Origin of the sequence: Pantoea sp. RSPAM1, assembly GCF_038816185.1 — a bacterium.
Classification (GTDB): domain Bacteria; phylum Pseudomonadota; class Gammaproteobacteria; order Enterobacterales; family Enterobacteriaceae; genus Pantoea; species Pantoea ananatis.
The window spans coordinates 2,185,937-2,243,607 of sequence record NZ_CP046137.1 but is presented as its reverse complement, the minus strand read 5'-3'; the positions used below and the strand labels follow the sequence as shown (position 1 = coordinate 2,243,607).

General features: G+C 54.8%; 51 protein-coding genes and 1 pseudogene (1 of these 52 cut by a window edge). 26 read left to right on the top strand and 26 right to left on the bottom strand.

Annotated features, from left to right (window positions below; all coding sequences use genetic code 11):
• The first annotated feature begins 278 nt into the window (after positions 1–278).
• On the top strand, positions 279–695 hold the full coding sequence (locus GKC68_RS11030) for a GFA family protein (RefSeq protein WP_047715204.1): 417 nt from the start codon (positions 279–281) through the stop codon (positions 693–695).
• 26 nt (positions 696–721) lie between these two features.
• Here the strand turns inward: GKC68_RS11030 and GKC68_RS11025 are convergent, their stop codons facing one another.
• Both GKC68_RS11025 and hipB read right to left on the bottom strand, forming a co-directional pair.
• Complete coding sequence (locus GKC68_RS11025) at positions 722–1,831, bottom strand: HipA domain-containing protein (RefSeq protein WP_342656849.1); 1,110 nt, start codon at positions 1,829–1,831, stop codon at positions 722–724.
• Positions 1,831–2,070, bottom strand: a complete 240-nt coding sequence (gene hipB, locus GKC68_RS11020; protein WP_013025828.1) for a type II toxin-antitoxin system antitoxin HipB — start codon at positions 2,068–2,070, stop codon at positions 1,831–1,833. Before hipB ends, GKC68_RS11025 begins: the two co-directional genes overlap by 1 nt.
• A gap of 114 nt (positions 2,071–2,184) precedes the next feature.
• Between hipB and GKC68_RS11015 the strand changes: the two genes are divergently transcribed.
• Positions 2,185–2,628 (top strand): GNAT family N-acetyltransferase, encoded by a 444-nt coding sequence (locus tag GKC68_RS11015; protein ID WP_058705722.1) that lies wholly within the window; start codon positions 2,185–2,187, stop codon positions 2,626–2,628.
• Positions 2,629–2,691: 63 nt separating this feature from the next.
• On the opposite strand, the gene GKC68_RS11010 is transcribed toward GKC68_RS11015, so the two are convergent.
• Complete coding sequence (locus GKC68_RS11010; protein ID WP_342656848.1) at positions 2,692–5,067, bottom strand: glycoside hydrolase family 3 N-terminal domain-containing protein; 2,376 nt, start codon at positions 5,065–5,067, stop codon at positions 2,692–2,694.
• Positions 5,068–5,089: 22 nt separating this feature from the next.
• Positions 5,090–6,478: an MFS transporter gene (locus tag GKC68_RS11005; RefSeq protein ID WP_028724277.1), complete on the bottom strand. Its 1,389-nt coding sequence runs from the start codon at positions 6,476–6,478 to the stop codon at positions 5,090–5,092.
• Between the two features lie 526 nt (positions 6,479–7,004).
• On the opposite strand from GKC68_RS11005, the gene GKC68_RS11000 reads away from it, so the two are divergent.
• Positions 7,005–7,637, top strand: coding sequence for an acyl-homoserine-lactone synthase (locus GKC68_RS11000; protein ID WP_028724276.1), 633 nt, complete (start codon positions 7,005–7,007; stop codon positions 7,635–7,637).
• On the opposite strand, the gene GKC68_RS10995 is transcribed toward GKC68_RS11000, so the two are convergent.
• Positions 7,609–8,358, bottom strand: a complete 750-nt coding sequence (locus GKC68_RS10995) for a LuxR family transcriptional regulator (protein WP_028724275.1) — start codon at positions 8,356–8,358, stop codon at positions 7,609–7,611. The genes GKC68_RS11000 and GKC68_RS10995 overlap by 29 nt on opposite strands.
• 609 nt (positions 8,359–8,967) lie before the next feature.
• On the opposite strand from GKC68_RS10995, the gene GKC68_RS10990 reads away from it, so the two are divergent.
• On the top strand, positions 8,968–9,861 hold the full coding sequence (locus tag GKC68_RS10990) for an SDR family oxidoreductase (RefSeq protein WP_028724274.1): 894 nt from the start codon (positions 8,968–8,970) through the stop codon (positions 9,859–9,861).
• Between the two features lie 58 nt (positions 9,862–9,919).
• On the opposite strand, the pseudogene ampC reads toward GKC68_RS10990, so the two are convergent.
• Positions 9,920–11,056: pseudogene (gene ampC / locus GKC68_RS10985) on the bottom strand (class C beta-lactamase).
• Positions 11,057–11,594: 538 nt separating this feature from the next.
• Entirely contained in the window at positions 11,595–12,776 is a 1,182-nt protein-coding gene (locus GKC68_RS10980) for a glycosyltransferase family 4 protein (protein ID WP_047715210.1), read from the bottom strand.
• Between the two features lie 260 nt (positions 12,777–13,036).
• Between GKC68_RS10980 and hpxO the strand changes: the two genes are divergently transcribed.
• A complete protein-coding gene (gene hpxO / locus GKC68_RS10975) occupies positions 13,037–14,194 on the top strand; it encodes an FAD-dependent urate hydroxylase HpxO (RefSeq protein WP_047715211.1) in 1,158 nt (385 codons plus the stop codon).
• Between the two features lie 30 nt (positions 14,195–14,224).
• On the opposite strand, the gene dcp is transcribed toward hpxO, so the two are convergent.
• The 5 genes from dcp to guaD are packed head-to-tail and all read right to left on the bottom strand — an operon-like array spanning position 14,225 to position 22,211.
• Positions 14,225–16,267, bottom strand: a complete 2,043-nt coding sequence (gene dcp / locus GKC68_RS10970; protein WP_058705806.1) for a peptidyl-dipeptidase Dcp — start codon at positions 16,265–16,267, stop codon at positions 14,225–14,227.
• 48 nt (positions 16,268–16,315) lie between these two features.
• Complete coding sequence (gene xdhC / locus GKC68_RS10965; RefSeq protein ID WP_110145614.1) at positions 16,316–17,104, bottom strand: xanthine dehydrogenase accessory protein XdhC; 789 nt, start codon at positions 17,102–17,104, stop codon at positions 16,316–16,318.
• Positions 17,091–19,457 (bottom strand): xanthine dehydrogenase molybdopterin binding subunit, encoded by a 2,367-nt coding sequence (xdhB, locus tag GKC68_RS10960; protein WP_342656847.1) that lies wholly within the window; start codon positions 19,455–19,457, stop codon positions 17,091–17,093. The genes xdhC and xdhB overlap by 14 nt, the downstream gene beginning before the upstream one ends.
• Complete coding sequence (xdhA, locus tag GKC68_RS10955) at positions 19,447–20,886, bottom strand: xanthine dehydrogenase small subunit (protein WP_342656846.1); 1,440 nt, start codon at positions 20,884–20,886, stop codon at positions 19,447–19,449. Before xdhA ends, xdhB begins: the two co-directional genes overlap by 11 nt.
• Positions 20,883–22,211 (bottom strand): guanine deaminase, encoded by a 1,329-nt coding sequence (guaD, locus tag GKC68_RS10950; protein ID WP_047715216.1) that lies wholly within the window; start codon positions 22,209–22,211, stop codon positions 20,883–20,885. Before guaD ends, xdhA begins: the two co-directional genes overlap by 4 nt.
• A 372-nt stretch (positions 22,212–22,583) precedes the next feature.
• On the opposite strand from guaD, the gene ydfG reads away from it, so the two are divergent.
• A complete protein-coding gene (ydfG, locus tag GKC68_RS10945) occupies positions 22,584–23,330 on the top strand; it encodes a bifunctional NADP-dependent 3-hydroxy acid dehydrogenase/3-hydroxypropionate dehydrogenase YdfG (protein WP_014605789.1) in 747 nt (248 codons plus the stop codon).
• A gap of 28 nt (positions 23,331–23,358) precedes the next feature.
• Here ydfG and GKC68_RS10940 read toward each other — a convergent pair whose 3' ends face one another.
• Positions 23,359–23,685: a YnfA family protein gene (locus tag GKC68_RS10940; RefSeq protein WP_028724264.1), complete on the bottom strand. Its 327-nt coding sequence runs from the start codon at positions 23,683–23,685 to the stop codon at positions 23,359–23,361.
• 153 nt (positions 23,686–23,838) lie between these two features.
• On the opposite strand from GKC68_RS10940, the gene GKC68_RS10935 reads away from it, so the two are divergent.
• Both GKC68_RS10935 and GKC68_RS10930 read left to right on the top strand, forming a co-directional pair.
• Positions 23,839–24,141 (top strand): DUF1283 family protein, encoded by a 303-nt coding sequence (locus GKC68_RS10935; RefSeq protein ID WP_241492380.1) that lies wholly within the window; start codon positions 23,839–23,841, stop codon positions 24,139–24,141.
• A gap of 45 nt (positions 24,142–24,186) precedes the next feature.
• The gene (locus GKC68_RS10930; RefSeq protein WP_028724263.1) at positions 24,187–24,483 is read left to right on the top strand and encodes a DUF1161 domain-containing protein; all 297 of its coding nucleotides are present in this window, start codon (positions 24,187–24,189) and stop codon (positions 24,481–24,483) included.
• Between the two features lie 78 nt (positions 24,484–24,561).
• Here GKC68_RS10930 and GKC68_RS10925 read toward each other — a convergent pair whose 3' ends face one another.
• Positions 24,562–26,025 carry an MDR family MFS transporter gene (locus tag GKC68_RS10925; RefSeq protein WP_110983171.1) on the bottom strand — a complete coding sequence of 488 codons (1,464 nt, stop codon included), beginning with the start codon at positions 26,023–26,025 and terminating at the stop codon, positions 24,562–24,564.
• 378 nt (positions 26,026–26,403) lie between these two features.
• Between GKC68_RS10925 and GKC68_RS10920 the strand changes: the two genes are divergently transcribed.
• The 4 genes from GKC68_RS10920 to osmV are packed head-to-tail and all read left to right on the top strand — an operon-like array spanning position 26,404 to position 29,841.
• A complete protein-coding gene (locus GKC68_RS10920) occupies positions 26,404–27,120 on the top strand; it encodes an ABC transporter permease (RefSeq protein WP_028724261.1) in 717 nt (238 codons plus the stop codon).
• A 16-nt stretch (positions 27,121–27,136) separates the two neighbouring features.
• Complete coding sequence (locus tag GKC68_RS10915) at positions 27,137–28,048, top strand: glycine betaine ABC transporter substrate-binding protein (RefSeq protein WP_028724260.1); 912 nt, start codon at positions 27,137–27,139, stop codon at positions 28,046–28,048.
• A 9-nt stretch (positions 28,049–28,057) separates the two neighbouring features.
• Complete coding sequence (gene osmW / locus GKC68_RS10910) at positions 28,058–28,705, top strand: osmoprotectant ABC transporter permease OsmW (RefSeq protein WP_028724259.1); 648 nt, start codon at positions 28,058–28,060, stop codon at positions 28,703–28,705.
• A complete protein-coding gene (gene osmV, locus GKC68_RS10905) occupies positions 28,705–29,841 on the top strand; it encodes an osmoprotectant ABC transporter ATP-binding protein OsmV (RefSeq protein WP_028724258.1) in 1,137 nt (378 codons plus the stop codon). Before osmW ends, osmV begins: the two co-directional genes overlap by 1 nt.
• Before the next feature lie 124 nt (positions 29,842–29,965).
• Here osmV and bioD read toward each other — a convergent pair whose 3' ends face one another.
• From bioD to GKC68_RS10890, 3 genes are all read right to left on the bottom strand, one after another.
• A complete protein-coding gene (gene bioD, locus GKC68_RS10900; RefSeq protein ID WP_110145610.1) occupies positions 29,966–30,664 on the bottom strand; it encodes a dethiobiotin synthase in 699 nt (232 codons plus the stop codon).
• 115 nt (positions 30,665–30,779) lie between these two features.
• Positions 30,780–31,997: an ROK family transcriptional regulator gene (locus GKC68_RS10895; RefSeq protein WP_028724256.1), complete on the bottom strand. Its 1,218-nt coding sequence runs from the start codon at positions 31,995–31,997 to the stop codon at positions 30,780–30,782.
• Between the two features lie 133 nt (positions 31,998–32,130).
• Positions 32,131–33,018: a LysR family transcriptional regulator gene (locus tag GKC68_RS10890; RefSeq protein ID WP_014593769.1), complete on the bottom strand. Its 888-nt coding sequence runs from the start codon at positions 33,016–33,018 to the stop codon at positions 32,131–32,133.
• 94 nt (positions 33,019–33,112) lie between these two features.
• On the opposite strand from GKC68_RS10890, the gene GKC68_RS10885 reads away from it, so the two are divergent.
• The 7 genes from GKC68_RS10885 to GKC68_RS10855 all read left to right on the top strand — a co-directional run bounded on the left by GKC68_RS10885 (position 33,113) and on the right by GKC68_RS10855 (position 37,782).
• Positions 33,113–34,360, top strand: a complete 1,248-nt coding sequence (locus GKC68_RS10885; RefSeq protein ID WP_110983168.1) for an MFS transporter — start codon at positions 33,113–33,115, stop codon at positions 34,358–34,360.
• 165 nt (positions 34,361–34,525) lie between these two features.
• The gene (locus tag GKC68_RS10880; protein WP_342656845.1) at positions 34,526–34,783 is read left to right on the top strand and encodes a hypothetical protein; all 258 of its coding nucleotides are present in this window, start codon (positions 34,526–34,528) and stop codon (positions 34,781–34,783) included.
• Positions 34,783–34,956, top strand: coding sequence for a hypothetical protein (locus GKC68_RS10875; protein ID WP_181427617.1), 174 nt, complete (start codon positions 34,783–34,785; stop codon positions 34,954–34,956). Before GKC68_RS10880 ends, GKC68_RS10875 begins: the two co-directional genes overlap by 1 nt.
• Before the next feature lie 28 nt (positions 34,957–34,984).
• Complete coding sequence (gene cybB / locus GKC68_RS10870) at positions 34,985–35,530, top strand: cytochrome b561 (RefSeq protein ID WP_028724252.1); 546 nt, start codon at positions 34,985–34,987, stop codon at positions 35,528–35,530.
• Between the two features lie 165 nt (positions 35,531–35,695).
• On the top strand, positions 35,696–36,880 hold the full coding sequence (locus GKC68_RS10865; RefSeq protein ID WP_047715225.1) for a sugar transporter: 1,185 nt from the start codon (positions 35,696–35,698) through the stop codon (positions 36,878–36,880).
• 453 nt (positions 36,881–37,333) lie between these two features.
• Entirely contained in the window at positions 37,334–37,657 is a 324-nt protein-coding gene (locus GKC68_RS10860; RefSeq protein ID WP_028724250.1) for a hypothetical protein, read from the top strand.
• Positions 37,658–37,683: 26 nt separating this feature from the next.
• On the top strand, positions 37,684–37,782 hold the full coding sequence (locus tag GKC68_RS10855; protein ID WP_141240208.1) for a YoaK family small membrane protein: 99 nt from the start codon (positions 37,684–37,686) through the stop codon (positions 37,780–37,782).
• Position 37,783: 1 nt separating this feature from the next.
• Here the strand turns inward: GKC68_RS10855 and GKC68_RS10850 are convergent, their stop codons facing one another.
• Both GKC68_RS10850 and GKC68_RS10845 read right to left on the bottom strand, forming a co-directional pair.
• The gene (locus GKC68_RS10850; protein ID WP_014605780.1) at positions 37,784–38,050 is read right to left on the bottom strand and encodes a DksA/TraR family C4-type zinc finger protein; all 267 of its coding nucleotides are present in this window, start codon (positions 38,048–38,050) and stop codon (positions 37,784–37,786) included.
• A gap of 102 nt (positions 38,051–38,152) precedes the next feature.
• Positions 38,153–39,748 (bottom strand): ABC transporter substrate-binding protein, encoded by a 1,596-nt coding sequence (locus tag GKC68_RS10845; RefSeq protein WP_028724249.1) that lies wholly within the window; start codon positions 39,746–39,748, stop codon positions 38,153–38,155.
• Between the two features lie 127 nt (positions 39,749–39,875).
• Between GKC68_RS10845 and pepT the strand changes: the two genes are divergently transcribed.
• Complete coding sequence (pepT, locus tag GKC68_RS10840; RefSeq protein WP_028724248.1) at positions 39,876–41,102, top strand: peptidase T; 1,227 nt, start codon at positions 39,876–39,878, stop codon at positions 41,100–41,102.
• A 56-nt stretch (positions 41,103–41,158) separates the two neighbouring features.
• On the opposite strand, the gene GKC68_RS10835 is transcribed toward pepT, so the two are convergent.
• Both GKC68_RS10835 and GKC68_RS10830 read right to left on the bottom strand, forming a co-directional pair.
• Positions 41,159–42,829 carry a methyl-accepting chemotaxis protein gene (locus GKC68_RS10835; RefSeq protein ID WP_342656844.1) on the bottom strand — a complete coding sequence of 557 codons (1,671 nt, stop codon included), beginning with the start codon at positions 42,827–42,829 and terminating at the stop codon, positions 41,159–41,161.
• A gap of 196 nt (positions 42,830–43,025) precedes the next feature.
• Positions 43,026–44,546: a carboxylesterase family protein gene (locus GKC68_RS10830; RefSeq protein WP_342656843.1), complete on the bottom strand. Its 1,521-nt coding sequence runs from the start codon at positions 44,544–44,546 to the stop codon at positions 43,026–43,028.
• Positions 44,547–44,717: 171 nt separating this feature from the next.
• Between GKC68_RS10830 and GKC68_RS10825 the strand changes: the two genes are divergently transcribed.
• A complete protein-coding gene (locus GKC68_RS10825; protein WP_014605776.1) occupies positions 44,718–45,152 on the top strand; it encodes a DoxX family protein in 435 nt (144 codons plus the stop codon).
• A 32-nt stretch (positions 45,153–45,184) separates the two neighbouring features.
• On the opposite strand, the gene GKC68_RS10820 is transcribed toward GKC68_RS10825, so the two are convergent.
• Both GKC68_RS10820 and GKC68_RS10815 read right to left on the bottom strand, forming a co-directional pair.
• Positions 45,185–46,525, bottom strand: a complete 1,341-nt coding sequence (locus tag GKC68_RS10820) for a VOC family protein (RefSeq protein ID WP_264238427.1) — start codon at positions 46,523–46,525, stop codon at positions 45,185–45,187.
• Between the two features lie 67 nt (positions 46,526–46,592).
• Positions 46,593–47,933, bottom strand: a complete 1,341-nt coding sequence (locus tag GKC68_RS10815) for an aromatic acid/H+ symport family MFS transporter (RefSeq protein WP_047715232.1) — start codon at positions 47,931–47,933, stop codon at positions 46,593–46,595.
• 318 nt (positions 47,934–48,251) lie between these two features.
• Between GKC68_RS10815 and GKC68_RS10810 the strand changes: the two genes are divergently transcribed.
• Positions 48,252–49,172 (top strand): LysR substrate-binding domain-containing protein, encoded by a 921-nt coding sequence (locus GKC68_RS10810; protein ID WP_013025867.1) that lies wholly within the window; start codon positions 48,252–48,254, stop codon positions 49,170–49,172.
• On the opposite strand, the gene smrA is transcribed toward GKC68_RS10810, so the two are convergent.
• Complete coding sequence (gene smrA / locus GKC68_RS10805; RefSeq protein ID WP_028724243.1) at positions 49,169–49,735, bottom strand: DNA endonuclease SmrA; 567 nt, start codon at positions 49,733–49,735, stop codon at positions 49,169–49,171. The two genes, GKC68_RS10810 and smrA, sit on opposite strands and share 4 nt — an antisense overlap.
• 318 nt (positions 49,736–50,053) lie before the next feature.
• Here smrA and GKC68_RS10800 point away from each other — a divergent pair, with 318 nt between their 5' ends.
• Together GKC68_RS10800 and uspE are read left to right on the top strand one after the other, a co-directional pair.
• Positions 50,054–50,794, top strand: a complete 741-nt coding sequence (locus tag GKC68_RS10800; protein WP_028724242.1) for an FNR family transcription factor — start codon at positions 50,054–50,056, stop codon at positions 50,792–50,794.
• Between the two features lie 119 nt (positions 50,795–50,913).
• Positions 50,914–51,867, top strand: a complete 954-nt coding sequence (gene uspE, locus GKC68_RS10795; RefSeq protein ID WP_047715233.1) for a universal stress protein UspE — start codon at positions 50,914–50,916, stop codon at positions 51,865–51,867.
• 48 nt (positions 51,868–51,915) lie between these two features.
• Here the strand turns inward: uspE and pntB are convergent, their stop codons facing one another.
• Positions 51,916–53,304: a Re/Si-specific NAD(P)(+) transhydrogenase subunit beta gene (gene pntB / locus GKC68_RS10790; RefSeq protein WP_028724240.1), complete on the bottom strand. Its 1,389-nt coding sequence runs from the start codon at positions 53,302–53,304 to the stop codon at positions 51,916–51,918.
• 3 nt (positions 53,305–53,307) lie between these two features.
• Entirely contained in the window at positions 53,308–54,840 is a 1,533-nt protein-coding gene (gene pntA / locus GKC68_RS10785) for a Re/Si-specific NAD(P)(+) transhydrogenase subunit alpha (RefSeq protein WP_047715235.1), read from the bottom strand.
• Positions 54,841–55,372: 532 nt separating this feature from the next.
• Between pntA and ydgH the strand changes: the two genes are divergently transcribed.
• Together ydgH and GKC68_RS10775 are read left to right on the top strand one after the other, a co-directional pair.
• The gene (ydgH, locus tag GKC68_RS10780) at positions 55,373–56,326 is read left to right on the top strand and encodes a DUF1471 family protein YdgH (protein WP_013025873.1); all 954 of its coding nucleotides are present in this window, start codon (positions 55,373–55,375) and stop codon (positions 56,324–56,326) included.
• A gap of 210 nt (positions 56,327–56,536) precedes the next feature.
• Positions 56,537–57,671 carry the 5' portion of a basic amino acid/polyamine antiporter gene (locus GKC68_RS10775; protein WP_028724238.1) on the top strand. 254 nt of this gene lie beyond the right edge of the window, so only the first 1,135 of its 1,389 coding nucleotides appear in the window; it begins with the start codon at positions 56,537–56,539; the stop codon falls past the right edge of the window.

Here is a 57,671-nt window from a genome sequence, read left to right as displayed (position 1 = left end):
ATAGCGGGACGACAGGCGCGGCTGTGGCCCAAGTGCCGCCCGCCGCGGGTTATCGCGTGCAAGAGTGCCCGTTGAACGCAACGCTAACTTGCAGATCGGCCCTCATCAGCGCACCAAACGCAGGATGCTGAAGAAAAATCTGTAGGCTGCGGGATCCCTCTGGTGTCTTTGCCCTCAACCCGTCACAATACCCGCCGGGATCCCCTGTTTTACTTGTGCCACCAACGCTTCATTCCTGTCGCCCCCCAGAGGTTGCAGGATGAAAAAAGGAGCAAACCATGTCTGATGCGATATCGGCTCAGTGCCACTGTGGCGCGGTAGCGTTTAACGTAAAACTGCTGGATGGCCTGAACACGGCCCGGCGCTGTAACTGCTCTTTCTGCCGTATGCGCGGCGCGGTCGTGGTGTTTGCGCCCGTCTCGGGGCTTGAGGTGGTGAAAGGCAAAGAGACGCTAAGCGAGTACCGTTTTAATTCGGGTGAGGCAGTCCACTACTTCTGTTCCATTTGTGGCATCTACACGTTTCATCAAAGCCGCTCTAATCCTGAACAGTACGGCGTGAATGCCGCCTGTCTGACGGGCGTTTCGCCTTTCGATTTCGCCTCGGTGCCGGTCACCGATGGCAATAATCATCCCCGGGATGGCGGCAAAGGCGGCGTAGTCGGCCATCTTAATTATGTAGCAGTAAAACCCTGACGCCGGGCACCAGAGGGCGATTAACCTCAGATCGCCTGGCGCACCCTTTCCAGCATCATCATGGCGTGGCTAAAAACCGCATCGGCGAGCGTCAGGGGATAATCATCGGGCAGGCTGTCCCGCACCTTAACAATCGCGGCAGGCAAGCCCGGAATAAAGGCCGCCAGTATCTGCCGCATCGCTGCCTGACTGAACCCCACGTTCCCCGCAAGAGCAAGAAAATGCGCGGGCCCAATCGCGTCAATGTGATGCTGTTTGCCCTCAGAGCCTGTCACGCCCATCGCCAGCTGGAAATCCTGTCTGTCTGTTGTGCGCAGAGAAAGCCCCGGGCAGGCGGAAAGAAGATGCTTAAAAGGCGCGAGCCGGAAGCTACCACCGCGAGCAATCAGCAGTGAGAGATGTTTAGCGTTGACCTGCGTGATGCCCGTTAGCCACTGAAATACCAGACAGCGCATCAGATCCTCACGGTCTTTCATGGCGGAGCTTGAGCCCATCAGCAAGGCCATGATGTCATCAATTCCCGGACCGCCCTGCTGCTCATCGCGGCCGGAGATCGGCACGCCGAGCGCCTGACACACGTCTTCTTCAGGAAGATGATAAAGGTGTTGTCCATCGTGACGCCAACGGCGATCGTATCGTTCTGTTCTCAATTTACGGATGCCGTTCTCATGAACTAACACGGCATCCGGCACCGGGATAGTCAGCTCCCGGGCCAGTGACAGACACAGATACGCATTATCGATATCGAACTGCTGTGCCTCATCGGCGGGGCTGAAGACGCTGTGCGTTGCCTGGTCCGGCGCGACGGGCTGCCGCTTTGCCGGCAGCAGACTGAGCGCCCCGGGTAATGTGTGTCCCACTTTCTGCAATGCTGCAAATACCTCACAGGATTTTATCGGGTTAATCGGGTAAAAATCCTTTTCGAACAACATGCTGGGAAAGAGAAGGTTTTCGAAAAAGTACACGACTTTCTCAGAATGCATCGCGGCGCGCTGTAAGGGCAACGAAAGCGAGAGAGGTCTGGCAAGCGGATGCTGAAGCCAGTTGGCGTCATACTGGAAATGCAGCGCGCCGTTGTGATGCAGCGTCAGCGTTCCCGTACGCTCGCCGTTTATCCAGGCAATGAGCTTTGCCATTACCAGGCATCCTCAGCCGGGGCTGAGGATGCGCTGTTTTCATGAAGCGACAGAGCAAGATCGAGCGCCTGTAAGATTTTGAACAAGGTTGCCAGCGAGGTTGTATCAGGGGCATTTTCGAAGTGAGACAGGGTTGCCTGTTTCAGGCCCACTTTTTTCGCCAGTTCGACCTGGGTCCAGCCGTTTTGCTGCCGCAATAGCCTGACCTGATTTGCCAACTGGCGAGGGCTGTAAATCATGCTGTACGCTCCTTAAAAAGTGAGAATTTATCCCCGTCAGGGGATATTATCAGACTTGCTGCTCTTTCGCCTGATAACGTATTTATCCCCGGCAGCGGATATTTTGGAGGTATAATGACCCAATATCACTTTCCCCTGGCCGTCACGCGGTCTTACACCGAAAACGATAAGCAGGATTTACTGGACGGGCTGCGCGCCTATAACAACGCGTTCATCGATACATCGACATGGGGGCCGCTGGCGGTATTTTGTCGTGATCCGCAGGGAACATTGCTGGGCGGACTGATTGGTAGCCAAAAAGGGCACTGGCTTTGTATTGAGTTTCTCTGGGTGAGTGAATCCGTGCGCGGTTCAGGCCTTGGCCAGCAGCTGGTTCATGCAGCCGAACAGGATGCTGTCGCAGCGGGTTGCCACAGTGCCCTGGTGGATACCTTTAGTTTCCAGACGCTGCCCTTCTACCAGAAGCAGGGTTATGCCCGACAGATGTCGTTAACGGATTTCCCTCAACCGGGCATGCAACGTCATTATCTGACGAAAGCCTTAAGCGCAGCGCGCTGATCTTTACGCTGCAAAAACGCAAGGGTTGCCCCTGTCCACTTCTCAATGGACAGGGTTAACGCATCAGATCATATTGACCTTGCAGTCGCTTAACATGCGCCAGTGGCAAGGCAGAACACGCGTTTCGCCTCTTACCGTTACCGTGCGGACGCTATGAATATCGCGACAGGACGATCCGACCTGGAGCTCAAACTCGCCCGGCTCAACAATGCGCTTGCCATCGCGACGGGTAAAGTTAAGCATATCGACGGGAAGCGTAAAGCACAGCTCAGCCGTTTCACCCGGTTGTAACGTGACGCGCTGAAAAGCTTTGAGCTCCTGAAGCGGGCGCACCATGCTGGCGACCTTGTCCCGGACATAAAGCTGAACCACTTCACTGCCCTGCCGTTGACCGCTATTGGTTAGCGTCATTCTGAGGCGGATTTCACCGTCAATCGCGACGCTGTCCTGCCCGGACTGGAGCGTGCCCCAACTAAACGTTGTCCCGCTCAGACCGTAGCCAAACGGATAGCGTGCGCCAAAATGAAAGGCGATTGGCGTGCCGCCGCTTTTCAGTTTGTGGTTGTAATAGAACGGCATCGCACCGACGTTCTTCGGAACGCTCACCACCAAGCGGCCCTGCGGCTCTGCGCGGCCGGTGAGGATATCCGCTATCGCCCAGCCGCCTTCCTGTCCCGGCGCCCAGGCCAGCAGAAAGGCGGCGACCTTGTTTTCCAGGCCCTGCAGGTTATAAGGTCGCCCTCCGGTCATGACCACGATCACCGGTTTTCCGGTGGCCACAAGGGACTCCAGCAATAACTGCTGCACGCCTGGCAGATTCAGGCTGTCGGTATCAGAACCTTCGCCCACGGTGCCGCTCTGGAACAGGCCCGCCAGATCGCCTACGCAGGTAACAACGACATCGCTTTCTTGTGCCACGCGAACCGCCTCCGCAATCAGATGCGTATCCTGTGAAACAGGCGACTGCTGCACAGGTTTCGCCCCGCTGTCTCCAGGGAAAACGGGAGCGCCTGCCGCGCGTTTCTCAATAATATGGCAGCCTTTGGCATAGCTGACGTTTTGCTGCCCCAGCGTATGGCGCAGGGCGGCGAGCGGCGTCGTTACCTGCGAGGTTTCCTCCAGCATATCGCTAATGATTAGGTGAACAGGAAAACTGTAGCCACTCAGTAGCGCGAGGGGATCGTCTGCACAGGGGCCCACTACCGCAACGCGACTGGCTTGTCGCAGCGGCAGAATGCCGTTGTTTTCCAGTAGCGTGATCGAGCGCGTGGCAACCTCCCGGGCGACCTGACGGGTTTCCTCGTCCTGCAGTGAAATCGTCGCTTCATTAATGTAGGGCTGCTCGAACAGGCCCAGACGAAACTTTTCGGTTAAGATGCGGCCAACAATTTCATCCACCTTCTCCATCGACAACAGATTACGTGCCACGGCGTCTGCCAGATGGCGAGCGCAGTCATCTTTGGGCAATTCGACGTCCAGCCCGGCGTTAAAAGCCAGCGCGGCAGATTCTGCCGCATCCTGCGCCACGCCATGATGCTGATGAAGCAGGCTGACGCCGCCGTAATCAGCGACGACAATGCCGTCGAATCCCCACTGCTCACGCAAGACCTGGGTCAGTAAAAAACGATCGCTGTGGCCGGGTTGATTATCGATGTCGTGGTATGCCGGCATGACTGAACCCGCATTCGCCAGCTTGACCGCCATTTCAAACGGCAGCAAAAAAATGTCGTTTAACTCGCTAAAACCCAGGTGTACCGGTGCGTGATTACGGGCGCCCTCACTGAATGAGTGGCCGACATAGTGCTTCAGCGTGGCTAACAGATCGCGCGTGTCGCCCTGCAGGCCCTCGACGTAGGCGGTGGCCATGACGCCCACCAGCCAGGGATCTTCCCCGAAGGTTTCTTCTGTCCGGCCCCAGCGGACATCGCGGGACACATCCAGTACCGGCGCCAGCCCCTGCTTGCAGCCAACAGAACGCGCCTCTGTGCCAATGCGCTGTGCCGCCCGCCTGATGAGGTCAGGATCCCAGGTCGATCCATAGTTGAGCGATGAGGGAAACAACGTGGCCCCTTTGCAGAGCAAACCGACCAGGCACTCTTCATGCAGCAGCGCCGGGATGCCCAGGCGTGAGCCTTCGGTCACGTCGCGCTGCAGGCGATTCGCCGCCCGGACGCCAGTCAGCGCGTCAACGATATGCGTTCCCAGTGGCCGGGTAATCTGACCTATACCGCGGGTTAATCTTTCTTTCAGGGCCGTTCGGGCACTGACGCCAGTAAACTCATCGCTTAAATCTGTGCGTTCCTGGTGATTGCCCTCTTCATCCAGAATGAGCCAGTAAGCATGCATCTGCGCGAACTTTTCTTCCGCCGTCATGCGCGGCAGCAGATCTGCGACGCGTTCAGCGACCGGACGATGAGGATCCTGATAGATTGCAGTCATGTTTCACTCCTTTGTGCAGATTTCAGATAGCCTTACTGGCGTCCATTTTCTCTTCAGCAGCGCGCTTCGAGGCCAGTTCAAGGGCGATAGCGTTCACCCGCGTGCTGTTCAGTTTGTAGAGAAAAAGCAGCAGCAACATGCAGGTAAACAGAACGCCGGGAATAATGTTGTGCATCAGATTAATGCTGGTGATGACACGAGGTGTTTGTGCGGCCACGCCTGGCTGGTAATGAACCAGTCCCAGAATCCAGCCCACGACAGCCCCGCCCATGGCGAGGCCAAATTTGATGGCAAACAGCGCCGTTGAAAATACGAGGCCGTCCAGTCGTCTTCCGCTGCGCTGCTCTTCAAAGTCCACCACATCCGAGAACATGTTCCATTGAATGGGCGTGGTCAGGTTCTGAACAAAACCAAAAACAATATTCACGGCAATGATCAGCCAGACCTGAGAAGGCGGAATAAAATAAATCGTGGTGACGAAAAAAACAAAACTGGCAAGGCAGATCTGATAAGTGCGCACGCGATCAAATTTTCCCAATAACCGCTCTGAAAAAAAGGCCCCGCACAATGCCGCTATCATGCCGGTAATTATAAAAGTGAATACGAGGTCAGGACGCAATAAAACGTAGTTCATGTAATAAATGGTGGAAGAGCCGCGTGTTACCACCGCCGTGAGCAGCAGGATGTTAAAAATAACAATGATGCACCACTGGCTGTTTTTACTCAGCGCCTTGAGGTCGGACCACATTGAGTTTGCGCTGTCACTGCGGGGTAAATAACGTTCCCGGGTCATAAAGAAGCAGCAGTAGATTAAAATGACGCCTAAGAACCCCATGAAGCCCATGGCAAAGAGGTAGCCTTTTGCCCTGTCACCCTGACCTAACAAATCCACCAGCGGCAGCCCGATTACGGTCACCACCAGCCCGCCGATAAACGCGCAGGCAAACCGCCAGGATTGCAAAGAATGGCGTTCGCGGGGATCGAGCGTCAGTGCGCCGGGCATGGCACAGTAAGGGACGTTTATCGCAGAATAAATGAAGCTGAGAATCGTGTAAGTAACACAGGCATAGACGATCTTCGCCGTGGAGCCCACATCCGGAACATAAAAGGTAATGAGACAACTGACGCCAAACGGAATCGCAAACCACATCAGCCAGGGCCGAAAACGACCATGCTTCGTTCGGGTGCGATCGACCAGCGCCCCGATACAGGGATCGACAAAGGCATCGGCCAGACGAACCACTAAAAACATCGTCCCCATAATGGCGGCCGGTAGCCCAAACACATCCGTGTAAAAGTAGGCGAGAAACAAGGTGGCGGTTTGCCACACCATTGAACTGGCGGCATCACCGATGCCGTAACCCATTTTATCTTTTGTCGTGAGCACAGAGGATACAGAGGATAGAGTCATTGTTATGAGCCTTATAATTAGGTGAAAAACCTGTTCAGTCAGCTTTCCACGCTCTGCCTGTACAGGCAGGCCAGGCTCAAGTATTAGTAGTCTGGAGGAGCAGCAACAATTCCAGAAATTAACAGCCAATTTATGATATTTAGTTTTTTTGCGGGTTTGTGATGCAGTGCATATTGATAACTTATCGATCGAGACAATGTTGATGAAATACTTTTGACACCAGGTAGGGTTACTTTGTTATAAGCCTGTAATGTTCTCATATAAAATCGCTATGACATGGCGAATATGTACCTTTGAAATAGTACAACCTTGTTACTATTTTTATTGTTTTCTGTTGCGTTATGGCAAATAATATCGCTTCAGGGAGAATTTTACCGCCCGAGTTGCGTTATCCTGCCCACTGAACGACTGAGCAGCCCTAATTTCAGATGAATAAAATGTTATTTAGCTGAACGTCAGAGTGAAAAGTTAGTAAAATCAGTACAGGATAGCCGTGAGGGCTGCAGTAACTTTTAGAGGAAATGGAATGCTTGAACTGTTTGACGTCAGTTATGAAGAGCTGCAAACCACACGTTCAGAAGAACTTTATAAGCTCAGAAAAAAAACTTTTAGCGACCGCCTGGGATGGGAAGTGGTGTGCAGTCAGGGCATGGAGTCTGATGAGTTTGATGGCCCAGGGACGCGTTATATTCTGGGTATCTGCGAAGGGCAATTAGTGTGCAGTGTCCGCTTTACCCGTCTGGATCGCCCCAATATGATTACCCACACCTTTCGTCACTGTTTTGACGACGTTCCCCTGCCCGCTTACGGCACCGAGTCCAGCCGTTTTTTTGTTGATAAAGCCCGCGCGCGCGAACTGCTGGGTGAGCACTATCCTGTCAGCCAGGTGCTGTTTTTGGCCATGGTGAACTGGGCGCAGAACAATGCTTATACGCATATCTACACGATAGTCAGCCGGGCAATGCTGAAAATACTTAAACGGTCCGGATGGCAAATCAGCGTGGTCAAAGAAGCTTTTCTGACGGAAAAAGAGCGTATTTATCTGCTGACGCTGCCAGCCGGGAAAGCCGATAAACAGCAGTTGGGTGGGGATATTGTTGCACGTACGGGCTGCGCGCCCGTCGCCGTCACTACCTGGCCGCTGACGCTGCCGGTCTGATAAGATCTAACTCAACACCCAGTCTGATAGCCTGTCGGGCGTTACTGACGCCCAGTTTAACCACCACATTTTTGATGTGAAATTTCACCGTGCTGACAGAAATGCCGGTAATGGCGGCAATCTCAGAGTAGGTTTTCCCCATACTCGCCCAGTACAACACTTCATTCTCACGCGAAGAAAAGATGGTTTTATCGGCGTTTTGATTCACCGTCGGTGCTCTTTCCGCTTCTGCGCCAGCCAGTCGATACATCTGCTCATTAAAATCGATCAGCAACATCTGCATCGTGCCCTGCTCTGAGGCAAGACGCTGTTCCAGTGCGGCCTGGTCGTTGCCTTTAATGATGACCGACAGCAACGCCAGGTTGTTCATATGGTCGTGGAGCACGTAGGTAAAGCCATTAACGATGTTGTATTGCTTCGATAATGAGAAAATTTTGGTAAACCGGAGATCGGACATCAATGTGATGTTCTCGTCCCAGGCAAAGGGTGAGGTGCGTTTAAAGGCGGTAAGGATAACCGGATCGGTTAACTGGAAGTTATTAGCACGGTATAACCTAACCCATTCGTCAGGATAACTGGAAATAATCAGAACATTTGAAGGATTTTTTTTGCTCACAACAGTGTAAGCGTACTCAGGACTGCCAAGCGGAGATAACTTTCTCTGTATGTAAGTCTGAAGCGTATCCGTTATTGTTTGATTTTCAAGAAAAAAAGAAAACATTCAGGCTCCATGCTGCTTCTTTTACTTAACGATGACATAACCTGCACTTTAGTACAGGTAAGATGATACTTAAGAATAACTTACAATGAATCATCCAGAGGTTACAATGGCTTCGAGTTGTTTAGCGGTAAAAAAAAACCTGACCTGCAAGGTCAGGTCGCTGAAACAGCCAACACCAGGGAAAAACTTTCCGGCCAGACTTCACAAACTATAAAGTGATGCTGGCCGGGACACTCATAGTAACATCTCAGAAACATTTGTACAAACATTTACCTTCACTATTCCCTATCTTATTTTCCGCTTTTGTCATACGCAATAATCTCATCTCTTCTTTCATGCCATAAGTGCTTTAATTCAATTCGTTAGCCTAAACTGTTCGTGTCGTCAGGGAACAGGATGCTCGCTTTCCGGCCTGATGGCGCTCACCCTGAAGGAAAAACCGACATAATCTGCTACTTCCGCTGCGCTTATCTGTAATATTGTCGGCAAAACCTCGTCATAAAGCCCGTTTTCATCTGCCAATACGGATTAAATTAGCTTTTGAATGTGACAAATATCACATCTGTGCCAGGCTTAAATTCTCTGACCACCCTGTTCAAGGAGTTCACTATGACGACGTCAAATAGCCACATTCAAGACCCGGATCGCTTTCCGAAGCCGCCGTTCAGGCAGCAGCCGCAGCAGGCACCCGGATTAGCCAGTGAGATGGATCCTGCCCCCGATCATGGTGAAAAAAGCTATCGTGGACATGGTCGCCTTACCGGCCGTAAAGCGCTGATTACCGGCGGCGACTCGGGTATTGGCCGTGCGGTTGCAATCGCCTATGCGCGTGAAGGTGCAGATGTGGCTATAAACTATCTGCCGGACGAGGAGTCCGATGCGGTTGAAGTGATTAAACTGATTGAAGCTGAGGGGCGTAAAGCTGTGGCTATCCCCGGCGATCTGCGTTCAGAAGCCTTTTGCCAGACGCTGGTTAAAGAAGCGGCCGAGAAGCTGGGTGGGCTGGATATTCTTGTCAACAACGCCGGACGTCAACAGTTTAATGAATCCATCCGTACGCTCAGCACAGAAGATTTCGATGCCACCTTTAAAACCAATGTCTATGCGCCATTCTGGGTAACGAAAGCCGCGCTGGCGTATTTACCGCGCGGGGCCGCTATCATTAACACCTCTTCCGTGCAGGCCTTTAAGCCCAGCGATATCCTGCTGGACTACGCGCAGACCAAAGCCTGTAACGTCGCCTTCACCAAAGCGCTGGCTAAACAGCTGGGTCCGGAAGGGATTCGCGTGAACGCGGTGGCACCGGGTCCGTACTGGACGCCACTGCAGCCGAGCGGCGGTCAGCCGCAGGAGAAAGTGGAACAGTTTGGCGCGGATGCCCCGCTGGGACGCCCCGGCCAACCTGTTGAGATCGCCCCACTCTACGTCACCCTTGCGTCGGACGAGTGCAGTTTTGCCTCTGGGCAGGTATGGTGCTCTGACGGAGGAACCGGAACGTTGTAAGCGTTTTTAACACGGCATGGCCGCACTGCGCGGCCATTTTTTTGCCTGATTTTCGGCATTACTGTAACGCGTCGAGAACCGCCGCTGCCGCCTTGATGCGTTCCGGATTGGGATAGTTTTTATTCGCCAGCATAACGATGCCGCTGTTGAGCTGAGGGACAAAAGCAATCTAGGCCCCAAACCCGTTTGTAGAGCCGGTTTTATGGATCCAACTGGCGCGGTTCGCAGGTTTTACCGGGTTCACCAGCGTGGCAGGCTGAGCCTCCAGCGCGGTTTTCGTGTCGCTGGCGTCGATGAGCGTTTGCGCCTTCACTGGCCACGGATAGATTTCCCATCCCAGCCCCTGAGAAAGTTGACCTGCCGTTAAATAGTGCGACTGTGCGGTGAGTATGCCGTTGCGTAAGACCGTATTGCCGGACGATAACCCATTGGGATTCGCATTGGCCTGCATAAAGGTCATCATGTCGCGCGCGGTGGACTTCACTCCATAGGTTTCTGCCGACAGCATTCCGGGAGAGACACGCACGGGCTGACCGTCTTTGTCGCCCCACGCATAGTCGAACATCATGGACGCCGGAACGGTATAAAAGGTGCGCGTGAGCCGCAAGGGTGTAAAGACGTTCTTCTGCATGGCTTCTTCAAACTCGCCCTTGACCATGAGATAACCCAGCAGGCCGAGACTGACATTGGAATATTGCCGCTGGATGCCTGGCGCGACACCGGGCTGCCACTGCTGCGCGTAACGGAGTAAGGAATCCTGATCGACCACGCGGGCAGGAAGCTGTAACGGCATGCCACCTGCGCTATAGGTGGCGAGGTGCACCATCCTGATCGCCTGCCACTGCGGGCCTTTTAGCGCGGGCCAGTACTTTTGTACCGGATCGTTCAGGCGAAGTTCGCTGTTACGTATCATCACGCCAGCCAGTACGCCGGTGAAGGTTTTGCTGACAGAACCGAGTTCAAACAGCGTATTTTCCGTCACCCGTCGATCGGAGGCGATATCCGCTACGCCAAAGTTCAGGTACTGCGGGCGGCCTTTATACAGTACCGCGACGGACATGCCAGGAATCCCCTGCTCCGCCATTAATGGCGTTATCACGTCCTTAACCCGCGAGGCGATCTCCTGTGAGGATAAATCCGTTGCGCTGCTGCTGGCGCTAAGGGCGACGAGTAATGCAGTAAAATATATTTTCATCAGCACTCATTCAGGTGACAGTTTATCAATTTGCGCGCAAGACTTCGCCCAATCGGTCGGCGATATCCGCGCGCGACCACGATCGCGACATTAACGCGGCCCGTAACACAAAAGCTGCCGGGCTGACAGTGTTAACTCACCGAGAGCCTGTAAATCCAACATCGCTTGACGCGGCTCAGGTTCGGCTCGATTAAGTGGGAATCCTCGCCCAGGGCGGGGAGCCGTCAATGACACTGAGCAGCGCATGATTGCACGCAAAGCTGCGCCTGGGTACTACAGGCACCGGAATTACGCGTATTACAATGAGATTGCTCAACATAACAGCGAGTCTGACAGCTGGAGAGATCACATTTTGCGGCGATGGGCATCAGTTGAGGAAGCGGCGCGCGCGACGGAAAGCGGTGTGCGGGTTGTGCCAGTGCGCTGCTGGCCATCAGGCAGGACAGCAGCAGAGCAAAAAGACATTTCATAACCGATCTCCAGAGATATGCGTCAGTAAAGTATGGTGACTCTGACGCGTAACGTCTGATAAATCTTGTTAAATTGAGAGCGCGGGCGGATGTTCAACACATTCCACAACGCCGCGACGATAAATATCGTTAAGTCGTACGCCGTACTGACGCGGGTCATGCTGCTGTTTAATGCGTAAAATTGAGCCTTCTCCCTTTTCCGTCAGGCTGGCCGGGTGCGCCAGAATGTCCAGCAGGGTCGATTTAATGCCGTCGATCAGCGCCCGGCGCAGGCGATCTTTATCGGCTTCGCTGTTAACCTGATATTCACGATCGTCATTCAGCTCGCCGCCGATCGTCCAGCCAGCACTGGCCGGATTGATTTCCGGCAAAGCACGCACATTACTGGTTAACACCGGACAGCCGCTCGCCTGCATCTCCAGCACGGAAAACCCGTAGGTTTCCTGCCAGGTCGGTAACAAGCCCAGGTCACTGTTCTGGAACAGTTTCAGGAGTGCCGGGTTTGCCATCTGCGTATGATGGGTAACGAAGCTCAGGCGGGAGATACGATCCTGGATAGTCCGGTAAAAAGCCTCGTCGTCCTGGAATTTACGGTGTGCCACGTTATAACGCTTAGTCAAATCGCCGATAAGCTGCACGTCAAGCTGTGAGGCATCGATCTGACCCGCTTCTGTGAGCTCACTCAGCGCCAGCACAATTTCGGCCCCGCCCTTGCGATAAAACTCATTGCCGACAAAGACCAGACGGATTTTGTCGCTGTGCCGCGCGCTTTTCTGCGGAGTAAAAAGCGTTTGTGGTGGATGCATCACCAGCGTTTTAGCCCGAATTTTCGCTGCCACATCCGGTTTAAACAGCTTCATCTGGATGTGCAGCGTCGCCTCTGAAATAGCAATCAGGCCGAAACAGTTATCTTTCAGCAAATAAGGGATGAGCTGTTTTAGCTCTGGATTGTCGTGTTTGGCCACGCCTGCTACCGGCAGAACGCGCGGCAACTCGGTTTCAAACGTCGCGACCCAGTTCATTTGCGTTATTGCCACTTCATTGAACAGATGGAGGATGTCGGGCTTCTGTCCCATTGCAAACGGGACAGGTAAGAAGACGAAACGTTTATTTTTTTTCAGTAAACGCGTACGCAGCGGATTGAGGAAATAGAAAACGTTACGCTTTTTCAGGTTAATGTAGTCGTTTTCCGGATTGACCAAAATATTGCGCTGCTCCGGATAGTGATTGTTACTTATGCCGATTTTCATAAAGGGTTCCGAAGTCGTGATGAGTGCGAACGTGATCTATATCACGCTGAATATGAAACAGATCATAGGTAACATCTTAAAAACACGTGGTTACTGTGGTTTACAGATTTCTCTGCACCCGACAGGTGCAGTCTGGTGCACAGTGACCGTGCATCTGCGCCATTATCATCCCTCATGCCCCCCATTGAGTCGCGCACTCCGCGCCTCTCGCTCCTGGTACAAAAGTTGCAAATAACTGATATGTGCACAGGAGATAACATATGAAAGCGATCGTCATTGGTGGCGGGATGGGTGGCATGACCGCCGCGCTGGCTCTGGAACAGGCAGGTTTCGACACTGAGGTTTTTGAGGCGGTCAAAACGATACGTCCCGTTGGTGCGGCCATTTCCGTGTGGCCTAACGGGGTAAAATGCCTTAATGCATTGGGACTGAAAGATAAAGTGCGCGCCCTTGGCGGCAACATGGCCTATATGGCCTATAAAGAGGCCTTTTCAGGTGACACCCTCACCCGTTTTAGCCTTTCCCCCCTGGTGCAGCAGGTGGGCGAGTTTCCCTACCCCATTGCCCGCGCCGAGCTTCAGGCCATGCTGCTGGATGCTTACGGCCGCCATCGGGTGAATTTTGGCAAGCGTATCGTGCAGGTGGAGCAGTATGCCAGCGGCGTGATCGCGACCTTCGAAGATAACAGTCAGGCCCAGGGTGACTTTCTGGTTGCAGCCGATGGCACGCATTCGGTTATTCGTGATTACGTCCTGGGGGAAAAACTGCCCCGCCGCTACGCAGGCTATGTGAACTGGAACGGCCTGGTCAGCGTTGATGAGTCCATCGCGCCTGCCGATCAATGGACCACCTTTGTGGGCGAGGGTAAACGCGTCTCTCTCATGCCGGTCAGCGGCAACCGCTTCTACTTCTTTTTTGATGTGCCGCTGCCCGCCGGGCTGGCGCAGGATCGTTCAACGATGCGGCACGATTTGCAGCACTACTTCAGCGGCTGGTCTGAACCGGTTCAGAAGCTTATCGCGGCAATTGATGTGGAAACCACTAATCGCGTGGAGATTCATGACATCGAACCTTTTCACCGCTTCGTAAAAGGCCGGGTAGTCTTGCTGGGCGACGCGGCACACAGCACCACGCCGGATATTGGTCAGGGTGGTTGCGCGGCAATGGAAGACGGGATTGTACTGGCCTCTGCCTTGTCTGCACATTCGCTTGGCATTGAGGATGCGCTGTTACGTTACCAGATGCGCCGCGTTGAACGCGTTAAGGATCTGGTGTTGAAAGCGCGTAAACGCTGCGACATCACGCATGCTAAAGATCCCCATCTGACATCGGCATGGTATCAGTCGCTGAAAACAGAAACGGGTGAACGGGTGCTGGCGGGACTGTGTGAAACCATTGAAGGCGGACCGCTGGGATAGTCAAAAAGGGCGGTATCACCGCCCTTTCGCTTATTCGGCTAAGCCGCGATTTTTTAGCATCGGTTCCAGTTGAGGTGCCCCGCCGCGCCAGGATTCATACAACGCTTTAAGATCGCTGCTGTTGCCCCGCGACAGGATTTTTTGCCGAAAGATGTCGCCATTTTCCCGGGTTAATCCGCCGTGTTCGACAAACCACTGGTAGCCATCGTCGGCCAGCATCTGGGTCCAGATATAGGCATAATAGCCGGCAGAATATCCCCCGCCCCAGATATGCTGAAAATAGCTGGAACGGTAGCGCGGTGGAACGGCGGCCAGATCAATACCATCGCTGTGTAAAGCCTGCTGTTCGAACGCGTCGACCGACTGCACCGGGGTTTTCCCTTCCAGGCTATGCCAGTGGAGATCCAGCAATGCAGCAGCCAGTAGCTCGGTCATCTCGTAACCTTTATTGAACTTGCCTGCTTTGATGATTTTTTCATGTAGCGCCGCTGGCATCGCCTCCCCGGTCTGATAGTGACGGGCGAAATGACGAAATACCTGTGGCTCACTGGCCCAGTGCTCGTTGATCTGCGATGGAAACTCGACAAAATCACGTGGCGTTTCCGTGCCGGAGAGGCTGGGATAGCGCTGGCTGGCAAACAAGCCATGCAACGTATGGCCAAACTCATGGAACAGCGTAATCACGTCATCCCAGCTGAGCAGTGCAGGCTCGCCGTTGGCGGGTTTGGTGTAATTACAGACGTTGTAAATCACCGGTTTCTCGTCAAGCAGCGTGGACTGGTTAACAAAGTTGCTCATCCATGCGCCGCCGCCTTTGCTGTCGCGCTTGAAAAAATCGGTATAGAACAGCGCCATTCCGCTGCCGTCGGTATCGAAGATTTCGTACACCTGAACATCGGGATGGTAAACCGGCAGGTCGTGACGTTGGGTAAACCGAATGCCATAAAGTTGAGTCGCGGCCCAGAATACGCCCTTTTCCAGCACGCTGTTCAGTTCAAAATAGGGTTTAATCTGGCTTTCATCGAGATCGTACTGCGCCCGGCGAACCTGCTCCGCGTAAAAGTTCCAGTCCCACGCGGCAAGGGTAAAATTCCCCTGCTGGCTGTCGATGGTTTGCTGAATGGCAGCGGCTTCGCGCTCGGCCCGCGCTCGGGCCGCAGGAACGATATTGCGCATAAACGCAAAGGCGGCATCGGGGGTTTTCGCCATCTGATCCTGAAGCTGCCAGGCGGCAAAGCTGGCAAACCCTAACAGCTTCGCCTGCTCTGCCCGCACCTGTGCCAGGCGCAGCACTAACGCTCGTGTGTCGTTATCATCGTTCTTCTCACTGCGCGTCATGGCGGCGTGGAACAGCGCCTGACGCGTCGGGCGCTCTTCCAGAGACTGCAGCGCAGGCTGCTGCGTGGTGTTTTGCAGCACCAGCAGCCAGGCATTCTCCAGGCCTCGTGCCGCTGCCGCCGCTTGAGCAACGGCCAGATCGGACGGGCTCAGCCCCGCTAACTGCTGCACGTCATTGACCACTAAACCGCCCGCCTTGGTTGCAGCAAGCAGCTTATTAGTAAACTGCGTACTCAGTCGCGCAGCCTCCTGATTCAGCGCCTTTAACTGCTGCTTCTGCGTTTCCGGCAGGTTGGCCCCCGCCAGTTGAAAGCGCTGCCACAGCACCTCGACCAGGCGTTTTGATTCAGCATCAAGCTGGTTGCGCTGCAAATAGACCTGGTCGATGCGTGAAAACAGCGGCCGGTTCAGCATTATTTCGTCGTTAAGCGCGGTAAGCTGTGGCGCAATATCCTCGTCAACCTGCTGTAAATAGGGGCTGGTGTGGGCAGAGGTCATCGCATTGAACACCAGGCTCACACGAGTCAACAGTTGACCGCTTTTCTCCAGGGCCTCGCAGGTATTCAAAAAGGTTGCCGCTTCCGGATTGGTTGCGATGGCCAGGACTTCCTGGCGCTTTTCTTCCATACCGGCCTGAAGCGCGGGCAGAAAGTCGGTTTCCTGAATCTGATCAAAAGGTGGCGTGTGATAAGGCAAGCTGCTGACGTTAAAAAAAGGATTTTGACGGGCGTTCATAGGCGCTCCTGGTGAACAACACAGAGTCTCATAGTGGCAGGTTGCCTCTTAGAGAACAACCTGACCGCGTTGTTGCTGATACACCGCGATGATTTCCCCGGCAATCGCAACGGCGATTTCGGCAGGCAGTTTCCCTTTCACATCGGGCAGGCCCATGGGGCAGCGTAAGCGCGCCAGCCGGTCTTCTGCAATGCCTTTGCCTTCGAGCCGGTAGCGAAAGCGCTGACTTTTCGTTTGCGAACCGATCACGCCCACGTAGCGGAAATCACCGCGCCGCAGAATCGCCTCACACAGCGCAAGATCCAGCGGATGATGGTGCGTCATCACAATATAATAGCTCCCCGCCGCCGCCGCGGCCACGCAGTCCAGGGGATCGTCGGGCTGTTGGACGCTGACGCCGGGTGGCACAGAGGCAAACTGATTGTCCCGACCGTCAATCCAGTTAACGTGACAGGGTAACGTGGCCAGCAGGCTGACCAGCGCCTGCCCGACGTGGCCCGCGCCAAAGACCAGGATTTCTGGCTGCGCCTGCATCAGGGGTTCAAACAGAATGGTGGTCATCCCGCCGCAGCACTGGCCTAATCGAGCGCCCAGGCTGTAGTCTTCGGTATGAGGACGACGCTCTCCGCTTTCCAACATCGCGCGCGCCTGGGCAATGCACTGAAACTCAAGATGGCCGCCACCGATGGTCAGAAAACTTTCGTTGGCCGTCACCACCATCTTCGCGCCGCCGTCACGCGGGACTGAACCCCGATCGCGCAACACGGTAATCAGCACGCAGTGCTGCCGCTTCTGGCGCAGGTTGTGCAAAATCGCTATCCAGTCATGATAAATCATGGGGGCCTCCCGCCATGCGCTGGACGCCCCAGAATACTCGCTCCGGCGTAGCGGGCGCGTCCAGCGCGGGATGCCGACGATAGTCGGCAACGCTGGCTACCGCATCCTGTAACGCACACCAGGCGGCTATCCCCAGCATAAACGGCGGTTCACCCACGGCTTTGGAATGAAACACCGTGTCCTGCGGATTTTTGCGGTTTTCTACCAGCGTAACTCGCATATCGGCCGGTACGTCAGCGATCGCCGGGATTTTGTAACTCGCGGGACCGTCGGTCATCAACTGTCCCTTGTCATTCCAGACCAGTTCCTCACAGGTCAGCCAGCCCAGCCCCTGGACAAAGCCGCCCTCTACCTGGCCAATATCGATGGCCGGATTCAGCGACGCGCCCACGTCGTGCAAAATATCCGCCCGCAGCAGCCGGTATTCGCCTGTCAGCGTGTCCACAATGACTTCACAGCAGGCTGCGCCATAGGCGAAGTAGTAAAAAGGTTCGCCACGACCGGCCTGACGATCGTAATGGATGCCGGGAACGCGATAATAGCCCGTCGCCGATAGCGGTACCTGATTTAGCCAGGCAAGCTGCGCGACCTGGGCGAAGGTGTAATAGTGCCCGGCAGCCCGGACGATACCGTTACTGAACACCACCGCCTCTGGCTCACATTCGTGCAGCGTACACAGCATGGTCGTCATGCGCTCACGCAATATCTCGGCGGCATTTTGTGCCGCTTTGCCGTTGAGATCTGTGCCACTGGACGCCGCCGTGGGCGACGTGTTAGGGACTTTTCCGGTATCGGTGGCGGTGATCTGAATACGATCGACCTCGATTTGCAGCACCTGCGCCACAATCTGCGCCACCTTGGTGTTAAGCCCCTGACCCATTTCCGTTCCGCCGTGGTTGAGCTGCACCGTGCCATCGGTGTAGATCAGAATCAGCGCTCCGGCCTGATTGAGGAAGCTGGAGGTAAATGAAATGCCAAATTTAACCGGCGTCAGCGCCAGCCCGCGTTTCAGTACCGGACTGCTGGCATTGAAGGCTGTGATTGCCGCGCGGCGCGCATCATAGTCACTGCTGGTTTCCAGTTGCGCCGTAATCTCATCCAGCAGGTTGTCTTTCACCTGCTGATGGTAATGGGTGATATTGCGTTCGTTCTTGCCGTAGTAGTTGCGTTTTCGCAGCGTTAGCGGATCCAGACCGCGCTCGCGGGCGATATGATCCATGATCTGCTCAATCGCCACCATGCCCTGCGGCCCGCCAAAGCCGCGAAAAGCGGTATTTGACGCGGTATTGGTGCGACAGCGGTAGCCGGTGATGCGCGCATCACCGAGATAGTAGGCGTTATCGGCATGAAACATGGCCCGATCCACTATCGATCCGCTCAGATCGAGCGAGTAGCCGCAGTTACCGGCAAGATCGATTTTCACCCCACACAGCCGGCCATCGTCTTCAACGCCCACATCATAGCGCACGTAAAAAGGATGTCGCTTGCCGGTTATCCGCATGTCATCGCGTCGGGCCAGGCGCATTTTAACCGCCCGGCCGGTCAGGCCTGCCGCGACGGCGCACAGGCAGGCCACGCCCGCCGCCTGGGTTTCTTTACCGCCAAAACCGCCACCCATTCGGCGCATATCAATCGTGACCTTGTTCATGCTGATGCCCATGACCTCTGCCACCAGCTTTTGGACCTCCGTGGGGTTTTGCGTGGAGCAGAACACCTGCAGCGCGTCGTCCTCACCCGGGATCACCATAGCCGTCTGGGTTTCCAGATAGAAGTGTTCCTGCCCGCCAATATGAAACGCGCCCTGTATGCGGTGCGGCGCACGGGCCAGCGCCGCCTCGACGTCGCCGCGCTGGTGGATATGGGGCTCCTGCACAAAACTGCCCTGCAGCAGTGCCTGTTCTACATCCAGCAGCGCAGGCAATACCTCATATTCGATCACTGCCGCCATCGCGCCCTGTCGGGCCGCATCCGGCGAGTCGGCCAGCACGGCAATAATAATTTGCCCAACATAGTCGACGCAGTCCTCAGCCAGCAGCGGGTCGCCGGGCTGCAGCGGGCCGACATCGTTGACGCCGGGCACGTCCTGCCAGGTGAGGACGCGGACGACGCCGGGAACGTCGTAGCACGGCTGGACATCAACGTGAGTGATACGGGCATGGGCATGATCGCTCAGGCGAGGACAGAGATGCAGCAGACCGGGCTGCTCCGCTTTGTCATCGATATATATCGCCTCGCCGGACACGTGTTTATCGGCGCTTTCATGCTTATTGCTACGCCCCACGCCGCTGCGGATGTCGCGCGCATGAGCAAGGGGTAATGCTGAATCGGGCAGAGCCGGACGATTATGGGACATAGCGGCTTACCTCAGTCAGGGACAATCCGTTGAGACGGTAAAAGTAACGGCGCAGCAGGTTGCTCGCCACCTGCAGGCGATAACCGGCGCTGGCGCGAAAGTCGCTGAGCGGCTCAAAGGTTTCTTCCAGCGCCTGACAGGCCGTGGCTATTGTTTGTGCGGTTAAGGCCGATCCAATCATGGCCTGCTCACAGCCTGTGGCGCGCACCGGCGTTGCCGCCATCCCGCCAAAGGCAATGTGTGCCGCCGTCACAATGCCGTTATCGGTTTGAATATTGAAAGCGGCAAACACGGCTGAAATGTCGTCATCCAGCCGTTTAGAGACCTTCCAGGCAACAAAATCTGGTGACACCGTCACTTTTGGAATAATGATGGTATGGATAAACTCACCGGGTTGCAGCACGGTCTGCCGGTAGCCGGTAAAAAACGTGCTGAGGGGTAAAGTGCGTTGCGTGTCGCCCTTCTGCAGCAGCAGAGAGGCGTTTAATGCCAGCAGCGTTGGCGAGGCATCGCCAATCGGGGAAGCATTAGCAAGGTTACCGCCCAGTGTGCCAAGCTGGCGAATTTGCAGCGAGGCAAAACGCGTCAGCATCTCCGTCACGCCCGGAATGCGCGTCGCCATAAACGCAGCGACCTGCTCGAGCGAGGCGGCGGCACCCAAGTGATAGGATGCGTCGTCCTCATAACAGTGTTTCAGTGCATCCACCTGCCCCAGCGCAATCATCACTGGAATGCCCTGGTAGCGTTGGGTAATCAGCAGGCTCAGGTCCGTGCCGCCCGCCAGTAACGCGGCATCGGGGTGCGCGACACAGAGCGCAGCGAGCTGCGCGACGGTGGTGGGAAGATAACAGTGACGGCCTTTGTCCTGAATCACCCGGACCGCCTGATTCTCCAGGGCGCGCAGGCGCTCAACCACGCGCTGCTCACACCGATCAAAGCTGTCCGGCTGGGCCTGCGTCACCACCTGCTCGGCCGCCGCCATAATGGAACGATAACCGGTGCAGCGACACAGGTTACCGGCCAGCGCATGCTCTGCCTGCTGCCGGTCCCAGCCTCTGTGATTTTTTTGCAGACTGAACAATGACATCACAAAGCCCGGCGTGCAGAAACCACACTGCGAGCCATGACAGTCCACCATCGCCTGCTGAGCCGGATGCAGGGTTTTCCCCTCACGTAAATCTTCGACGGTGATGAGCTGCCTGCCCTGTAATCCACTCACCAGCATCAGGCAGCTGTTAACGGTCTGATAGTGCAACCTGCCGTCCACCACGCTGCCCAGCGTGACGCTGCAGGCACCGCAGTCGCCGGACGCACAGCCCTCCTTGGTGCCACAGCGACGCTGATGCGTGCGCAGATAAGAGAGTACCGTCAGATTGGGATCGATACGTTCTTCTGTGACGAGCTGGTCATTAAGCAGAAACTGAATCATGCGGCATTCTCCCTTGTGGTGGATTGCCAGACCGGTCGGCCGTTAACCCACGTTTCTACAATGTTTCTGTCATCACCCAGCGTCATCAGGACGAACAGTTTTTCCCAGATATCCTTGCAGTTCCCCATACGCAGCTTTTGCAGCGCCGATACGGCGGGATCCAGCACGACAAAGTCAGCTTCTTTACCTGGTGCAAAATTACCGATGTGCTGGTCAAGATCCAGCGCCCGGGCCCCGCCCAACGTGGCATGGTAAAAGGCTTCTGCAGCACTCAGCCTGTATTGCTGTAGCTGGCCGACCTTGTAAGCCTCGCCCAGCGTTTGCAGCATATTAAAGGTGGTTCCGGCGCCAACATCGGTGCCGATGCCCACTTTGATGCCCTGCTGCCAGCTGCGCTTGATATTAAACAGGCCGCTTCCTAAAAACAGGTTTGAGGTCGGGCAAAAGGCAATGGCGGAATCCGTATCGTGCAGACACTGCCATTCATGATTTTCCAGATGCAGGCAGTGTGCAAAGACGCTTCGCCGGCCGGTCAGCCGATAGTGGTGGTAAACGTCCAGATAGCCATTGCGTTCGGGAAACAGCGCGTTGACCCAGGCTACTTCCTGTGGGTTTTCGCTGAGGTGCGTGTGGAGCCAGACATCCGGGTAAGCCGTGCGCAGCGCCTGCACTTTCTCTAACAGGTCTGGTGACGAGGTGGGCGCAAAACGCGGCGTCAGGGCATAGCTCAGTCGTCCACGGCCGTGCCAGCGCTCAATCAGATCGCGGGAATGTTGGTAGCTTTCTTCCGGCGTTTCGGTGAGGTAATCAGGCGCATTGCGATCCATCATGACTTTACCGGCGATGATGCGCATCTCAAGCGCTTCGGCCGCGCTAAAAAGCGCCTCTACCGACTGCGGATGCACCGTGCCAAAAACCAACGCACTGGTGGTGCCGTTAGCCAGTAGCTGATGGAGAAAAAACGCTGACATTTGCGCGGCATGCTCGGCACAGCGGTACTGCCTCTCCACCGGAAACGTATACTGGTTCAGCCATTCGAGAAGCTGCTCACCATAGGCGCCGATCATTTCTGTTTGCGGGTAATGAATGTGGCAGTCGACAAAACCGGGCAGGATCAGCTTGCCGCGCAGATCGATAGCGCGCTCTGCTGCCTGACTGCTGCTGACATCACACCAGGGGTGCAAACCCACTACGCGGCCCTCACGCAGAATGAGCAGACCATCTTCGATATAACGCGCCTGAGACAGAATAGCCTCAGGCGCGTTCGCCACCGCGGCAAAATCAAAAAAACTGGCACGAATTGCCGTGTCCTGGCATGTAGACATATCGTTTCCTCTTACCGGGCGCCTGATGTTGTCGCCCTGTTCATCTCGTACTCGTTTATAATACTTAGCAAGACGCATGCCAGATTTATTTCTAATAAATTACTTTATTATCAATGGCTTATTAAATTTATCCTGTTGCGCAACGCTTTCGCTGACAAAATCGCCACGCAATCGGTTGCTCATCTGACGCAATCGGTTGCCAGTAAAAATGCACTCTGCCAGGTTACCTTGCTGCCCCGTTCTCTGCACAATTTCGGGGCAGCGTGCGCTAAAAGCGCGCAAAAGCGCCTCACCACGGAATTCAGCGGACACAGGCTAAAATGCCGTGATAAGGTGAAGAGACATCACGAAACTGGAAGAGGGAAAAGTGAGATGATTATTTTTGTTACGGGGGCCACAGCCGGTTTTGGCCAAAGTATTACCCGCCGATTCATCGAAACAGGTCACAAGGTTATTGCCAGTGGACGTCGTGCTGAACGCCTGAAGGCGCTGAAAACGGAGTTGGGTGAGAATCTGTATACCGTACAGTTAGATGTGCGTAACCGGGCATCGATTGAAGAGGCTATCACACAGCTGCCTGCCGAGTGGCGCAATATCGATGTCCTGGTGAATAACGCCGGTCTGGCATTGGGCATCGAACCCGCGCACCGGGCAGATGTGAACGACTGGGAAAATATGATCGACACCAATACCAAAGGGCTGGTCTACATGACGCGCGCGGTTTTGCCTGCCATGGTGGAGCGTAACGTCGGTCACATCATTAACATTGGTTCGATTGCCGGCAGCTGGCCTTATGCCGGGGGCAACGTTTATGGCGCCACCAAAGCCTTTGTGCGCCAGTTCAGCCTTAACCTACGCACCGATTTACACGGTACGGCCCTGCGTGTGACCGATATTGAGCCGGGCCTGGTCGGCGGCACGGAGTTTTCTAACGTGCGCTTTAAAGGGGACGATGGCAAGGCCGAACAGGTCTACGAGGGCGCCACGGCCCTGACGCCTGAAGACGTTACCGAAGCTGTTTACTGGGTAGCCACGCTGCCGAAGCACGTCAACATCAATACGCTTGAGATGATGCCCGTCAGCCAGACGCTGGCAGGGCTGAAAGTGCATAAACCCTGACCGATAAGCCAGCCGCCAGGGCTGGCTTTTACGCTTTGCCCCATCCCGCTACGATAATCAGCATGCCGCTCAGCGCAATCAGCGCACCACTCCAGTCCCAGGCGCTCAGCCTGACACCTTCGACCACCCGCAGCCAAAGCATGGCCGTCAGCACATAGACGCCGCCGTACGCCGCGTAAACCCTGCCGCTGGCCGCAGGATGTAAGGTCAGCAACCAGACAAATAACCCGAGGCTCAATGCGGCAGGCAACAACAGCCACATGGACGCCCCCTTCTTTAGCCACAGCCACGGTAGAAAACAGCCGATGATTTCCGCCAGCGCGGTGATAAAAAACAGCAGCGTGGTTTTAAGCAACACAATAATCTCTCAGACAGGTAAACAACATGCACACAACTGGTGAGCAAGTAATCGGCAATGGTATACTATTCTCATTTGATGCAATAGTTTTACCCAAGAGTAAAACAGTGTTAACCGAAGGATATTACGATGAAAAAATTGGTTCCGGTTATGATGGTGGCCCTGCTGTCTGCCACCGCGATGCGTGTCAGTGCGAACACCGAACACGTGATTATTGAAAACGGCAGCAGCGCATTGAGCAACGAGGCGGCACGCCAGAGTAAAGAGCAGTGGAATGATACACACATGCTCCGCAACAAAGTGAACAGCCGGGTTGAGAAAGAATTTGATAAAGCCGATCGTGCATTCGACACGCGCGACAAATGTGAACAGAGCGCTAATCTGAATGCCTATTGGGAGCCCAATACGCTGCGCTGCTTAGACCGCCGCACGGGCCGCCCGGTATTGCCGTAAATTTCGGCTATAGTAATGACTGACGCATGACAAAAGGAAAGAGTTATGAAGATCAAGAGTGCATTACTGACAGTGACGTTCTTAGCCTTCCCCCTGCTGGCTCAGGCATCCTGCGAATCTGTAAAAGCGGATATCAGCCAGAAAATCATTCAAAACGGCGTGCCCGAATCCGGCTTCAGCCTGGATGTGGTCGCCAACGATCAGGTTGATCAGGCTGGCGGTCAGGTCGTCGGCCATTGTGATAACGACACACAGAAAATTGTTTATAAAAAGCTGGGCCGTGATGAGGGCGCCTCTGTGCCCGACAGCGCAGGCAGCTCACAAGACTCTTCTACACAATAATGTTCAGGGCGACAATGGTGTCGCCCTGTCTCTTGCTGGCCCTTCTTTCTCTGCCCATCACGCCTGAGGTTCAACGCTTTATTCCGTTTGTTGCGGCTGCTGGCGCGGCATCTTCCACGCCACCCACAGGGTGAGGAACGCAATGACCAGCGCCACAATAAAGACCCAATGTATCGATGCGGCTATTGCCTGCAGCATCGTCTGAAGCACGTCCGGTGCCAGGCGGTCGCGCGTTTCCTGCGACATGACTTGCTGAACCGGATCCTGCGCATGGGGCAACCGCCATTGCAGGTTCAGGTTAAGCACCGCGCCCATCACCGCTGTCCCCAGCGCCGATCCAATCATACGGCTAAACATGACTGACGCTGTACAGATGCCCTGCACGTTAAAGTCGGCATGATTCTGGACAGATACCAGAAATGTCGTGCTGGTCATTCCCATGCCGGTTCCGATGACGAAGGCTGTCAATCCGGCCTGGAACAGCGTGCTTTCTGTGTGCAACAGCAGTAACAAGGCGCTGCCGCTAATTAACAACAGTGCGCCCAGCTGCGCTGTAAAACGGTAGGAGGTCAACAGCATCAGACGACCACTTAGCGTACTGGCCAGCGGCCAGCCGACAGACATCATAGCCAGCGCTGTCCCGGCCTGAAGCGGCGATCCGCCGGTCACGCCCTGAATCCAGGTCGGCAGAAAAGCGCTGACGCCCATCATGGTGGCACCAATGATGAAGTTGCCGAGATTGCCCGCGATGATCAGGGGGCTCTTCCACAGGCTGAGCGGGAACAGCGGCGAGCGGGTGCGCTGCTCATGACGGGTTAACTGCCAGCCAGCCACCAGGCCAATGGCTAAGAACAGCAGCAGCCAGTAGCCAAGCTGCTCCGCCTGCAGTAGCGCAATCAGAACGGCGCTGATACACAACGTGAGCCAGCCGCTCCCTGTCAGATTCAAAGACTGCGAGGGTTGGGTCTGCGTATAGGCAGGCAGCAAGGCTGCCAGCATCAGCATGCTGACGATGCCGATCGGTACGTTGACCCAGAAGATGACGGACCAGCTAAAGTGCTGGACCAGCCAGGCACCGGACAGCGGACCGACAATCGCCGCAACGCCCCAGACGCTGGACAACCAGCCCTGCACGCTGGCGCGTTCCCGGGGGGAATAGATGTCTGCCACGATGGTGGAACTCAGCGGCATGATCGCGCCTGCCCCCAGCCCCTGAAATGCCCGGAAAACAATCAGCCAGAGCATCGTGTGGGCGAAACCGCAGAGCACCGATCCGCTAAGGAAGATCGCGATGCCCAGAAAGAGCATTTTTTTGCGGCCCCACAGGTCCGCCAGCCGGCCATAGAGCGGCACGCTCACCGCCTGCGTAAGGAGATAGACAGAGAAAACCCAGCCAAACTGCGAAAAACCGCCGAGATCGGCCACAATAGTGGGCATTGCGGTCGCCACAATCGTGACTTCAATCGCAGCCATAAACATGGCAAGCATGCAGGCAAATAGAATCCAGTGGCGACGGCGAGGTGCGGAGGTGCTGTTGGTCATGATGCTCCCTTTTTTGTCTTCTAAGGCTAGCGCATATTTCACCAGACAGGAACCGATTCAATCCATTATGTGACACTGTCACTTAAAAAAAGCCTTGTCAGGTCGTTTCACTCTGAAACCAGTTGCGGTAAGGGCTTGGACGTTTTTGGGCTCAGGCTATCTTCCTGATTTTTCCGATAAAAGCTGGCGCGCTCCGCTTACCACTGCTATAGAAATAAAGCGGTATTTTCCGCACTTGGTGAAATTACGCAGAAAAATCACTGCGGTTTGCCGCATTTAGCGACCGGCATGGTTTTGGAAGTGGCGCTGAAAATAGCCACTTTTGTCATGCTGGTTTAGGTAGCTATAACAACAGATCCGTAAACAGGGAGAAACCGTATGCATAACGCTTCACTGGGCCGGCGTGCCGGTCTGGCACTGCTGGCTGTGGTCGCAGTGGCAGGTGCGCTGGTATGGGGGCTTGGCTGGGATACGCTGGTCGCCCGCAAAGACGATCTGATTTACCTCGGACAGCAGCACCTGTTTCTGGTGTTTTGGTCCATGTTGTTCGCCCTGCTGGTCGGTATACCCAGCGGTATTCTACTCAGCCGCCCTTTTGCCCGGCGCTGGGCGGAATATGTCATGCAAATCTTTAACGTCGGCAATACGCTGCCTCCTCTTGCCGTTCTGGCGCTGGCGATGGTTATCATTGGCATTGGTGATAAGCCCGCTCTGGTCGCGCTGTTTCTGGCATCACTGCTGCCCGTCGTCCGTAACACCTACTCCGGACTCAGCGCCGTACCGCCTTCGTTGATCGAAGCCGCGAACGGCATCGGCATGACCAAATGGCAGCGCTTACGTCAGGTTGAGATCCCTAACGCCCTGCCGGTGATTCTTGCGGGCGTGCGCATTGCCACCGCCATTAACGTGGGCACCGCCCCGCTCGCCTTCCTGATTGGCGCCAGCAGCTTCGGCGAACTGATTTTCCCCGGCATTTATCTTAATGACTTCCCTGTGCTTATCCTGGGTGCCGTTGCTACGGCGCTGGTTGCACTGGTGCTGGATATGCTACTGGCGTCACTAGGGCGCTACCTGAGTCCGCACGCTGCGGCATAACGATAAGGGGTTTGTAATGCTAACGCGCTGGATTAAGAGCTCTACCCTGGCACTGGTGGCCTCACTGGCACTCAGCCAAAGCGTGCAGGCGGCCACGCCGCTGGTGCTCGCGACAAAAAGCTTTACCGAGCAACATATTCTTTCGGCCATGACGGTTATGTGGCTGCAAAAGAAAGGCTTTGAGGTTATCCCGAAACGCAACATCGCCACCACCATCAGTCGTAATGCCATGATTAACAAGCAGATCGACATGACCTGGGAATACACCGGCACCTCTCTGATTATCTTCAACCATATTAATAAACCGATGTCCTCACAGGAGGCATACCAGACCGTTAAAAATCTGGACGGCAAACTGGGCCTTATCTGGCTCAATCCCGCCCCGATGAATAACACCTATGCCTTTGCCATGCAGCGCGCGCGCGCGGAAAAAGAAGGGATTTCGACGCTGTCGCAACTGGTGGCCAAAATGGATCAGGTGCGTAAAACAGACCCGAAACATAACTGGCGACTCGGGCTGGACCTGGAGTTTTATGGCCGTTCAGACGGCATGAAGCCACTGCAGAAGACTTACAACCTGACGCTCGACAGGCCACAGATTCGCCAGATGGATCCGGGGCTGGTCTATAACGCCGTGCGCGATGGTTTTGTGGATGCCGGCCTGATCTACACCACGGACGGGCGTGTCAAAGGTTTCGATCTCAAGGTGCTTGAAGACGATAAACACTTTTTCCCCAGCTACAACGTGACGCCGGTCGTGCGTCAAGACGTGCTGGCGAGCCATCCCGGTCTTGAAGCCGCCCTGAATCAGCTTTCCCCGCTGATCACCGATGAGGCTATTACCGAGATGAACAAGCGCGTAGACATCGATCACCAGTCGCCTGAACAGGTTGCGCGCGATTTCCTTCAATCCAAAAACATGCTGTAAGGAGGCATCGTGGATACCCTTCATTACATCATTGATAACTGGAATAACCTGCTCTCGCTGACCTGGCAACATACCTGGCTGGTGCTGGTTGCGGTAGGGTGCGCGATTGTTATTGGCGTGCCCCTCGGGATCTTGATTGTGCGCTTTAAATGGCTGGCTACGCCGGTGCTCGGCATTGCCACCGTCGTACTGACCATCCCGACGATTGCGTTGTTTGGCCTGATGATTCCGCTTTTCTCGCTGATTGGCAAAGGGATTGGTGCGCTACCGGCTATCACGGCGGTCTTCCTGTATTCATTACTGCCAATTGTGCGCAACACGCACACCGCGCTGGAAAATCTGCCGGACGGCCTGCGTGAAGCGGGTCGTGGCATTGGCATGACGTTCTGGCAACGCCTGCGTTGGGTTGAGATCCCGATGGCGCTTCCGGTGATTTTTGGTGGTATTCGCACCGCCGTGGTCATGAACGTTGGCGTGATGGCTATCGCGGCCGTGATTGGTGCTGGCGGGCTGGGCATGCTGCTGCTGGATGGTATTAGCGGCAGCGATATTCGTATGCTGATTGCCGGGGCGCTGATGATTTGCCTGCTGGCGATTATTCTTGACTGGCTGCTGCACCGTTTGCAGCTGGCGCTGACTCCTAAGGGAATTCGATAATGATAAAACTTGAAAATCTGACGAAAACCTTCAGCCAGAAAAACGGCACGCTGATGAAAGCGGTGGACAATGTGAGTCTTGAGGTTCCTGCTGGCGAGATGTGCGTGCTGCTTGGGCCTTCAGGCTGTGGGAAAACCACCACGCTGAAAATGATCAACCGCTTAATTCCCTCTACCAGCGGGCGAATTCTTATCAATGGGGAAGACACCAGCACTCAGGATACCACCACCCTGCGTCGCAATATTGGTTACGTGATCCAGCAAATTGGTCTGTTCCCCAATATGACGATTGAAGAAAACATCACCGTGGTGCCACGCATGCTGGGCTGGGATAAAAAGCAGTGCCGCGAGCGGGCAACGGAGTTAATGAGCATGGTGGCCTTGGATCCGAAAAAGTTTTTGCATCGCTACCCGCGTGAAATGTCCGGTGGACAACAGCAGCGCATTGGGGTGATTCGCGCGCTGGCGGCTGATCCGCCGGTACTGCTGATGGATGAGCCTTTCGGCGCGGTTGACCCAATCAACCGCGAAGTTATTCAGAATGAGTTTCTGGATATGCAGCGTCAGTTAAAGAAAACAGTGATGCTGGTCAGCCACGACATTGATGAAGCACTCAAACTTGGCGACCGCATCGCGGTCTTTGGCCAGGGCAAAATTGTCCAGTGCGCCAGCCCTGATGAGTTGCTGGCGACGCCGGCTAACGATTTTGTCGGCTCCTTTGTCGGCCAGGACCGTACATTGAAACGTCTGCTGCTGGTACAGGCAGGCGACGTGACCGACCAACAGCCCACCATCACGGTAAAACGCTCGACGCCGTTAACGGAGGCGTTTGGCACCATGGACGAAAACGACATGCGTTCCATCACCGTGGTTGACGACGACGGCAAGCCGTTAGGATTTGTGAAACGCCGTGAGGCGCGTCACGCGAGCGGGCGCTGTGAAGAGATGCTGCATACGTTTAAAGTGACCGGCAAAGCAGAAGAAAACCTGCGTGTGGTTCTGTCAAAACTCTATGAACACAACACCGTCTGGATGCCGATTGTGGACGAAGATGGCCGTTACAGTGGAGAGATATCCCAGGACTACATTGCTGATTATCTCAGCTCCGGGCGCACCCGTCGCCGCCTCAATCCATAATGAATCAGGGCCGCACGTTGGTTGCGGCCCACCGAATCCTGCCTCTCATCCCGTATCACTGTTGGTCAGTTATCTCTGACGAAGGGTAACGTCGCGCGCGTGGCGCCATCCTGCTCTGGTTCTCTCAGGCTGTTTTTGTCCGGGCGTAGTGCAGGTTATCGCTATTCAGCATGGAAATATCCAGATAACGGGACAGATCGCGCTGCTCTGCGCGGGGCAAATAAGGCAGCTCACCGAGAAGCGGTGCCGAAATCTGTTCACGCAGGACGGAAATGATATCGGCATAGTGCGCCAGCCCCGGATTAATACGATTAGCCACCCAACCGGCCAGCGGCAATCCGTCGGCCTGGATCGCCTGAGCGGTCAGTAGCGCATGGCTGATACAACCTAACTTAATCCCGACCACTAAGATGACGGGCAGTTGCTGCTCGATCACCCAGGCCGACAGCGGCTGGGCATCGTTCATCAGGCTGCGCCAGCCCCCGGTTCCCTCGACCACCACGCGATCGGCAAGCTGATTAAGATGCTGAAGCCCCTGCGTGATTTTCGCATAATCGACCTTATTGGGCGGGTAACCGCAGATTTCTTCTTTCTCAAAAATGACCGGATTCACCGCCTGATAAGGCAGCGCAAGGGAAGAGGCGCTCTGCAAAAACAACCCATCCTTGTTTCTCAGGCCCTCTTCTGTTTTTACGCCCCAGCGGGCAACAGGTTTGTAGCCCGCAGCCCGCTCGTTTGCCTGGGTAAAACTTTGCAGCAGGGCGCGTGCGACCACGGTTTTCCCCACTTCGGTATCGGTTCCGGTAATAAATAGCGTTTTCACTCTACCTCTCCTTCACAAGCGGTGTCAGCTCACTGACGATTCGGCTTTCATGCGAATGATCATTCTAAGGAAGGAAAAGGGGGAGCAGATTGCGTTAGCGCAAGGTTAGTGTTGCTTAACCTTGCAGTAACTTAATTAACAGGTAGCCGCTGTAAAGCGAATCCTTGATCAACGCGGCGGCACCCAGCGTACCTGGCTCAGTAAATTCAGTGGGCGCAAGCTGAATGACTGCGCTGTATGCAGGCAAACACTGCTGGTGAATAGTATTTTGTACTGCCGGAAAGAGAACATCTGCCGCCTGATTGAGCGGCGAACCGATAAGAATTTGTTGAGGATTAAAGATATTGACCATCATGCCGAGGATCCTGCCAACATGATGCCCCACTGTCGCTATGGCATCCCGCGCCAGCCTGTCGCCGCTCTGTGCCGCCTCACAAACGGCAGAAAGCGTTAAGGGCTGATGGTGTAACAGGCTGTCAGGCTGACCGGGGAGCCGGTGTGCAATCAGCGCCAGCAGGCTGCCGGTACTGGCAATCGTTTCAAGACAGCCGTGATTGCCGCAGTAGCATTGCTGGCCGTAAGGATCGACCTGTGTGTGACCGACTTCCACCAGCGCGCGTCCGCTTTTGTGCAACAGCTGACCACCAGTGATCACGCCAGCCCCTACCGTTTCGTCGATCACAATCTGAATCACGTCCTGCGCACCGCGTGACGCACCAAACAGCGACTCGGCAAGCGTCCAGGCGGAGATATCGTGCTGAATAAATACCGGCAGGCCGGTCCGCGCCGCCAGGGTGCTGCCCAACGGCATATCATGGCAGGTATAGCCGGGTAGACGGTGCACCACACCGGATGCGGCATTAATCAGCCCCGGTAAGGTGATGGCAATGGCGGTCAGCCTTTCCAGCCGTTTCTGATGACGGATAAAAAACGCGTCAACATGGTCGGTCAACCGCGTCAGCAGCGGCTCCGTAGCGTCATCAATGAGCGGCAGGTTGTCTTCGACCAGCGCCCTGCTACTGAGGTCACGCAAGGTCAGCGTTAATATGCCACGGTGCAGACGAATAGCCAGATAGTGCCAGGCGTCCGTATCAAGGATTAAACCAATCGCCGGACGGCCGCGAGCGCCCGGCTCCTGAAACTCGGTTTCCTGAACCAGATGGGCATCCAGCATTTCCCGCACGATTTTGGTAATACTGGCAGGCGCCAGCTGGGCCCGTTTGGACAGTTCAATTCGCGAGACTGGCCCATGCTGATCGATTAACCGGTAAACGACGCCAGCATTAATTTGTTTAATTTGGTCAATATGGCCAGGTTGACTGTCCGAACTCACACCCTGCTCCGGTTATTTTCGCGCTTCTAAATAAATATCCGCTATGGTGCGGCAGATTCACTTTTAGCGGCAAATATTTGCTTAGATATGTGATTTAACACACATAATTTTTCTGGCTTTGACGGATAAATTGTCACTCGCGGCGCAGTAACGCCATCATATGCGCCATCTGTGCACTCATTTCGCGTTCGCCCGACCAGACCAGCCACATCTCCGACTGCGCATCAGGCTCCTCCAGCGGTAACCACACCACGTTCGCCAGACGCGCGTGGCTGAAGGAGGCAGGCAAGATAGATACGCCCAGCCCGGTCGCGACCAGTCCGAGAATGGTCATGGCCTCGCCCACTTCCTGGGTAATGTAGGGCCGGATCTGATAGCGCTGAAGCAAATCCAGGATTTCGCTGTACAGTGCCGTTCCCACCTGAGGATCAAAAAACACAAAGGGTTCCCGCGCCAGCGCCTGCAAGGTGATCCGCCCTGCCGTCGCCAGCGGATGGGCTTTGTGCACCACGGCGCACAATGGCTCGCGTAGCAAAAGCTGATGGTGCAAATCGGCGGGGAGCGGCGTGTTGCGCATAACGCCGAGGTCCAGCTTGCCTTCATGCAGCGGAGCCAGCTGCTGACGAGTGTTAATTTCCTGCATCTGAACATGCACGTTGGGCCAGCGCTGACGAAACACATAAAGCGCATCTGACATCACGCCAATAAAAGCCGCAGAGGAGGTAAATCCAATGCGCAGTTCTCCTTCTTCACCACGATGCAGACGCGCGGCGCGCTGGGTTGCCTGCTCAACCTGTAACAGGATTGCCCGCGCATCCTGTAAAAACTGCGCGCCGGCCGGCGTAAGCTGCACGCTACGGTTGGTGCGGTTAAACAGCTGCGCGCCGGTTTCCGCCTCAAGCTGCATGATTTGCTGACTCAATGGCGGCTGGGAGATGTGTAGGCGCTGGGCTGCGCGGCCAAAATGCAGCTCTTCCGCAACGGCAATAAAATAGCGCAGGTGGCGCAGCTCAATATTCATAGGTTAAACGTCTTATTTAAGATGATTAATATATTAGACAACCTAATGACCTTTTTCTACAGTAACACTCTGTTTTTACTGATAAGGAACCCCTGTGAATCGCTCTTCACCTGCGGTGCCGCTGGACAGCGATATGCCTGCGCAGTCCCAGGCTCCCTCGTCTGACTGGATTGTGCGTGGCACCCGGCCTTTTATTCGCGTCACGCTCGCCTTGTTTTCTGCCGGGCTGGCCACCTTTGCCCTGCTCTATTGCGTGCAGCCTATTCTGCCAGTGCTCTCTGCACAGTTTGGCATTTCTCCCGCCGCAAGCAGTATTTCGCTTTCCATTTCCACCGCCATGATGGCCCTGGGGTTGCTGGTGACAGGCCCGCTCTCCGATGCCATAGGACGAAAGTCCGTGATGGTAACGGCGCTCTTGCTGGCCGCAATCTGTACCCTGCTCTCTGCCACTATGACCAGCTGGCACGGCATTTTACTGATGCGGGGCTTGATCGGCTTATCGCTGAGCGGTGTGGCCGCAGTGGGCATGACCTATCTGAGTGAAGAGATTCATCCCAGCGTGGTAGCCTTTTCGATGGGGCTGTACATCAGCGGAAACTCGATTGGCGGCATGAGCGGCCGCCTGATAAGTGGTGTATTAACCGACTTCTTTTCATGGCGCATAGCCATTGCGGCCATTGGCTGTTTCGCTCTCGCCGCTGCCCTGATGTTCTGGAAAATCTTACCGGAATCCCGCCATTTCCGTCCGGCCTCGCTGCGCCCGCGTCATCTGGCCATTAATTTCCGTCTGCACTGGCGCGATGCGGGTTTGCCGCTGCTGTTTGCCGAAGGCCTGCTGCTGATGGGCGCCTTTGTGACGCTGTTCAACTATATCGGCTATCGCCTGCTGGGCGCGCCGTGGCATTTAAGTCAGGCTGTGGTGGGCTTGCTGTCGGTGGTTTATCTGACCGGATCATGGAGTTCCCCTAAAGCCGGCGCGTTAACCAGCCGGTTTGGGCGCGGCCCGGTTATGTTTGGCTCGACCTTTATTATGCTGATGGGGTTACTGCTGACGGCAGTTAACGGTATTGCGCTGATCTTCATCGGTATGATGCTGTTTACGGCAGGATTTTTCGCTGCGCACTCTGTGGCGAGCGGCTGGATTGGCCCACGCGCTCGTCGGGCAAAAGGTCAGGCTTCTTCGCTCTATCTGTTCAGCTATTACGTCGGCTCAAGCGTGGCGGGTACGGCTGGCGGCTTTTTCTGGCATCAGTTCGGCTGGGGCGGCCTGACGCTGTTTATCTCCGCTTTATTAGTGCTGGCGTTGTGGGTTGCCTGGCAGCTGCACCGCCGCAAACTCTAGCAAAACTTAATGAATATTCCGGGTTTTTGACTGCCCGGAATGCGGCCTGTACAAGAATTGTCCGTATTATCAGTATGATTGCCTACAGCACGCGTTTCCCCGCTATAATCGGTTTGATCCCAAAGATTAATGTCATCTTTGAATTCACAGTAAGGGGGCGACCTAATGGCGCGATACTATTACGTCAACAAACAATCAGGCTACAACGATAATCACGTGGTTCATGCAAGCGGCTGTAAATATCTTCCGGATTTGGAAGGTCGGCTGTTTCTCGGCACATTTTATTCCGCAACCGCAGCCATTCAGCAGGCCCGTAAGTACTATCACGGTTCATTAGGGTGCGATGCCTGTTGCCCGGTTGCCCCGGGTAAAAATGTGCACACGCTGGACAGTGTCGCGCTTAAGCACGGCGTGGATTTCTGATGACGCAACGTCCGTTTGACGTCAGCATGGCGGTTGCTGGCCGCCATTCTCAGCCAGCCCGTGTGCCGGTTATCCTCGCCTTCTCTGCCCCCGAGTCTGCAGTCTTCGGCTGGGCTGTCATCCCACAGAGTCGTCATTTCGTTAAGCTTTTTCATTTTTTTACGTTATCTTAGAACCCTTACTTTCATACAGGGATCTACCATGCGTAATAAATTCGCATCGTCTCAAATTGCGCTTCACTGGCTTACCGTTCTGCTACTGATCATTGCCTATGCCACAATGGAGTTACGCGGCTATGTCGAGCGGGGTTCCTGGCAACGCTTTGCTATGACGGTGACGCATTTCAGCGCCGGGGCGACGATTCTGGTGGTGATGCTGTCGCGATTACTGCTGAAACTCCGTCATCGTAGTCCCGCCATTATTCCTCCCGTGCCGCGCTGGCAAACCGGGCTGGCGCATCTGACGCATACGCTGATTTATGCGCTTTTCATCACCCTTCCGGTGCTGGGACTCGCATCGCGTTATCTGAAAGGTCGTGAGTGGCAGTTATTTGGTGTGCCGATGCCGGTGGCGGCCGAACCTGACTTTGATTTGTCAGATACGCTGACCGACTGGCACGAAACGCTGGCCCCACTTGGCTACTGGCTGATTGGCTTACATGTGGCGGCGGCGCTGTTTCATCATTACGCCCTGAAGGACAATACGCTGCTGCGGATGATGCCCGGACAGCGTCATCGCCAGCCGTAAACGCCACAGGGCCGTATTGGGCGAAAATATTTCATCTTAATCCGCGCCTGGTGGTTCCACCCGGCGCTTAATTCCTCCACAATAACCGTTAAAGTGTGACGCAAGTCACTATCATGGGGTGATCGCCCTGACTCCTTTTTGACGCACAGACTGATTTAACTTCTCATGCCATTAACAACTGTTTCCCGTAAAACGGCCTGGCTACGCGTGGTGCTGCTGGCTATCGCCGCTTTTGTGTTTAATACCACCGAATTCGTGCCGGTCGGTTTACTGTCAGATATTGCCGCAGGCTTTTCGATGAAAACGTCTGAAGTGGGCATTATGCTGACGATCTATGCCTGGGTGGTGGCCCTACTGTCACTGCCTTTGATGCTGCTGACGCGGAATATTGAACGCCGGTTCCTGTTAACGGCTCTGTTTATCGTCTTTATTGCCAGTCATGTGCTTTCTACGTTTGCGTGGAGTTTTACTTCCCTGATCGTATCCCGTGTGGGGATTGCGTTGTCCCATGCGGTGTTTTGGTCAATTACAGCATCGCTGGCAATTCGTGTTGCCCCCGCAGGTAAAAAAACCCAGGCACTCAGCATGCTGGCAACCGGCACCGCGCTGGCAATGGTTTTGGGCGTGCCGATTGGACGTGTGGTCGGTCAGGCGCTGGGCTGGCGCACAACGTTTGGCGTGATCGGGCTGTCCGCACTGGTGTTGATGATTATGCTGGCGCGTATCCTGCCCCGGTTGCCCAGTGAGCACACGGGGTCGCTCAGCAGCGTTCCCCTGCTGTTCCGCCGACCGGCGCTGGTTGGGATGTATCTGCTGGTGACGTTAATTGTGACTGCGCACTATACGGCCTACAGCTACATTGAGCCTTTTATGCAGCTCGTTGCTAATGCCAGCGAGGGATTCACCACCTTACTGCTGTTGCTGTTCGGTTCAGCGGGCATTGTTGGCAGCCTGTTATTCAGTTCGCTGGGGAAAACATTCCCCTCTGCGTTGCTGATTGCCGCTATCGCGCTGGTGACGCTTTGCATGGGACTGTTAATCTTCGCCGCAGTCCGGCCCGGCGCGATCATTACCTTGTGCGTGGTCTGGGGAATGGCAATGATGATGATTGGCCTGGCGATGCAGATCCGCGTGCTGTCTTTAGCCTCGGACGCGACGGACGTCGCGATGTCATTGATGTCCGGTATTTATAATATCGGTATTGGTGCGGGCGCGCTATTAGGCAGTCAGGTCAGCGCTTACATGAGCCTGTCTGATGTGGGTAATGTAGGGGCGATCATCGGACTCGCGGCGCTGTTATGGTGTATTTATATTTTTAAACGTTATCCGCAACTGCGTTCCAACGGTTGACAACAGCAGGCTTCGTGATGACGGAGCCTGCTCTGGTTTATTCCTCACAGATACAACGCGTGACAACAGCTGACCGGCTGCCAGCATCGGGATAATGCCGCTGCGCGTTGGTGTTTTTGCATCATCGATCGCGCCGTGTCACCAGCCTGCCCGGCATTAGCCAGCACGAGTCAGTGAATGGGGATCACAGACAACCCTAAACATTCAATAACGGAACAGGCGCTGCCCCCTGCGTTTTTAACCTGGTAATCTGAGACAGCGTATTGGCCAGTATAAATTGACATGAGTAAATTGATTATTGAAGCCGCATCGTTAAGGTATAAAACATCTGGACATGCGCCTGTCGTTAATGCGCTAAACAGATTCGTTAAAGATCACTGCCCTGTCCTCAACACTTCCATTACCTGTGTTTACCCCGTATAACGGAGAAAATCGTTAACGTCAGGTGTCATAATGACGAGGAAGTGGTTAACTTTATATTTATCGCGCAGCCTCAGCCGGGTCATGCTGGATGATATTCGTGCAATCTTGCCTACCGATGGGGTGAAGATTTTTCTCAACGACTTAGACGATACCTGCCACGCCACAGTAGAATGTGTGCAGGCTGAGAATACCTGCGCACTGGTGGCCTCGGCGATTGTTGTGTGGCGTCAACTGGGTCATATCCACACAATGATTTACACCAAAGGTGAGATACAGCGCGCGGTAAATGAGGCAACCCAGTTTGAACTGTTTACGTTGCTGAAGAACCATCACGCCGTATTACGGCTGGCTTAATCCCTGAATAGACTCACAGGATAAACATGAGAATTGGTCTGTTGTTCCCCATTGCTATCATTATGGCCGGCATCGGTTTTCTCGCCTGGTTCATCGGCAGCGGCCTGGCCATGCCGGGTTCATAAGTCAGCGAAGCTGGCTGTCTTTACTGCCGCGACGGTTGTAAAGGCTGGTTTCTTTTTGCTGCTTATCGATTTTTTCCTGACAGGTGACACAGTAGCGCACGCCTTTCAGTGCCTGACGGCGCGCCGCCGGTATCGGTTCGCCGCACAGTTCACACTCCGTGGCGCTTTCACCCTGACCGATCGACTGGCGCACGCGTTCAATCCCGTCGTTAACGGTACTGTCGATCTGTTCCTGAACCGCCCCTTCTGAAGCCCAACCGTTCGCCATGTTATTTCCCTTCTGAACATCAAACACACTCTTAACTGTACAACATATCTGACATTTTGCAGGCAAGGCGGCACACGTCCCTGTGAGCCGCCGCATCATGGATTACGGCTTGATATCGACCTGATAAAAAATATGCTTGCCAAAGGGATCCACTTCATAACCGCTGACCGTCGTGCGTATCGGTTCATAAATGGTGGAGTGGGCAATCATGACGGCGGGCATCTGGTCATGCATGATTTGCTGCGCCTGCAGGTACATGCGTGTCCGTTTGCCCTGATCCGGTTCGGCCCGGGCCTGGGTAATCAGGGTTTCAAACGGCTGATAGCACCACTTTGATGAGTTTGAACCGCCTTTCGCCGCGGTGCAGGTATAGAGCGGTCCGAAAAAGTTATCCGGATCGCCCGTCGCCGTTGTCCAGCCCATCAGGGCAGCCTGATGTTCACCGTTACGCACGCGTTTGAGGTATTCGCCCCATTCATAACTCACGATGTTGGCCTTGATGCCGACTTTTGCCCAGTCAGCCTGGATCATCTCCGCCATCCGGCGCGCGTTCGGATTATAGGGGCGCTGAACCGGCATCGCCCACAGCGCGATTTCCGTTCCCGGTTTTACACCCGCTTCGGCCAGCAGGGCTTTGGCCTTTTCCGGATCGTAATCGTAGTCTTTGAGATCCTTGTCTGCGCTCCAGACGCCAGGCGGAAGAATATTTTTGGCGACCGTGCCCGTGCCTTTGAAAATGGCTTCAATAATGGCGGATTTGTTTATTGCCATGGCCAGCGCCTGACGGACTTTCACATTATCGGTGGGCGCTTTCGTGGTGTTAAATGCCAGAAAACCGGTATTCAGCCCTGCTGCCTGTTTGAGCGTAATCGCCTTGTTCTGTCGCATTTTGTCCAGGTCGGCCGGATTAGGGAATGGCATCACCTGACACTCATTTTTTTCCAGTTTGGCGTAGCGCACGGCGGCATCCGGCGTGATGCTGAAAATCAGCCGATCCAGTTTGGCTTTCCCCTGCCAGTAGTCAGGAAAGGCCTTATAAAGAATGCGTGAATCTTTTTGATACTGCACCAGCTGGAAAGGTCCGGTGCCTATCGGGTCCATATCCACCTTCTCTGGCGTGCCGGCCTTTAGCATCTTGTCCGCGTATTCCGCTGAATGGACAGAGGCAAAGTACCAGGCCAGATCGGCCAAAAACGGCGACTCCGGATGGGCCAGGGTGAAGCGCACGGTGTGATCGTCGATACGATCGATATGGGTGATAAGCGTCGCCAGCTGCAGGCTGTCGAAGTTAGAATAATTGCCACCAGAAACCGCATGATAGGGATTTTTGCTGTCCATTTGCCGCATAAACGAGAAGATCACATCATCTGCGTTAAAATCGCGGCTGGGCGTAAACTGCTTATTACTCTGAAATTTGACGTTGTGCCGAAGATAAAAGGTATAAACCTTGCCGTCCGGGCTGATATCCCAACGTTCTGCCAGGCTCGGGATCAGTTCGGTCGTGCCCGGTTTGAAGTCCACCAGGCGATTGAATACCGGTACAGCACTGGCATCCACGCTGGTTCCCGAGGTGTAAAGTTGCGGATTAAAATTTTCAGGGGAGCCTTCGGAGCAGTACACCAGCGTTTTTGCATGAACGCCGCCCGCCAGAGCCACACCTGCAGTAAGCAGTGCCAGGGTCGTAAACCTGTTTCTCATTATTGTCCTCGCTTTCTGTTGACTTCCGTTAGTCTGAATATCTAAATGAATGATTTGGCTCGTTGATAGATAGCATGAATCACCACCATAGCGAACCCCGTAGTACGTCAACTAATAAGGATTAGTGATGACCGACAAACTTCAGGCGCAACTCATTACGCGTTTTTTTCGTTACCTGGCGGTAAGCAGCCAAAGTGATGCAAAGTCCAGCACCTTACCCAGCACCCCCAGCCAGCACGCGATGGCGCAGATGCTGGCGGACGAATTACGCGACCTGGGCCTTGAGCAGGTTGTGATTGATGAACATGCCACGGTAACGGCGTTGAAACGAGGAAACTGCCCCGATGCGCCGCGCGTGGGGTTTATCACCCATATCGATACCGTTGACGTGGGCCTGTCCCCTGACATTCACCCACAGATCCTCACCTGGCAGGGTGAAGACCTTTGTCTGAACCCACAGCAGGACATCTGGTTACGTCGGGATGCGCACCCGGAGATCGCGCCCTATATCGGCCAGCAAATTATTTTCAGCGACGGCACCAGCGTGCTGGGCGCCGATAACAAGGCGGCCGTGAGCGTCGTCATGACGCTGATGGAGAATTTGCAGGGCAAACACGGCGACGTCGTGGTGGCGTTCGTGCCGGATGAGGAGATCGGGCTGCGCGGCGCGAAAGCGTTGGATCTGGAAACCCGTTTTAATGTGGATTTCGCCTGGACAATTGATTGCTGCGAGCTGGGCGAAGTCGTTTATGAGAACTTTAACGCGGCCGCCGCGGAAATCCGCTTTACCGGTGTGCCGGCGCATCCGATGTCGGGCAAAGGCGTGCTGGTCAATCCCTTACTGATGGCTCACGATTTTATCAGCCACTTCGACCGGCAGGCGACGCCGGAACATACCGAGGGGCGCGAAGGTTATATCTGGTTTAACGAGATGCAGGCCAACGCCAGCATGGCCACGCTTAACGCCTCGATTCGCGATTTTGATCTGGCAGGCTTTGCTGCACGCAAACAGCAGTTGCAGGCGGTCAGAGATATCATCGCCGCGCGCTATCCTACGGGCAACGTAGAGCTCACCCTACGCGATATTTACAGCAATATCAGCAATGCGATAGGTGAAGATCGTCGCGCGGTTGATCTGATTTTCGCCGCCCTGCAAGCGCTGGATATTGTGCCTAAGGTGATCCCCATGCGCGGCGGCACCGATGGCGCGGCGTTGTCGGCGAAAGGTCTGTTAACACCCAACTTCTTTACTGGCGCGCATAACTTCCATTCGCGCTTTGAGTTCCTGCCCGTGACCTCCTTTGTGAAGTCATACCAGGTGGCAGAGAAGCTGTGTTATCTGGCGGCGGAGTGATGGGAGACAGGCAGTAAAAACCGCCTTCGCGAGGAAGGCGGTGGTCAGATGTGGGCTTAAAAAGTGACCCAATCGCTGTTATCCGCCGACGCGGCTTTAGGTTGGAATGAAGTGGTTGGGCTGGCCGGCTGTGAGGGCGGCTTGCGCGTTGACGTCGGTGCCAGGGGCGCATCGCTGGACAGGCGGAACTGTGCGACAGAGGCCTGCAAGGCTTCCGTCTGCAGCGCCAGCGCACTGGCGGCGGCGGAGACTTCTTCTACCAGCGCGGCGTTTTGTTGGGTGACGCTGTCCATTTCCGTTACCGCCGTGCCAACCTGCGAAATGCCTTTGCTTTGTTCTTCTGAAGCGGCCGCGATTTGCTTCATGATCGCGTCAACATCCTGCACCGATTTCAGAATACCGCTCATGGTGCCGCCGGTCGTGCTGACCAGTTGCGCGCCCTTTTCCACGCGCTCAACGGAATCCGCAATCAGGCCAGCGATCTCTTTTGCCGCACCCGCACTACGCTGGGCCAGATTTCTGACCTCACTGGCCACGACGGCAAAGCCACGACCCTGTTCACCGGCGCGGGCGGCTTCTACAGCGGCGTTAAGCGCGAGGATATTGGTCTGGAACGCAATGCTGTTGATGACGTTAGTAATCTCGGAAATTTTCTTCGAACTGTCAGAGATTCCGTTCATCGTGGTGACCACTTCACCGACAAGACTACCGCCCTGTTTGGCCGTGATCGTTGCGGCTTCGGTCAGGGTGCTGGCCTGACGCGCATTTTCCGCATTGAATTTCACGGTCGCCGTAAGCTGTTCCATACTGGCTGCGGTTTGCTCAAGCGCGGCAGCCTGCTCTTCCGTACGCGAAGAGAGATCGTTATTACCAATCGAAATCTCAGCGGCTCCGCGGGAAATGTTTTCCGTGCCGCTACGAATCGCACTGACGGCTTCGCGCAGGCTGTCCTGCATGGCGCTCAGCAAGGGCACCAGTTTTCCGACGCAGTTACGGCCCATATCTTCAACCGGCTTACTGAGATCGCCTTTGGCGATGACTGAAAAATGTTCGCGAATTTTTTCCAACGGCTTAACCAACATTTTTACCAGATAACGGTCGGTAAACAGCAGAATCAGCAAGCCGATCACCACGGTGACTGAAATCAGGGTTTTGGTCATTGCGGTCATACGATCAACTTCAACCCGCGTTTGACCCAGTTTGACAGTGGCCACGTTATTGAAGTTTTCAGTACTGGCACCGAAGGCACGGCTCAGCGCAGGGGTGACGTCATTTGCCTGTTGGCGATAACTGTCCAGCGAATCCTGACGGGCACGCTGAAGCTGAACCGTCACGCCCTGGTCGAGCAGTTTTTGCCATTTATCAATAACGTCATTGGCAACGGCTGCATCCATTGGGCCGGGAGAGAGCTGTTTGAACAGGGTCAGCTGCTGAGACATACTGTCCAGTGCCTGCTGTACGGGCGCGAAAGCCTCGTCGTTTTGTGCTGTGCCTGCCGCTTTTTTCTCCATGACGCGCGACAGGCGCGTAATCATACGAAAGTACTGATCGTTGCCCTTACTCAACGCGGTCATCTGTTCCACGATATGGCGATCGACATCATTGCCGTCACTCAACGAATTGAGCGAATGAATGCTGAACAGCCCGATTCCGCTCCACAGCAGGCAAAACAGCCCGAGTATTGTCAGCATTACCGCGCGAATTGTGAAATTTTTAAGCATACCCATACTGAAATCCCTTAAACGTTAACCCGTGACACCGGGCGTATGGGATATATCGGCAGAAAGGCCGAAAATGTAACAGCGCTGTTAAACTTTTTTATGCTGGTGCGGTGCCTCCGCGAGAGATCATCGTTCCAGCAAAAATCAGCCTGGAGGGCGCGCAGGATGCCCCCCGGCCTGAGGGCTGAGGGCTGAGGGAATACTATAAGCGAACCATACGCGACATCATCAGACGAAACAGCGCCAGCCGCCGACGCATAAAACGCGGCATGAGTTTGAGCCCCGCTTTTCCCTCGCATCCGAGTGACATTGTCACGTCATGACTCGCCTGCCAGGCAGGCCAGGGCAAGATGCCGTCCAGTTGCGTCGTGCTGGTATTCACGTCGCGGGCAAAGAGAAACCAGTAGTCGCTGACCTGCTGTGCAAACGCGTAATCGGCGGCCGTAAAGCGGCGATCCTCGCTGACGGCGGGCAGGTTATGCAGCGTATTCATGACGTAGGGGATTTCGTTACCGTGCCAGGTGCCGTGCGGAAAAAGGTCCCGTGAATGTTCAGATACGTAATCAAACCAGTAGCGCCAGCCGGGCATTGCGACTTTTTGCTGCGCCCGCATCACCAGCCAGGGAAGCAGGCTAAACGTCATATCCCGTGCCACGGCACGTCCGAGCAACGCATCCGTCTCAAGCGGATAAATCCATTTCAACAGCTGATAGCTAAACCGGTTTTGACGACGAAGCCGGTCTACCACCGTGGCGGCATCGACACCGAAATACGCCAGTACGCTGGCTTCGTCGCTGTTGCTCCCGGCCATCAGCGGCAGGCGATGCTGACGTCCGGCCATAAACGTTTCCAGTACCGGCGCGGGAAGGACCGCGTCGCCCGCGATGGCGACAGGACCGAGCCCGTAGCTGCTGTCCAGCGACCAAAAGGCCTCAGCAGGCAGCGCGCGCAGCTGTTCCATGCTGGCATCAGCGGGCAAACCTAAACGGCTGGCCACCTTCACGCCTTTCTCAAGCGCCGTGGTACGCGTCACGTCTTGCAGACTATAGGCACTCTGCACAATGCCCTTGTGGAAAAAACCGGCTGACAGGGGCGAACAGCACAGCGATAACAGGCTACGTGCGCCAGATGACTCGCCAAACAGCGTAACGTTATGGGCATCGCCGCCGAAGGCGTGAATATGGCGCTGAACCCAGCGTAAAGCCGCGATCTGATCCAGCAGGGCAAAATTGTGAAGCGTCCCGGTCACCGACTGCTCTTTTTCCATGGCCGGATGGGCAAAAAAGCCCAGATGGCCCAGCCGATAGTTAATCGTGACGATAACCGCGCCGCGTGAGGCCAGCGGTTTGCCGTTGTAGGGCGCCAGCCCGCCGGAACCGAGGGTAAATCCGCCCCCGTGCAGCCATACCATCACCGGCAGAGGCTTATCGGGCTGCAGGTCAGGCGTCCAGACATTGAGATAAAGACAGTCCTCGCTGAAATCGCCGGGATCGCCGCCGCCAATCGCCAGGCAGTATTCGCGGTTCTGCCAGCTCGCGGCAGAAAAATGCAGGGCGCTTCGCACGCCCTGCCACGGGCTGACGGGCTGGGGTGCGCGCCAGCGCTGGTCCCCCACCGGCGGCGCAGCGTAAGGAATACCTTTAAACACAACGATCCCGTCATCGATGCCGCCTTGCAGCTCACCGTCCGCAATAGCGATCTTCAGGTCGTGTTCATTTTTCATGCATTATTCCCTGTCTGCGTAGGCGGTCATTATTTCAGGCCATCTGTCTTTGTCCAGAAACACAGCGGGTAAAATACCGAAAATGTGCTGCGCACGTCCGCCGGGATTGACCGCTCCCCGTGAACCTGTTTTTAGTACTGCATGTCGTTTAACGCGTAAGAGGAATAGAAAATGTTCAGTGGCATCAATCAACTGTTTGTTCGAATGACCGATCATCCTGACCTGGGCAAACTGTTATTGCGTCTGACGCTGGGTGGGCTGCTGCTGTTTCACGGTGAGTTCAAGCTGGTGCACGGGGTGGGTTGGATTGCCCAACTGCTGCACCAGCACGGCCTGCCAGGATTTCTGGCCTGGGGTGCCTGGATTGGGGAAATTATCGCCCCGCTGATGCTGATTGTGGGGCTGATGACGCGGCCTGCGGCGTTCATTGTGGCGGTGAATATGGTGGTGGCAACGCTGCTGGTCAAAACCGGGGCACTATGGCACCGCACCGGCGTGGGCGCCTGGTCGCTGGAGACCGAAGCGCTGTTTCTGCTGGGCGCGCTGGTGATCATGCTGCTGGGCGCGGGAAGATTCACGCTGATACGTGATTCACGGCTGCAATAGTCGCGCAATCCGGGCAATCGCGCCCTGGCGGGTTAGCATGCCAGGCCGCAACGTTGTAATGAGGCTTCCTGACGCTGGGCATACAGCGTCATTTCGTCCAGTACTGCGCAGCCCAGTGCGGCTTCAAAGCTGCTGCGGCTTGCCTGGCCTGAAGAGCGCGCCTGGGTTTGATCTCCGAGGTTAGACTGAAAAATCCCGGCCGCACTGACCGGTAGAAAATCCTCATAAATTATGGGATCGGCCAGAATGCGGCCCTGTTCGATCAGGGCTTCCAGCGATTCACCGGGCTGAGGCGGTTCAGTCAGGCCTTTATCACTCAGGCGATAATGAAACCAGGCCAGCGACGCCCGGCGCAGATCGGTTTCGTTATCTGGAAAAGCCTGAAATACAGCAGATAACCGTTGCTGATGCTGTTGATTGTCAGTGCCGCTTCCGGCCTCAGTCAGCAGCCGATCGTAAAGCGCGCGCCCCTCTGGGGTTAAGGCCGCACCGCGCTGTTCTATCTCACCAAATCTTGCCGTATGGGTACCCTGATAGCCATCTTTGAAAACGACAGGTTCCTCGAGCGCTTTAAAACTGGTCTGGCGTAATAAAATCGGCACCTTGCGCCGAGGCGGGCCTTCAATCACGTTTTTGGGATCGATACCCCGTTCGGGCATTAACGCCTGAACGCGATCAATGTCCAGGGTTCTCGGTGTCAGGTGGTTGATATGACAGGCAGGAAAACACACGACGTCCGCAATCAGCCGGTGTTGTTGATTAAGGGCCTGATAGGTTTTGCTTTCAACGAGGCTATGCGAGTGCCAGCGAAAGGTTTCTAACGCCTCGGTAATAAAGCGCTGCGCCTGCGTCTCAGTCAGGCCGCCCTGCTGTTGATGCTGTTGAATTAATGTGCGACAGCCTGGGGTGAAAATGTCACGCGAGGCCAGGATTGCGGCAGCTTCATCGCGCAGCGCCGGATCTTCAATCAATTCAAGCCGCAGTAATGAGGTAAAAATACGGAAAGGATTACGACGTAACGCGTCGTCGTCAACAGGGCGAAACGCGGTTGAGTGCACCGGTACGCCCGCCTGAGAGAGGTCATAATAGCCGACCGGGAACATACCCATAACGGCAAACATCTGACGCAGCATGGCCAGCTCTTCGGCGCTGCCGACGCGAATTGCACCGTGGCGTTCCAGGCTTAAACGGCTCAGCTCATCGGCTTGCGCCAGGCGCTGCTGCAGGGCGCTGTCCGCCGCCAGCGAGGCCTGATTAACGTCTTTGACCAACTGCATCAACGTGCCGTACAGCGGCACTTCCTGCTGATACATGTCCGACATTGCCTTTGAAAAGCCCGTACGGATGGCATCCGCACTGATAACCTTATCCATAATCACCACCTGAAAGCATGAGCGTTGCAGCTACTGTAATCCAACGCGTTGCCGTCAGCGGAAAAAATCATGAATTTGTGATCGGCTTAAAACCATAACGGTTTTTAATCACCAGCATCGCTGTCGTAAGGACGGCCGGGATCGCCAGGAGCAAAAAGATCAGGTTAAAAGACCAGCCGAGCGACAGCATTTCTGCTCCCACAAACGCGCTGAGGATGGCACCGATTCGACCCACGCCATGCATCCAGCTGGAGCCGGTCGCGCGGGCATGGGTAGGATAATAGCTGGCTGATAAGGCATTCATTCCGGTGTTGGCACCGTTAAAGCAAAAGCCGCTACAGAAGGCTATGCTGCTCATTACTGTGACCTGCGCCGGTGAGAAACCCAACGCCACAATGGCAATTCCGCCACAAAAGTAGATGACGGCTAACGCCAGGTTGGCATTGAATCTGTCCATCAACCAACCGGCAAATAACGAGCCCAGGGTGCCGCCCGCCTGATACATGGCGGTGATGATGGCGGCCTGGGTCACGGTCATCCCCTGCTTACTTACCAGCGAAGGTAGCCAGCTGCCTATCAGATAAACCAGAAAGAGCCCCATAAAATAGCCGCCCCACAGCATCAGGCTGCCGGTACGGTAGCGGAGGGAGATAACCGTGGCGATTGCGTTTTTGTCAGGCTGGTTGGCGTCCGCTTCAGAGGATTGGAACTGACAGTGCGGGTTCGTACTGCCCGGAATCATACGCTCCAGAATGGTTCGGATGCGTTCTGACGGCGCACCACGGCTAATTAAGAAACGCACGGATTCTGGCAGTTGCCGTATCAGCACCGGGAGTACCAGCAGCGGTAAAATACCGCCCAGCAACAGAACAGAATGCCATTCGTAGCGCGGTAACAGCCAGGATGCCGCAAAGCCTCCGCTGGCTGCGCCAAAGGTAAAGCCGCAAAAAACCACGGTGATGATGAATGAGCGACGGCGCTCGGGGGCATATTCTGCGACCAGGGTGCTGACGTTTGGCATGGCTGCGCCCAATCCGAGCCCGGTCAAAAAGCGGAACAGGATCATTTGCTCAATGGTGTGCGAAAACGCAGTAACCAGCGTCCATAAGCCAAAAAACAGCACGCTGAATATAATCATTAAGCGACGACCAAAGCGGTCGGCCAGAGGACCGGCGATCATGGCGCCCAGCGCCAGGCCAATAAGCGCCGCACTGATGACGACGCCTAACTGATGGTTCGTAACGTTCCAGGACGCTTTCAGCGAGGGCGCGATGAACCCCATGATGGCAATATCCATCCCATCAAGCGCCACAACGATAAAACAGAGTACAATCAATCGAATCTGGCCACCGCTCAGGGCACCCTGATTGATTAACCGGCGAACGTCTACCGACTCAACGCTGCTCACGGACGTACTCTCCTTAACGAAATAACTATCAGTTTTGGTAAAAAAAACGGCGCTTATGATAGCCGATCGTTAACGATAAAACGCGTGAATTTTACACGAGAATAATAATCATTCAAAAAAAGATTAGTTAAGTTAATGATTTTTCAGTCACGACTGGCGGCTGCGGTATGCGAGGATAGCGTCCCATGCATTATTTATCAGTAACTTAAATGAAAACCCGATAAAAAGTACACATTGTTAATAAAAATTTGCAGCAAAGTTAACAAAATCCAGCTTAAATAGTTGCCAGTTAACTGGCAATGTCATTAAGTTTGGGAAATGGAAAAAAATATCCTTTTCAATCAGCGCATTCGCTTGCGTCATTTACATGCCTTTGTTGCCGTTGCGCAGCAGGGAACGCTGGGGCGTGCAGCCGAGACGTTAAGTCTTAGCCAGCCTGCACTCTCTAAAACCCTTAACGAACTCGAGGAACTGACGGGCGTCAGGCTGTTCGAACGCGGCCGACTGGGCGCACAGCTCACCACCATGGGAGAGCAGTTTTTGACGCATGCGGTAAAGGTGCTGGATGCACTAAACCATGCTGGTCAAAGTTTTAACGAACAGATCAACGAGCGTCCTGCGGTGATTCGTCTTGGCGCGCTTACGACTGCCGCAATGGGCATGTTGCCACAGATTCTCGATCGCTTTCATCAACTGCGTCCTAACACCACCATTCAGGTTGCCACGTTGCACAACAATGTCTTGCTGGCCGGGCTGCGCGCGGGCGAATTTGATATCGGCATTGGTCGTATGGCTGATAAAGAGATGATGACCGGCTTAACCTATGAACTGCTGTTCCTCGAATCATTAAAACTGGTCGTAAGGCCGGAACACCCCCTGTTAAGTGACAATGTCACCTTATCCCGTGCTATGCAGTGGCCGGTGGTGATTTCCCCTGAAGGAACGGCGCCGCGCCGCCTGGCCCAGCAGATGCTGGACGAGCAAGGCTGCTGTTTACCGCCACATTGCGTTGAAACCTCTTCCACCTCGCTGGCCCGGCAACTGGCGCTGCGCTATGACTACATCTGGTTTGTGCCTTCAGGCGCCATCAAAGAAGATCTCAGTCACAACGCCGTGTTCTCGCTACCCATTACCTCTCCAGGCCCCGGCGAGCCGGTTGGTATTATCACCCGGACCGGCGATACCTTAAGCCTGAGCGCTGAGGTTCTGATGAGTACTATTCGTAAATTTCACAGTTAGCGACTGCGTTTTGCATGTCGCTCCCAGTTGTCCTGACGCGCTTTCTCGGTCTTACGTAATCCGACGTAAAGCGCGCCCGCCCCGCCGTGCTGCTTTTGCGCAACACAGAAGGTCTGCACCTCATCCAGCTCCCGCAGCCAGCGATCCAGATAACTTCGTACAATGTTGGCGTGGGATTCACTGTCGCGCCCTTTGCCGTGAATGATAAGCAGGTTGCGAAACCCGGCTTGCCGCACCTCACGAATGAAAGTAAACAGGTTCTGGCGACAGACCTCTACAGGCTGACGCAGTAAGTTAAGGCTGGCGTCCAGCGTATATTGCCCCTTGCGTAGCTTGTCTAACACGCCCTGCTGAATGCCCTCTGCTTTGTATTCCAGAGGCTGATCCAGCGGGATAATATCCAGGTAACCGCGCGTCAGGATGTTTTCATCTTCCTGTTCTGGCGGCAGTTGACGTGCTTTTTTACTGGCGGAGAGAGGATTCCACCGCGTGTTGTCCGCATCTCTGAGTGGCGTAACGTCATTCATCGCGTCACGGAACAGATTGTCATCGTCAAGGTTCATCGCTCGCCCCTGTAAAATGATATGACGCAAAATAGTGCTTAACCCGAATAGTAGCAAAATCGCAAAAGTCTGCGCTAACCCGGTTTTTAACCCTTTTCCCCGGCCTTATGACAAAGAAAAATCCTGTATGAAATCATAAAACCGTAAACATATATTGACGGCTGTTACACTTTGACATCAAGAAAGCCAGTAATAACAGCCTTCCGCGAAGTGTAACAGACCACACTTTTTGTATGCCTAAAAACTGCTCGGATGAGTTCCTTTGTGAGCGAAAAATGGTAAAATTGACCGCAGTCAATTATCGTCGAGCAAACCACTATGTTCCCTGAAAAACGTATACAGTCAGGCGGTTGTGCGATTCACTGCCAGGATTGCAGCATTAGCCAGCTATGCATCCCTTTCACACTAAATGAACATGAGCTTGATCAGCTAGATAACATTATTGAGCGAAAGAAACCCATTCAGAAAGGTCACACGCTGTTTAAAGCCGGTGACGACCTCCGCTCCCTTTATGCCATACGTTCCGGCACGATCAAAAGCTATACCATCACTGAACAAGGCGATGAACAAATTACCGGTTTCCATCTGGCAGGTGATCTGGTCGGTTTTGACGCTATCATGAATGCCAGCCATCCAAGCTTTGCCCAGGCGCTGGAAACGGCGATGGTCTGTGAAATCCCCTTTGATACGCTGGATGATTTATCGGGCAAAATGCCGGCTCTGCGTCAGCAGATGATGCGTCTGATGAGCGGCGAAATCAAAGGCGATCAGGACATGATCCTGTTGCTGTCCAAGAAGAACGCTGAAGAGCGACTGGCGGCCTTTATCTGGAACTTATCCCGCCGTTACGGTCAGCGGGGGTTCTCACAGCGTGAGTTCCGTTTAACCATGACGCGTGGCGACATCGGCAACTATCTGGGGTTAACCGTTGAAACCATTAGCCGTTTGCTGGGACGTTTTCAGAAATCAGGCATGCTGGCGGTGAAAGGTAAATACATCACTATTGAGAACCATGCCATGCTGGAAGCTTTGGCGGGCCAGAGCCATCAGGCAGCCTGATGGTTGAGCCGGGTTAATAAATGTTATTTTATTGATCCGGCTACATCTTTTTCACTTTCTTACTGCGTTGAACATAGGCTATCTTTAATCCAGTCGCTTTGGTTTAAGGAGAGTAGCCTATGTCCCAGTATCAAAATATTCTGGTCGCCATCGATCCTCAACAGGATGACCAGCCCGCGCTGCGACGTGCGGTATATCTCAACCAGCTTATCGGCGGCAAAATCAAAGCTTTTCTGCCTATCTACGACTTCTCATATGAGATGACCACCCTGCTCTCACCGGATGAGCGCACCTCAATGCGTCAGGGCGTGATTTCTCAGCGCTCTGAGTGGATACGCGAACAGGCCCAGGCCTATCTGGATGCAGGCGTGGATATCGATATCAAAGTGATCTGGCATAACCGTCCTTACGAAGCCATCATCCAGGAAGTGCTGGCCCATCAGCATGATTTGGTGCTTAAGATGGCGCACCAGCACGATCGGCTGGAAGCGGTGATCTTTACGCCGACGGACTGGCATCTGTTGCGTAAATGTCCTTGTCCGGTGTGGATGGTCAAAGATCAGCCCTGGCCCGAAAATGGCAAAGCCCTGGTGGCGGTTAACCTCGCCAGCGAAGAACCTCACCACGATGCCCTGAACCAGAAACTCATTCGTGAAACCGTTAAACTGGCAGAAAGCGTAAACCATACCGAAGTTCATCTGGTGGGCGCCTATCCCATCACGCCGATCAATATTGCCATTGAACTGCCTGACTTTGATCCCAGTGTTTACAACGACGCGATTCGTGGCCAGCACCTGGTGGCGATGAAAGCGCTACGGCAGAAGTTCTCAATCAGTGAAGAATTCACCCATGTCGAGAAAGGTTTACCGGAAGAAGTGATACCCGAACTTTCAGGGCATCTGGGCGCGGGGATTGTGGTATTAGGCACTATTGGCCGAACCGGACTGTCAGCCGCTTTCCTCGGCAACACAGCGGAACAGGTGATCGATCACCTGCGCTGCGATCTGCTGGCGATAAAACCGGATGACTTTGTTTCGCCGATTACGCTTGAAGAGGATGACGAGCACGACTAATCAGGCGAGGTTCGCAACAAGGGCGACACATTGTGTCGCCCTTGTTTATTACAGCGCTTTAAGAATATTTTCCACGCTGGCTTTGGCATCACCAAACAGCATTTGGGTGTTCTCTTTAAAGAACAGCGGGTTTTGCACACCGGCATAGCCGGTATTCATTGACCGCTTAAACACAATCACGTTTTGCGCCTTCCACACTTCCAGCACCGGCATACCGGCAATCGGGCTGCCGGGATCGTCCTGAGCGGCGGGATTGACCGTATCGTTCGCACCGATCACCAGCACCGTATCCGTGTCGCTGAAGTCATCGTTAATTTCGTCCATCTCCAGTACCACGTCATAAGGCACTTTTGCCTCAGCCAGCAGGACGTTCATATGACCGGGTAAACGCCCAGCGACCGGATGAATACCGAAGCGTACCTTGATGCCACGGGCGCGCAGTTTTTCGGTGATCTCGGCCACCGGATACTGTGCCTGTGCCACCGCCATCCCGTAGCCGGGCGTGATAATGACGCTCGTGGATGACTTCAGCATTTCTGCGGTGTCTTCCGCACTGATCTCGCGGTGTTCGCCAGCCTCGTCGCTGTCCGATACCGCGCTGCTGTCGCTGCCAAATCCGCCGGCAATAACGCTGATAAACGAACGGTTCATCGCCTTACACATAATATAGGAGAGGATGGCGCCCGACGATCCCACCAGCGCGCCGGTGACGATAAGCAGATCGTTGCTGAGCATGAAGCCTGCCGCCGCCGCCGCCCAGCCTGAATAGGAGTTCAGCATAGAAACGACGACCGGCATGTCTGCCCCGCCGATGGAAGCAACCAGATGCCAGCCGAAAGCCAGTGCAATGACCATCATGACAAACAGGGCAAATCCCTGCGCGCCGCTACTGTCTGTGTTGACGAACCACAGCAACAGCAGGAATGACACGATCAGCGCCAGCAGATTCAGCTTATGCCGGTGAGGCAACATCAGCGGTCGGGACGACAGTTTTCCGCACAGCTTACCGAACGCAACCAGCGATCCCGTAAAGGTGACCGCACCGATAAAGATACCGATAAACACTTCGCTGAGATGGATATTTTCCATGACTGCGGGCAGTCCGGGGGCATGATCGATATAGCTGTTGATCCCCACCAACACCGCAGCCAGCCCGACAAAGCTGTGCAGAATGGCAACCAGCTCGGGCATTTCTGTCATTTCAACCCGTCTGGCTAACCGGATGCCGATGGCCCCGCCGATAACCATGGCCAGCAAAATCCAGACGACATTGCTGCTATCGGGACCAAAAATGGAGGCGATGAGCGCAATTGCCATGCCGCAGATGCCAAAGAGATTCCCCTGCCTTGAGCTTTCATGTTTGGAAAGCCCGGCAAGGCTCATAATAAAAAGTATTGCGGCAACAATGTATGCTGCTGTCACTAATCCGCCAGACATGTGTTACCCCTTACGAAACATTTTCAGCATGCGCTGCGTGACGGTGAAGCCACCGAAAATATTGATGCTGGCGATCAATACGGCAATAAAAGACAGGAAGCTGACCCAACCGCCCTGTCCCATTTGCAGCACAGCGCCTACCACGATAATGCCGGAAATGGCATTGGTGACAGACATCAGCGGTGTATGCAACGCATGGCTTACGTTCCACACCACGTAGTAACCCACTACGCAGGCCAGCGCGAAGACGGTGAAATGTGACAGGAACTCACGGGGTGCGACGTTCGCCAGGCAGGCAAAAAGTACGATGGCCAGCGCCAGCAGCAGATAGCTGCGTCGTGGCGATCCCGTCGCAACCTCACTCTTTTTCTGCACCGGCGCAGACGGGGTTGTGGCTTTAGGTGCAGCCGAGACCTGAATCGGTGGCGCAGGCCAGGTCACCTCGCCATCGCGCACGACGGTGACGCCACGGATGACGACATCGGCGAAATCGATAGCAATTTCACCGTTTTTCTCTTTGCACAGCAATTTCATCAGATTAACGAGATTCGTGCCGTAAAGTTGTGAAGACTGGGTGGGTAAACGGCTCGGTAAATCGGTGTAGCCAATGATTTTCACGCCGTTGGCGGTGACGGTAACCTGATCGGCAACCGTCAGCGCACAGTTGCCGCCGGTTTGCGCCGCGAGGTCCACAATAACGCTGCCCGGCTTCATGCTGGCCACCATCTCTTCGGTGATGAGCGTTGGCGCGGGTTTTCCCGGAATCAGCGCCGTGGTGACGATGATATCGACCTCTTGTGCCTGCTGAGCAAACAGCGCCATTTCAGCCTGAATAAAGGCATCGGACATCACTTTGGCGTACCCATCGCCGCTGCCTGCGTCCTCTGCAAAATCGAGTTCAAGGAATTCCGCGCCCATACTCTGGACCTGCTCTTTGACCTCAGGACGCGTATCAAACGCGCGCACAATGGCGCCGAGGCTGCCGGCTGCACCTATCGCCGCAAGGCCAGCCACGCCGGCGCCAATGACCATGACTTTTGCCGGTGGCACTTTACCCGCCGCGGTGATTTGCCCGGTAAAGAAGCGGCCAAACTCATGTGCGGCCTCGACGATCGCACGATAACCGGCAATGTTCGCCATGGAACTGAGCGCGTCGAGCGACTGGGCGCGGGAAATACGGGGAACGGCGTCCATGGCCATCACCGTGACGTGTCGCGCGGCGAGCTTTACAAGCAGTTCGGGATGCTGAGCGGGCCAGATAAAGCTCACCAGCGTGCTGCCCTCGCGGATCAGACCTGTCTCGTCATCATCGGGTGCGTTCACCTTCAGCACGATATCGGCCTGCCAGACCTGCTGGCTGTCAGTCAGCGAGGCACCTGCTGCAAGATAGCTGTCATCATCAAAGCTGGCGCGCTTACCTGCATCATGCTCTACTGCCACGCTGAAACCCAGCTTGATTAGCTGTTCAACGGTCTTGGGCGTGGCAGCCACGCGTGACTCGTTAGCCAATCGCTCTTTGGGTATTCCAATTAACATAGTTTTCCCTTTCATCGATTAAAGGAGGATGATCCTTGCGGTACACATTGCCGTGCCGATACCACCATCAGGCAATGTGATAAAAAGCAATAACCTAATCGTTTCTAAAGCTACTGAAATTGTTACGGACGATCTACTGCACAGGCGCGGTTATGTCACATTCGCCGTAATATCCAGTCGGAGTGACTCATTTCCGCACAACCTCACTGTTAAGGGACATTAGCAGCAAACAATCTGCTGACTGTTGCGCGCTTCACCCTAATATTCCTTTTAAAAAAAGCTAAAATTAACAATGTATTAACCATTTTCGTACTGTTATCACAGCGCATTTCATCTTATTGTCTTAAGCGTAAGGCAAAATCGCGCGGCGCGCGGTCAGGATTGAATAACCTGGCTCACAACAAGAGATATATCGCAAAAAATGGCTGCGACAGCGTGTTTATAACATGTAATAATCAGCGGCTAATCTGTTATACATCAAGAGTCCAGCACGTTTTCGTACTCATTTTGCGTAAGGCGAAGGATCATTTTTATGAAGCTGAAGAACACTATTCTGGCATCTACCCTGTTATCGCTGCTGGCGGCAAATGCATTTGCGGCCAAAGAGCTGACGCCAGAACAAGCGGCCGCGTTGAAGCCATTCGAACGTATTAATATCACCGGTCGTTTCAATGCAATTGGCGATGCGGCCGATGCCGTTTCAAAACGTGCTGATGAACTGAATGCAGATTCTTATTACATTCAAGGCATTAACGACAGCAACGGTAACAGCGGCAACTGGCGCGTGACCGCAGATTTGTACAAGGCCAACGCGCCTAAAGCCAGTCAGGAAACGGAATACCGGATGTTCAATGGCCTGAAAGAGCTGCCGAAGGCAGAGGCTTATCGCCTCGAACCCTTCGATACCGTGACCGTCAACGGCTTTTTCCCGAGCCAGCCTGATGTCAATGACGCGATCTCCAAAGCCGCAAAAGAAAAAGGCGCAGCCTCCTTCTTTATCGTGCGTCAGGTTGATGCCAATACCGGCGGTAACCAGTTCATTACCGCGTATATCTATAAGGCCGATGCGAAACAGCGTGTGGTGCAGAGTCCTGACACCATCCCGGCCGACTCTCAGGCGGGCAAAGCCGCGCTGGCGGCAGGCGGTGCAGCCGCTAAGAAAGTGGAAATCCCCGGCGTCGCCTCTTCAGAAACCCCTAGCAATACGGTAGGCCGCTTCTTTGAAACGCAGAGCTCAACCGGTAAACGCTACACGGTGACCTTGCCGGACGGCAAAGAGATCCAGGAAGTGAATGCGGTCACGGCAGCACAGATGCAGCCGTTTGATACCGTCACCTTTAGCGGACACTTTGGTACGCCAACCGAGGTTTCACAGGAAACCGCAAAACGCGCTGCCGAGAAAGGGGCTAAATTCTACCATGTGACGCGTCAGTGGCAGAACCAGAGCGGTGGTAACCTGACCGTGACAGCCGATCTGTTCAAATAAAATACCGCAGGGCGGCCACCGCCGCCCTGTTGTCTGTTTGCATAATTCCTGCTCGATTTTGCATAGCCACGCATTGCCATCCTTCACCGCACTCCGTAAAATCCTCCGCCTGTTTTTCAGAGTATGTAACGCGCTATACGTAACACAATGGCGATATAACGTTGTGTTTATGCTGGTCATCCAGCCACTTATGCTAGCAGGAAGAACGTTTTGGAGAAAAAATTAGGCCTCAGTGCCCTGACAGCGCTGGTTCTCAGCTCTATGCTGGGCGCAGGTGTTTTCAGCTTGCCGCAAAATATGGCGGCGGTCGCCGGTCCGGCGGCGCTGTTGATCGGCTGGCTGATCACGGGCGCGGGGATTATCTTCCTCTCGCTGGCGATGCTGTTACTGACGCGGCTGAAACCTGAACTGGACGGCGGCATTTTTACCTATGCCCGCGCCGGATTCGGCGAACTGACCGGATTTTGTTCCGCGTGGGGTTACTGGCTGTGTGCGGTTATTGCTAACGTCTCCTACCTGGTTATCGTTTTTTCTGCGCTGAGCTTCTTTACGGATACGCCTGATCGGATCATTTTTGGCAACGGTAACACCTGGCAGGCGATGCTGGGCGCATCGTTGCTGCTGTGGCTGGTTCACTGGCTGGTGCTGCGCGGGGTGCAAACCGCCGCCAGCATCAACCTGCTGGCAACCCTTGGCAAACTGGTTCCACTGTTACTGTTTGTAGTACTGGCCGTACTGGCCTTCAATTATGACCGGTTTCACTTCGATTTTTCCGGACTCAGTTTGGGCGTCCCCTTGTGGGAACAGGTTAAGCAGACCATGCTGATCACGCTGTGGGTGTTTATCGGCGTGGAAGGCGCGGTGGTTGTATCCTCTCGTGCAAAGCATAAAAAGGATGTCGGACGCGCGACGCTGTTGGCGGTGCTGGCTGCCCTGCTGGTCTATTTGCTGGTGACGCTGCTGTCACTGGGCATCGTTCCCCGTGCGGAGCTGGCGGAAATGCGGAATCCTTCCATGGCAGGCCTGATGACGCGCCTGACGGGGAGCTGGGGTAACGCCATTATTGTGGTGGGCCTGATTATTTCCGTGTGCGGGGCTTACCTGAGCTGGACGATCATGGCGGCTGAAGTGCCCTTTATTGCCGCACAGCAGGGGGCGTTTCCACGCAGTATTGCCCGGCAAAACGCCCGCAATGCGCCTGCCGCCTCGTTATGGCTGACAAACGGCAGTATTCAGGTTTGCCTGATCCTCATTGCCCTGACCGGCGCGGATTACAACACGCTGCTCACCATTGCCTCTGAAATGATTCTGGTGCCCTATCTGTTGGTCGGACTTTATCTGATCA

What these genes read in the sequence shown, in the direction of transcription:
- GKC68_RS11030 (WP_047715204.1), top strand. Translation starts at nt 279, where the DNA reads ATGTCTGATGCGATATCGGCTCAGTGCCACTGTGGCGCGGTAGCGTTT.
- GKC68_RS11025 (WP_342656849.1), bottom strand. Translation starts at nt 1,831, where the DNA reads ATGGCAAAGCTCATTGCCTGGATAAACGGCGAGCGTACGGGAACGCTG.
- hipB (WP_013025828.1), bottom strand. Translation starts at nt 2,070, where the DNA reads ATGATTTACAGCCCTCGCCAGTTGGCAAATCAGGTCAGGCTATTGCGG.
- GKC68_RS11015 (WP_058705722.1), top strand. Translation starts at nt 2,185, where the DNA reads ATGACCCAATATCACTTTCCCCTGGCCGTCACGCGGTCTTACACCGAA.
- GKC68_RS11010 (WP_342656848.1), bottom strand. Translation starts at nt 5,067, where the DNA reads ATGACTGCAATCTATCAGGATCCTCATCGTCCGGTCGCTGAACGCGTC.
- GKC68_RS11005 (WP_028724277.1), bottom strand. Translation starts at nt 6,478, where the DNA reads ATGACTCTATCCTCTGTATCCTCTGTGCTCACGACAAAAGATAAAATG.
- GKC68_RS11000 (WP_028724276.1), top strand. Translation starts at nt 7,005, where the DNA reads ATGCTTGAACTGTTTGACGTCAGTTATGAAGAGCTGCAAACCACACGT.
- GKC68_RS10995 (WP_028724275.1), bottom strand. Translation starts at nt 8,358, where the DNA reads ATGTTTTCTTTTTTTCTTGAAAATCAAACAATAACGGATACGCTTCAG.
- GKC68_RS10990 (WP_028724274.1), top strand. Translation starts at nt 8,968, where the DNA reads ATGACGACGTCAAATAGCCACATTCAAGACCCGGATCGCTTTCCGAAG.
- GKC68_RS10980 (WP_047715210.1), bottom strand. Translation starts at nt 12,776, where the DNA reads ATGAAAATCGGCATAAGTAACAATCACTATCCGGAGCAGCGCAATATT.
- hpxO (WP_047715211.1), top strand. Translation starts at nt 13,037, where the DNA reads ATGAAAGCGATCGTCATTGGTGGCGGGATGGGTGGCATGACCGCCGCG.
- dcp (WP_058705806.1), bottom strand. Translation starts at nt 16,267, where the DNA reads ATGAACGCCCGTCAAAATCCTTTTTTTAACGTCAGCAGCTTGCCTTAT.
- xdhC (WP_110145614.1), bottom strand. Translation starts at nt 17,104, where the DNA reads ATGATTTATCATGACTGGATAGCGATTTTGCACAACCTGCGCCAGAAG.
- xdhB (WP_342656847.1), bottom strand. Translation starts at nt 19,457, where the DNA reads ATGTCCCATAATCGTCCGGCTCTGCCCGATTCAGCATTACCCCTTGCT.
- xdhA (WP_342656846.1), bottom strand. Translation starts at nt 20,886, where the DNA reads ATGATTCAGTTTCTGCTTAATGACCAGCTCGTCACAGAAGAACGTATC.
- guaD (WP_047715216.1), bottom strand. Translation starts at nt 22,211, where the DNA reads ATGTCTACATGCCAGGACACGGCAATTCGTGCCAGTTTTTTTGATTTT.
- ydfG (WP_014605789.1), top strand. Translation starts at nt 22,584, where the DNA reads ATGATTATTTTTGTTACGGGGGCCACAGCCGGTTTTGGCCAAAGTATT.
- GKC68_RS10935 (WP_241492380.1), top strand. Translation starts at nt 23,839, where the DNA reads ATGATGGTGGCCCTGCTGTCTGCCACCGCGATGCGTGTCAGTGCGAAC.
- GKC68_RS10930 (WP_028724263.1), top strand. Translation starts at nt 24,187, where the DNA reads ATGAAGATCAAGAGTGCATTACTGACAGTGACGTTCTTAGCCTTCCCC.
- GKC68_RS10925 (WP_110983171.1), bottom strand. Translation starts at nt 26,025, where the DNA reads ATGACCAACAGCACCTCCGCACCTCGCCGTCGCCACTGGATTCTATTT.
- GKC68_RS10920 (WP_028724261.1), top strand. Translation starts at nt 26,404, where the DNA reads ATGCATAACGCTTCACTGGGCCGGCGTGCCGGTCTGGCACTGCTGGCT.
- GKC68_RS10915 (WP_028724260.1), top strand. Translation starts at nt 27,137, where the DNA reads ATGCTAACGCGCTGGATTAAGAGCTCTACCCTGGCACTGGTGGCCTCA.
- osmV (WP_028724258.1), top strand. Translation starts at nt 28,705, where the DNA reads ATGATAAAACTTGAAAATCTGACGAAAACCTTCAGCCAGAAAAACGGC.
- GKC68_RS10890 (WP_014593769.1), bottom strand. Translation starts at nt 33,018, where the DNA reads ATGAATATTGAGCTGCGCCACCTGCGCTATTTTATTGCCGTTGCGGAA.
- GKC68_RS10880 (WP_342656845.1), top strand. Translation starts at nt 34,526, where the DNA reads ATGGCGCGATACTATTACGTCAACAAACAATCAGGCTACAACGATAAT.
- GKC68_RS10875 (WP_181427617.1), top strand. Translation starts at nt 34,783, where the DNA reads ATGACGCAACGTCCGTTTGACGTCAGCATGGCGGTTGCTGGCCGCCAT.
- cybB (WP_028724252.1), top strand. Translation starts at nt 34,985, where the DNA reads ATGCGTAATAAATTCGCATCGTCTCAAATTGCGCTTCACTGGCTTACC.
- GKC68_RS10865 (WP_047715225.1), top strand. Translation starts at nt 35,696, where the DNA reads ATGCCATTAACAACTGTTTCCCGTAAAACGGCCTGGCTACGCGTGGTG.
- GKC68_RS10860 (WP_028724250.1), top strand. Translation starts at nt 37,334, where the DNA reads ATGACGAGGAAGTGGTTAACTTTATATTTATCGCGCAGCCTCAGCCGG.
- GKC68_RS10855 (WP_141240208.1), top strand. Translation starts at nt 37,684, where the DNA reads ATGAGAATTGGTCTGTTGTTCCCCATTGCTATCATTATGGCCGGCATC.
- GKC68_RS10850 (WP_014605780.1), bottom strand. Translation starts at nt 38,050, where the DNA reads ATGGCGAACGGTTGGGCTTCAGAAGGGGCGGTTCAGGAACAGATCGAC.
- GKC68_RS10845 (WP_028724249.1), bottom strand. Translation starts at nt 39,748, where the DNA reads ATGAGAAACAGGTTTACGACCCTGGCACTGCTTACTGCAGGTGTGGCT.
- pepT (WP_028724248.1), top strand. Translation starts at nt 39,876, where the DNA reads ATGACCGACAAACTTCAGGCGCAACTCATTACGCGTTTTTTTCGTTAC.
- GKC68_RS10835 (WP_342656844.1), bottom strand. Translation starts at nt 42,829, where the DNA reads ATGGGTATGCTTAAAAATTTCACAATTCGCGCGGTAATGCTGACAATA.
- GKC68_RS10830 (WP_342656843.1), bottom strand. Translation starts at nt 44,546, where the DNA reads ATGAAAAATGAACACGACCTGAAGATCGCTATTGCGGACGGTGAGCTG.
- GKC68_RS10825 (WP_014605776.1), top strand. Translation starts at nt 44,718, where the DNA reads ATGTTCAGTGGCATCAATCAACTGTTTGTTCGAATGACCGATCATCCT.
- GKC68_RS10820 (WP_264238427.1), bottom strand. Translation starts at nt 46,525, where the DNA reads ATGGATAAGGTTATCAGTGCGGATGCCATCCGTACGGGCTTTTCAAAG.
- GKC68_RS10810 (WP_013025867.1), top strand. Translation starts at nt 48,252, where the DNA reads ATGGAAAAAAATATCCTTTTCAATCAGCGCATTCGCTTGCGTCATTTA.
- smrA (WP_028724243.1), bottom strand. Translation starts at nt 49,735, where the DNA reads ATGAACCTTGACGATGACAATCTGTTCCGTGACGCGATGAATGACGTT.
- GKC68_RS10800 (WP_028724242.1), top strand. Translation starts at nt 50,054, where the DNA reads ATGTTCCCTGAAAAACGTATACAGTCAGGCGGTTGTGCGATTCACTGC.
- uspE (WP_047715233.1), top strand. Translation starts at nt 50,914, where the DNA reads ATGTCCCAGTATCAAAATATTCTGGTCGCCATCGATCCTCAACAGGAT.
- pntB (WP_028724240.1), bottom strand. Translation starts at nt 53,304, where the DNA reads ATGTCTGGCGGATTAGTGACAGCAGCATACATTGTTGCCGCAATACTT.
- pntA (WP_047715235.1), bottom strand. Translation starts at nt 54,840, where the DNA reads ATGTTAATTGGAATACCCAAAGAGCGATTGGCTAACGAGTCACGCGTG.
- ydgH (WP_013025873.1), top strand. Translation starts at nt 55,373, where the DNA reads ATGAAGCTGAAGAACACTATTCTGGCATCTACCCTGTTATCGCTGCTG.